The organism is Micromonospora deserti (genome assembly GCF_003236335.1).
Lineage (GTDB): Bacteria > Actinomycetota > Actinomycetes > Mycobacteriales > Micromonosporaceae > Micromonospora > Micromonospora deserti.
In genome coordinates this window covers 1-43,269 of record NZ_POUB01000026.1, presented here as the reverse complement: position 1 = coordinate 43,269, position 43,269 = coordinate 1, and the positions used below count along the sequence as shown (strand labels likewise).

Sequence of the window (43,269 nt, the reverse complement as noted above, 5' to 3'; positions counted from 1 at the left end):
GCCCCCCACCGACCGGCCGGCAAGCGAGCCGCCGACCGCCGACGCCGGCTCCCCGGCAAGCAAGTCCGGCACGCCGACCGCCGGCCCGCCGGCAAACCGGTCCGAGCCGCCGACCGCCGACGCCGGCCCGCCGGCACAGAGATCCGCCGCGCCGACCGCCGGGGCCGGCCGGGTCGCCGGCGCGGCCGCCCGTCCCGGTGCCACGGGGGCACCGGGGCGGGCGTCCCAGCTGGCCTGGGCGACGGCCACGATCGCCCTGGTCGGGGTCGGCTCGGTCCGGGCGGCCGGGTGGCTCTTCGTGCTCTGCCTGCTCGCCGCCGTGGCGACCGCCACGCTCGCGGTCACCGGCGGACGTACGCCGATCGGCATGCTGGCGGCGGCGATGCTGCCGCCGGTGGCGGCGTTCCGGGCGCTGCCCTGGGCCCGACGCGGGCTGGCCGGGCGCCGGCCCGACGGGTCTGGTCTCAGCAGGGTGCTGGCCAGCGTGGCCGTCTCCGTCGCGCTGTTGGTCCCCTTCGGGCTGCTGTTCTCCTCCGCCGACGCGATCTTCGCCGATCTGCTCGCGGACCTGCTGCCCGACATCTCCCCGGGCGGGGTGGTCGGCTGGACGTTCCGCTTCCTGCTGATCGGCGGCTGGCTGCTCGGCGGGGCGTACCTGCTGACCCGGCCGCCCGACCTGGACCTGCGCGCGGCGCCGGCCCGACCGGTGCACCGGCTGGAGTGGGCGCTGCCGTTGGCCCTGCTCGACGCGCTCTTCGCGGTGTTCGTGCTGGTGCAGCTCACCGTACTCTTCGGCGGGTCCGGGCACGTGCTGCGCACCGCCGGCCTCAGCTACGCCCAGTACGCGCGCAGCGGGTTCTGGCAACTACTCGCGGTCTCCGCGCTCACCCTGCTGGTACTCGCCGGCGCGGCCCGCTGGGCACCCCGGGACACCCGCGCCGACCGGCTGCTGATCCGCGTCCTGCTCGGCGCACTGACCCTGCTCAGCCTCGTGGTCGTCGCCTCGGCGCTCTACCGCATGAACGTCTACGCGCAGGCCTACGGGGCGACCCGGCTGCGGCTGGTGGTGGCGACCGTCGAGCTCTGGCTCGGGCTGCTCTTCGTGCTGGTCGGGGTGGCCGCGATCCGCCTTCGGGCCGGGTGGCTGCCGCGGCTGGTGCTGGCCACGGCGGTCCTCGCACTGCTCGGCTTGGCGGTCGCCGACCCCGACCGGCTGATCGCCGAGCGGAACGTCGACCGGTACCTGGAGACCGGCCGGCTGGACGTCGGCTACCTCGCCGGGCTCTCCGCCGACGCCGCACCGGTCCTGGACCGGCTGCCGGAGCCGCTGCGCTCCTGCGCGCTGCGCGACATCGCCCTGGAGCTGCCCGACGACGGCGTCCGGACGTGGAACCTGGGCCGGGCGCGCGCCCGCGACCTCCTCCGAGCCGAGCCGGCCAGGGCGACGGTGACGTCCTGCCCGGACCCGCACCGCTGGTGACCCTCCCGCCCAGGCCGGGCGGCCCGACCCGACCCACGTGGCGGCTACGCCTCGCCCGCAGGTGGTCTCGATCAGGGCTCGACAGCCGGGCAGGTGGCGCGGGGCGCCGGCGGGCGCGTCGAGATCAGGTATTCGTCGACGGCGCCAGTGGTGCAGGCACTGCGGGTGTAGGCGCCGTGCCCCCAGCCCTCGTACGTCAGCAGCACGCCGCGGTCGCCGAGTTGCCGCGCCACGTTCGTCGCCCAGTTGTAGCCGCTGGCCGGGTCGTGCCGGCTGTTGACCAGCAGGATCGGCGGCGTGCCGCGCACCTTCAGCCGGTGCTGGGGGTTGGCGACCGGCTGCGGCCAGCCCAGGCACGCCGCGACGGCCCAGAGGGACGCCGAGTACCTCACGTCGGGTGCGACGCGGGCTGCTCGGCGCAGCAGGTCGGCGTACTGCCGGTAGTCGCGCACCGGAAGGCTCCAGTCGGCGCAGAAAGCGGCGGTGACCAGCGGTGGAAACGCGGCCACCGCGGCTGGGCCGCCGGCGTGCATGGTGGCGAGCCGGTTGGCCAGGTCGGCCCAGGCGGGGCGGGCGAACCCGCGGTGTGCGGTCACGACCAGGTCGAACGGGGTTACTGCGACGGCCGGGTCGGTGGCGCTGCGCAGCTCGCCGCGTTCGGCGCGAGCCATCAGGTCGGCCCAGACCGCACGCACGTCCCGGCCGTGCAGTGCGCAGCCGGCGGTGCGGTCGCACCAGGCCACGAACTCGTCGAACGAGTCCTGCACCGCGGCTGCCTGGCTGGTCAGGAAGCCCCGGGTACCGAGGCTGTGGTCGACGACGCTCTCCAGCACCAGCGCCCGCACCCGGTGCGGAAACGCCTCGGCGTACTGCTCGCCGAGCAGGGTGCCGTAGGAACTGCCGTGGAAGGTCAGACGGTCCTCGCCCAGAGCCGCCCGGATAGCGTCCAGATCCCGCACTGTGCTGAGGGTGTCGGCGTGGTCGAAGACGGGCCCGGTACGTGCCCGGCAGTCGTCGCGCAGCCGCTGGTTGTAGGCCAGCAGCGCGTCGAACTCGGCCTGGCTGGTCAGCAGGGGCGACGGCCGGCTGGCGAGCAGATCCGGCGAGCAGGCCACCGGGTTGCTGCCGCCCACGCCTCGCGGATCGAAGCTGACGATGTCGAACCGGCGACGCAGTTCGTCGCTGAACCGGCCGACGCCGGTCACGACCCGCGACACACCGGAGTCGCCCGGCCCGCCGGGGCCGAACACCAGCGTGCCGATGCGGGCCTGCGGGTCGGCGGCCGGGCGGCGCGCGACGGCGAGATCGAGTCTCGGTGCCGCCGGGTCGGCCCAGTCGACCGGTACCGACAGTGTCCCGCACTGCGCGGTGGCGTCCTGCGGGCACGGAGCCCAGGCAATGACCGACGCTGGGCCGGCGGTCGCCGCGGGTTGGACCACGCCGACGACACCGGCGACGGCGGACGCGACGCCAGCGGCGAGGAGGGCGGCCCAGCGGATACGACGGGTACGGGAACGTCTCATCGGAATTCACTCCTGGCTGGCGGATCAAGCAGTCCGATGGTCGTTTGTTCCGAACCGGTCGACATCCGGGAAGACCCGGGAACCTCCCCTGAGGACTCCTCACAGATGTGTTGGGCGTAGATCGTTCGGCCTGGCGGCCAAGCCACCCGCATCGCCGCATCCGGCGGACGCCTGAAGGGCACGGGCCGAGGGAACGGCTATGCCCGACGTTCCTGTTGCCGCGCGCATCTGCCGCCGGATCCCGGTGGGCCCGGCCTGCCACGGCCGGACCCACCAGGGGATAGCGGTGTCAGCCGCAGCGGCGGCCGGCGTTGACACAGTTCACGATCTTGGCCATCTGCCGGGTGGAGTTGACGTTGATGAAGTCGTTGTGGTCCGAGGCCGGGTTGTGGTTCTCCTCCGGGAACGAGTCGAGTTGGTACTGGCCGTTGCGCTGCACGTCCAGCGGGATGTTGTAGCTGATGCCGATCCGTAGCTGTGGCACCGCGACCGTGCCGGCCGGGCAGGCGCCGGTGGCCGCGTCCGGGAACCGGATGTGGTCTCGGTGGTTGGCGCTGTCGATGTTCTCGCCGTCCCAGCAGCTGGGGAAGTCGTGCACTCGCATGACCTGGCTGCCGGGCGGGCAGATCGGGTACCTGTCGGTGAGCCGGTCGGTGAACCCGCTGCAGGTCCACGAGGCGCGGGCGTTGGCTGGCCCGCGACTGGTCGGCTTGGACTCCCCGGTGAGTGCGCGCAGGAATCGCGGCATGGCCACGACCTTGGTGGTGGGGTTGCCCCGGTACTCGATCTGCACCCTTGTGGGCCGCAGGATGGCTCCGACGTTGCCGGCGATCTCCAGGTTCGGGCCTTGCACGCCGGGCAGTTCCCCGCCGGCGCTTGCGCTGGCGCTCGGGGCGGGACCGGAGCCGGCGCCGTTGAGCGAGCACCACGCCAAGGCGGCAAGACCGGTGGGGCGGGCACCCTGCCGGCCGATCGCGATCGCGATCCGGTCCAGCGTGGCGATCCGCTTGTCCCGCAAGGGGCCGAGGATGGCGTTGTTGACGAAGTTCGGGCCACCCTCACCCTGCGTGGTCACCAGCCTCTGGTTCGCCTCCGCGATTTGCCGGTCCAGCAACGCCAGGTTCCGGTTCACCTCGTCCGCCGCCCTGGCCGGCACCGCCCGCAGCTTGTCCCGCACGGTGGGGCAGTTGACGGTTGGGGTGACCACGTTGCCACTCGGGGCGCCGCCCGTAGCGGCACCACCGTGGTGCCCGGCATGGGCCCCGTCGTAGCTGACTTCGCAGTCGGCGAGCGAAACCAGACCGGTGGGGCGGGCACTCTGCCGGCCGATCGCGATCGCGATCCGGTCCAGCGTGGCGATCCGCTTGTCCCGCAGCGGGCCGAGGATGGCGTTGTTCACGAAGTTCGGGCCACCCTCACCCCGCGAGGTCACCAGCCTCCGGTTCGCCTCCGCCATCTGCCGGTCCAGCAACGCCAGGTTCCGGTTCACCTCGTCCGCCGCCCTGGCCGGCACCGCCGGCAGCTTGTCCCGCACGGTGGGGCAGCCCACCGTGCCCGGGCCCGCGGCCCTGAGGGTGTCGGCGTCCGCGCCGACCGGGTTGGTTTGGCGGTTGGCCTGCCGGTCGATGCGCACGACGGGCCAGAAGTACGATGACCGGTCGCCGTTGCGGCAGGTGGTGCCGGAGGCGGCCAGGCTCTCATCGGTGGAGTCCGCGGTGATGGACAGGTTGCCCACGAAGTCGTGCACGTGCTGAGCCCCGTTACGGACACCCGGCTGCGCCACCGGGTTGTCCGGACTGAACTTCCCGTTCTCGTTGGTTCCGCAATCGACGGTGAACACCCCGGCCGAGCCGCTGCGCCGCGGTGGCGGAGCCTTCACGTTCGGCGTGACCTGCTCGATCGGCACGAAGCTCGACACCGGAGCCGCCTCCGCCAACGCCCGCCCATTGCGGGAGCTGACCACCACACCGGCCGTGACCGCACCGACGGCGGACAGCGTGAACGCCACCGCCACGATGCGGAATTCCTGCCAGCGTGTTCGTGTTCGTCGCACGCCATGACTCATCGCTGCACCTCCCAGACGTCAGCCGCGTGGCAATGTCGCGGCGCCACGAGGTACGGGTGGGACAGGGAGTGCCGATGACCGGGACCGGTCCACGTCACCACTTCGTAAGGACGGGGCCACAGATTCAGGCAGTCCGGACGTGACCAATCAGGCCCGACATGATCCGCGGCACCTGCGTGCGGGGCTTCTTCTCGGCGCTGCGGCCGTTCGTTGGGCGCGGATCGTCGGGGCCGGGCGACGCTAACACCCTGCGTATAGTCGGTACCTAGAGGAACGCCGTGGGCCATGGGACGCCGGGGCCGTTAGGGATCAATTGCGGGACGGCACGGGGGCGTTGGCCACCTGGTGTACGGCAACGCCCGCGACGACCAGCACCACGCCGGCGATCTCCTCGGCGGTCGGAAGCTGGATCAGCACGACGACGCCGATAACGGTGGCGGTGGCCGGCAGTAAGGACACCAGCAGCGCGTAGGTAGCACGCGGCAGGCGGGACATGGCGAGCTGGTCGGTGACGTACGGGATGACCGACGAGCAGATGCCGACACCAATGCCGGCGGCCAGCGCGACGGGGTCGGTCAGCGCCGGCGCCGCGCCGGTGATTCCCATGGGCAGGGCGATCGCGGCTGCGAGCAACATCGCGACCGCGAGGCCGTCGATGCCGGGTACCTGCGGGCTACGAGCAACCCGGTGACCTAACACGATGTACAACGCGAACAGCACAGCGTTGGCCACAGCGAAGGCGATGCCCACCGGTTCGGCGGCCAGCCGCACGTCGGTGAGCAGGTACACCCCCGCCACGGCGCACACCAGCGCCAGGATGTTGCGCGGGGTCCGAACGGCGACGGCAGCCAGCACGATGACGGGCAGGAACTCGATCGCCGCGACGGTGCCCAACGGCAGCCGATCGAGCGCGAGGTAGAAGCAGCTGTTCATCACCGCGAGCACCGCCGCCCATCCCGCCAGTAACCGCCGGGTGGGCCGGTCAAGGCGCTGCCACAGCCGCCATGGCCGGCGCCACAGGGCGAACACCAGCGCAGCGGAGGCGATGCGCAGCCACGCCACGCCCAGCACCTCGACGCGGGCGAAGAGCAGCACTGCGAACGCTGGCCCGAGGTAGTGAAACACCGCGCTGATGGCGAAGTAGGCGTGCGGCGGCAGCCGCTGCACGAGCGGTGCGATCGAGGCTGTTCTGCGCTGGGTGGAACGTGGCTGCGGCATTCCTCTATCTTCGGAAGAGAAATCGCCTGATACCAGGCGTGATCGAAGGAGAGAGGCCCCGTGTTATGACTGCTCGTACGCCAAGGCCGCCTTCCAACCTTCTAGACGGAAAGTCACTCCTCGACGGCACGAATGTTCGCCTGCTCGACGTACTGAGCGTCGACCCGCGGGCCAGTGCCGCCGAACTCGCCCGCCGGGTCGGCATGTCCGCACCCGCTGTCCGGGAGCGCCTCGCCCGGCTGGAGGAGGCCGGCGTCATCCGTGGCTACCGCGTCGACATCGACCCTGCCGCGATCGGCCTGCCCGTCGCCGCGTGGGTCCGGATCCGCCCGGGTCCCGGGCAGCTACCCAAGATCGCCGAACTGGCCACCCGGACGTCCCAGGTCAGCGAATGCCACCGCATCTCAGGCGAGGACTGCTTCCTGCTCAAGATCCACGTACCCACCATCGGAGCCCTCGAAGCCGTCCTCGACCAGTTCCTGCTTTACGGCCAGACCATAAGCTCCATCGTCGTGTCCACCCCCGTGCCGCCGCGCACCCCCGCGGCAGCAGAGCCTGCGGAACGTCGCAACGGAACCTCCCGCTGATTTCTCTCGCCACGGTGCCACTCTGGGGAACGCCGGCCTGCTTGAGGTGGCTCCTCCGAGTGTTGCCCTCGGCCTCGGGACGGCTGACCGACACTCACCCTCCGCCGCTGAACCGGCCCGAGGCATCAGGGCTGCTCCTGGCCCGTCTCCTCGGGCCGCTCGCCAGATCGGCCTGCTCGCTACGCTGGATCCAGGTGACAAGCAACATCAATCCCGTAGCGACGTAGACCAGGCCGCCCGGGATCCACATGATGACGCCCGCGAGCTGCTGGTCGCCGAGCGGCTCCAGATGCCAAGGTTGCGTTGTCCGCGCATAGCCGTCGTACCAGGGGGTTTGGGCGAAGGTCAGCAGGGCTGAGAGGAAGACGCTTTGCATGGCGGTGGCGAAGACGAGTAGCACGCCGACCCCGGGTGACATCCCGCCGGTGCGCCGGATTCCGATGATCGCGGTCCAGAACAGCACCGCCGTGATGAGAAAGCTCGCGTGCTCCAGCACGTGGACGATCTCGTGCTCGAGTGCGGCTCCGTACGGTACCGCGGCGTGCCAGAACCACAGCGTGCCGACGTGGAGCAGCCAGACAGTGCCCGGGAGGCGAAGGAAGCGTGTGTTGCCCCTGGTCAGCCGGAGTCTTCTGCGCCATCGGGCGGCGGAGCGGCGCACGACCAGGGGCGTACCACGTAACACGGCCGCCCAGGGGGCGCTGAATGCCAGCAGCGGCGCGGCGACCAGCACAAGCAGCAGGTGTTGGACCATATGCGCGGAGGCGAGCGCGCTCGACATCGTTTCGAGAGGTGACAGCAGCGCGATGCCCAACACTGCGAGCGCCCCGGCGAAGCACCTGCCCCTTCTGTCGTCGGCCGGGGGCCGGGATCGTGACCGCCCGGACCGGTAGACCCACGCGGCGAGGAGAATGCCTGCGCCGAGCATCGGGTCCGGCTCCCACACGGTCCACAGATCGTGGGGTGCCGGCGGTTGGCCCGGGTGCGCGAGGGTCATGGCAGGCAGGCCGGTAGGAAGAGGGCAGGTACACCGACGAGCAGGACGGACACGAATCCGAGCAACGACAGCAGGAATCCAGCGAAGGCCAGGCTGCCGCCCCAGTAGGGCGTCTCGAGACCGCGGCCCTCGGGGCGATCCCGCTGATCGGCGCGCCACCGCCGGTATGCCCACAGGGCGGTTGCCAGGCACCCCAGCGCGGCGACTGCGGTGGCCGCCAGGGTCACGACCACCGGCGCCGGTGGGTCGAACACGTCCAGTCCCGGGCCGTCGCCGGTGCATCCGGCCTCGACGGCGAGGTAGACGACCATGAAGTGGACGCTCCAGATCAGCGGTCCGGCCAGGAACAGCGCCATCACCGACCATTCCCGGCGGCCGCCCGAAACGTCCACCGCGACCGGGGTGCCCTTGCCCGCGGTGGTGGCGCCCTTCCTGCGCCAAGGCCTGTCGCGTGGGCTGTCGTGTCGGTTCATGTCAGGTACGGACCGAGGTAGAGGGTGCCGAACCCGATGATCCACACGATGACCATGGCCCTCCAGAAGCGCTCCACGTTGGCGAGGGGTGCGTGGCGCCGGGCGCTGTAGGCCCCTCGTGTGGTCCAGAAGATCGTCATGGTGAGCATGATGATGGCGGCGGCCGCGACGACGATGACGAAGCCGGCGAGGGTGTAGAAGATCGAGCCGTAGGCATGGGCACGCCAGGCGAGGCCGAGCCGGGTGAGGTCGAACCACTGCACGGACGTCCCCGTTACGCCGAGGATGAGGGCGGCGACGAGGCCACCGAGCAGGCCGCGGCGGTCTCCCTGACCGATGCGCCGCTCGGCGAACAGGACCGCGCCCGCGCTCGCGGCCAGGAGCGCAGCGCTGAGCAGCGCGAACGCCATCGGCGGATCGCCGACGCCGGGCGGCGGCCACTGCGGGTTCTCCAGCCGGAGGTAGAAGTAGCTCAGCAGCAGCGCGGCGAACGCGGTGCCGACGAAGAGGATCACCAGTCCGGTCCCCCACCGGGCGACGACGACGCTGCCGTGGGCGTTCACCGGTACGCCGTACTCGCGCTCGAAGGCGTCCTCGTCCTCCTCGCTCATTGGCGGCGGCTTCGGCCAGTTCCAGGCGATCACGCCGCCAACGATGATCAGCGCGCCGACCATGGCGCCCCAGCGGAGCTTGACCAGCTCACTGAGGAAGATCAGCACGATGCCGAGCGCGGTGACCAGTGGCCAGATCGACGGACCGGCGACGCGGAAGACCTCCCGGGGCCGGGCGTCGGCCGTCCCGACGATCACCGCGGCCCGCCACTTCAGCGGCCACTGGGAGATTCCGTGGACGAAGCGCTCGACCGGGCCGTCGCCGCGGTGCAGATCGTCCTGATCCCACAGCGGATGGCGGGTGCGGATGATCGGCAGCACCGACCATCCATGCTGCGCCGGTGGGGACGGCAACGCCCACTCGAGGCTGTCGGCGCCCCACGGGTTGTTGCCCGCCTTCTCTCCTCGCCGGTAGCTGCGCCACACGTTCCACACGAACACGGCGATTCCCGGCGCGATGATCAACACCCCGATCGTCGAGATGAGGTTGTGGATCCCCCAGCCAAGTCCCTCGTCGTAGGTGTAGACACGTCGCGGCATGCCCATCAGGCCGACCTGGTGCATCGGGAAGAAGGCGACGTTCACGCCGACGAACAGCAGCCAGAAGTTCCACTTACCGAGGCGCTCGTCGAGCATCCGGCCGGTGAACTTCGGAAACCAGTAGTAGACACCGGCGAAGATGGGGAACACCACCCCTCCGATCAGGACGTAGTGCAGGTGTCCCACAACGAAGTACGAGTCGTGCGCCTGCAGGTCGAACGGCACGGATGCCACCATGACGCCGGTGATACCGCCGATCACGAAGATGATCAGGAAGCCGACGAAGAACAGGAACGGGGTCTTCCACACCGGCCGCCCCGCCCAGATGGTGGCGAGCCAGGAGAAGACCTGAACTCCGGCGGGAATCGAGATGGCCATGCTGGCGGCCGCGAAGAAGCTCAGCACGAGCGGCGGTAGCCCGACCGTGAACATGTGGTGCGCCCACAGGGCGAACGACAGGAACCCGACGGCCACCAGCGACGCGACGAACCAGGTGTAGCCGACCGGCCGGTGCCTGACGAACACCGGAACGATCATCGCCATGACGCCCACCGCGGGGATGAACTGGATGTAGACCTCGGGGTGACCGAAGATCCAGAACAGGTGCTGCCAGAGCAGTGAACTGCCCCCGTGCTGTGGGTCGAAGAACTGGGTTCCGAAACCGCGATCGAGCTCCAGCAGCAGGCTGCCGACGATGAGCGTCGTGAACGCGAACAGGATCATGAACGCCATCACCAGCACTGCCCAGGCGAACAGTGGCATCCGGCTGAGCGTCATCCCGGGTGCGCGCATCTTCAACACGCCGATGATGATCTCCACGGCGGCCGCGATCGCACCCACCTCCGCGACCCCGAGCCCAAGGACCCAGAAGTCGATGGCGAGGCCCGGTGAGAACTCGGGACCGGACAGCGGGGTGTAGGCGAACCAGCCCGCGTCGGGGACAAGCTGGAACAACGTGCTGCTGTAGTAGAGCAGGCCGCCGAGAAGGAACGTCCAGTAGGCCAGCGCGCCGAGGCGCGGGAACGGCATCTCCCGCGTGCCGAGCAGCGGGGGCAGGAGAAGGATCGCGAAACCCTCGAAGATCGGCAGGATGACGAGGAACATCGTCACCGAGCCGTGGTTGGTGAACAGCTGGTTGTACAGCTCCGGACCGATGAGCGTGTTCTGCGGCACCGCGAGCTGTAAGCGCATCGCCAGGGAGTCGAAGCTCCCGCCGAGCAGCGCGAAGAAGAATCCGGTCAGGAGCAGGCGCGTACCGATCTTGTCGTTCTGGACTCCGGTGAGCTGTCCGCGTAGGCCCCGGGGGTCGGCCCAGAGACGGTCGAGCTCGTCGGTGGTCGCCGGCTCGGCGCCGGACGGCGTCGGCCGGCGAGGATGTGGTGCCTCCGGCTCGCTGCTCATCGCTGCGCTGCCACCCACGCGGCGAATCGGTCCGGCGGCTCGGCTATGACAAGCATTTTCATGTCCGCGTGGTGCAGGCCGCAGAACTCCGCACACCGGGAGTAGTACTCGCCGGGCTCGTCTGCCTGCAGCACCAGCGCGTTCGTGTCGTCGGGCAGCATGTCCATCTTCCCGCCGAGTTCGGGCACCCAGAAGCTGTGGATGACGTCTGCGGAGGTGAGCCTCAGCACGACGCGCCGTCCGACCGGGAGATGAAGTTCGTTGGTCGTGGTGACGGCCTCGTCGGGATAGTGGACCTCGAACCACCACTGGTGCCCGACGATCTCCACGACAAGCGCGTCCCGGGAGGCGGTGGTCGGCATGACCCGCATCGCCCACACGGTCGCGGCGAACACGATGACAAGCACGATCGCCGGCATCAGCACTCCGCCGCCGACGAGCCAGCGGCCGACACGCTTGCGTACATCCGGCTCGGCTTCCCCCGGGGTCCGGGACAGGCCCCGGGCGAGCAGCACGGCGAACACGACGAACACAGCGGTGCCGAGCCCGAGGAGTAGCCACCACAGATCGGCGATCGTCTCGGCGACCGGCCCCCTGGGCTCAAGGAGTCCCACCGCCAACACCATCATCATCAATCCCCTGCCGTTCAGGTCGGGCAGTCATCGGCCGTCGGTCGTCGCGGGCGAACCGTGCCCAGCCACGACGCCGGGGCCGTTCGCGAGATTCGGCGTTACGCGGCCCGCAGCGTCGTGGCCAGCCTGCCATGCCAGAGGCCGGTACGTAGCGCTACTTGCCGCTTTTGTCATAGTTGGCCGGGGCGGCGAGCGCCGGCGATGGTCATGCACCACTGGGTGAGGTGGGCCAGCGGGGCTGACGCACGAGCGTCGACGTGGTCACCGGCGTCTCACCGGTGTACGTGCCTGGCGGCAGCCCGGCGTGGTCCTCGCGGCGTCGCGCACACGTGGCGGTTGCGGGCTGGCGCTGGTTCTTGCCACCGGGGCACCCTCCCTCTAGGCTTTGCATAGCAAAGCTATTGCTCCTACAAAGCAGATTGGGGTACGCCATGGACCCGGGGGCCACTGAGCAGGCCGGACGCACCCTTGCGGAGCTGGAAAGGCTACGCAGACGCACGCACCGGCGGGCCCACGGCGGCGCATGGCTGCCGGCCACAGGGATCGCCGTGCTGTTGCTGGCCAGCATGGCGCTCTACCGCCACCCGCTGGGTTCCGCATCGTCCATCATGGCCGATCATCCCTGGTGGGCGGGACTGCCCGACGAGCAACGCAACCCGGTGACGTCCTACGTGTTCTGGTTCGTCGGGACGCCCCTGCTGTTCGCCGCCACCGGCCTCTGGTACCACTGGCGCGCCCGCCGGCTCGGCGTACGGGTGGCCTGGCCACTGTTCGTCGGCACCGGGCTCGGGGTGCTGGCCCTGCTGGCCGTGTTCGCCGCTGTGCCCACCGGTCCGGTGCCGGACGGGCTCGTCGCGGCCGAGGGGCCGTTCTGGCCCGGGCTACTGACCCCACTACTGCCGCTCGCCGCGGCGGTCGTGGTGCTCGGCCGGGCCGAACGCAGTCGCGGTCTTGTCGTCGCCGGCGGGTGGATCGCTCTGCTCACGGTCTGGCTCTGCACCTCGTTCCCGCTGGGTTCCGTGCCGGGCTGGGCGAGTTGGCTGCTCGGCGGCGGTGGGGAATCGCTCGGCGGACAGCTCGCGCTGAGGCCCGGCCACTATCTTGTCCTGATGGCCCTGCCCCTGCTCTCCGTCGCCGCCGTCCGGCTGCTGTCCGGCCGCGCGGACCGCGCGTGACCCAGCAGCAACCGCCGCACCCCGCCACGGCCCTGGACGACGTCGTCCACCAGCGGGTACGGCTCGGCATCCTCACCGTGCTCAGCGAGACGCACGAGTGCCGGTTCGCTACCCTGCGCGACGAGCTCGGGCTCACCGACGGCAATCTCAACCGGCACCTGCGGATCCTGGAACAGGCTGGGCTGCTCCAGGTGACCAAGGGCTACGAGGGCCGTCGTCCGTGCACCTGGCTGCGGTTGACCCGGCAGGGCCGGGCCGCGCTGCACGCAGAGGTCGCCGCACTGGAGCAGCTGGTCAGCCGGATCCGCACCGCCACCGACCAGCCCGACCCGCAGTCCTGACCGCCGACCAGAACCGGTGCCGGACGTGGCCCCCCGGTGACGGCGCTCGTGCAACTCGGCCGGAAATCTCAGTCGTGGTCCCAGGTGAGGTCACCCACCGCCTCCAGCAACTCGGCAAGATCCGTGAACTCCTTCTTCTTCACTCGCCCCAACACCTGCGTGACCCGCTCAGGCGCCTCGTTCCTGCGGGCCCGGTCGAGCACCGCGTCCTTGCCGGCGGGAAAGTCGAGTCCCTTGAGGTAGCGGTCCTCCAACTCGATCGGGTTGGTGGGAGGCTCCTTGATGCCCTCTGGCGGCGGTAGGTCGCTGGTCTTCTCACCGCTGATCGCGGCCCACGCCTTCCGGTAGTCCCAGTCGAACGGAACGTTCTCGTTCCTGAGTCGCTCGATGTCCTCGATGAGGACCGGCACCTCCTGCTTGGAGAAGTCGGCGTCCCGCACGGCCGGACCTCTGAGGTACCGGAGTACGTCGTCCCAACTCCGGGCCCAACCACCGGTGTTGTCCATGAGTTCCTTGACGTCCGAGTGGTCGTAGGTTCGCTGCCGTGCCATCGTGGTCTCCTCCTCGTCTCGCCATCGGCTACCTAGCGTTCGGTCAGGAACGGCTGCCGGCCTGCGCCGGGGCGCAGGGCTGCGCGGCTAGGGCCCCGGGGTGGTGGTTCACCGCGCTCGGCTGAGTATCTGGTCGACGTCGGCGTCGGTCAGCTGACCGAAGTCGGTGTACCACTGCCCGACCGCGGCGAACTGCTCCGGGGCATGCAGGCAGACGACGGTGTCGGCGTCGGCCGCCAGGGCGTCGCGCGCCTGCCGGGAGCAGACCGGCACGGCGAGGATCAGCCGCCGTGGCCGTTGCGTGCGCAGCCAGCGGAGAGCGGCGTGCGCGGTAACCCCCGTCGCCAGGCCGTCGTCGATCAGCACGACGGTGCGATCGGTTACCGGCGGTGCCGAACGATCGCCCCGGTAACGATGCCGTCGCCGGCTCAGCTCGGCGCGTTCTGCCGTCACCGTCTCGGCAAGGTCTGTTTCGGTGACACCGAGCAGGCGCAGGGCTGTCTCGTCGAAGATCGGCGGCCCGCCCTCGGCGATCGCGCCGACGCCGAACTCGGGTCGGCCCGGGGCGCCGATCTTGCGCGCGATGACGACGTCGAGCTCACCACCGATCCGGTCGGCCACCGGCACCGCGACCGGGACGCCGCCCCGGGGCAGGGCCAGCACCAACGGTCGCTCCTGCGATGCGGCCGGCACCTCCTGTGCGACCTGACCGGCCAGCGCCTGACCGGCTTCGTCCCGGTTCGCGAAAATCATCACTCTCTCCCGTCGGCGGCGCTCCGCGGCCGCTCGTACCACTGTCCATCAGACTCCGGAGGGGTAGGTCTGGGCTTCGGCGGCCTCGGCCGGCCGGATGGGCAGCGGCCGGAGAGCGTGGGAGTGGTCGATCCAGCAGAAGGCGTCGTAGCGGTCGCCGAGCACCGTGGGCACGTAGTTACCCCGCCGTTCCTGCTGCGGGTGGTAGACGACGCCGATCGCCCGGTGGTCGAGTTCGTGGGTCAGCACGTCGGGCCGGTCGCCCTGCGGAAAGATGAACAACGCCTGCGGCGGTGCGGCGTCGTGTAGCACATCCTCCAGCGAGTACGACCGACCCGGCGGCACCGGCATCACCTCCAGCGGGGCGCCCCATGCCTGGCCGGCGACCACCGTGCCGCGGTGAGTGCCGAAGCCGACCAGTACAACCTGGTCCGGGCCGTGGCGTTCGCGGGCGAGCTGGCCGATGTTGACCTCGCCCGCGTCGGCCATGTCGGTGGCCCGGGCGTCACCGACATGGGTGTTGTGGGCCCAGACGATCGCCTTCGCGCCCGGCCCACGGTGGTCGAGCAGCCGGTCGAGGGTGGCGTCCATGTGCCGGTCCCGGACGTTCCAGGATTCGCGGCCGCCCCGCACCATCGCCCGGTAGTAGCGCTCGGCGCCGGCGACGACCTCGGCGTTCTGCCATGCCCCGAACCGGCCCGCGCCGTCGGTCGCCGCCCGCTCGCGCAGCCTGACCAGCAGGTCGATGACAGCGTTCTCGCAGTTGGTCGGCACGAACCGGGTCGCCAGCGCGTACTGCTGGCCGTCCTCGTCATACGGTTGGAAGCAGCGGTAGGCGGCCAACGCGGCCGGCACCTGCTCCGGCTCATGCTCACCGAGGTAGGTGAGGATCGCGCGGAGCGACTCCCACAACGAGTACACGTCCAAGCCGTGGAAGCCGACCCGCGCCGCCTCGTCGACGCGGGCGTTGTGGGCGCGCAGCCAGCGGGTGAAGTCGACGACCTCTTCGTTGGCCCACATCCACGTCGGCCACCGCTCGAACGTCGCCAGTGCGTCCCGCGGGTCGGTCGGCGCGTCGGCCAGGCACCGTACGCTGCGATCCACCCGATCGCAGTCGGGCCAGTCGCCCTCGACGGCGACGAACGAGAAGCCCTTCTCCTCGATCAGCCGTCGGCTGATCGCCGCACGCCAGGTGTAGAACTCATGCGTGCCATGGCTCGCCTCACCAAGCATGACCACGCGGGCATCACCGATGCGGTCCAACAGCGCGTCCAGGTCGCCGGGGCCGGCCAGCGGCGCCGCCAGGGCGGTCACCTCGTCGCCGTAGCGTCCCATCGTTCAGTCCTGCCGCGACCGATCGGGCTTCGGCCGGCCGATGTCGCCTCCCGACTCCCCACCGTCGTCCGGCTGAGGCGGCGGGGCCGGCACCGGTCCAAGGTTGTCGCGTCCCGGAACGTCGGTGAGGTCGATCGGTCGTTCGACATCCGGCCGGCCGGGCGGGTGCGGAGTCGTCGCCATGGGGTTTCCCTCCTGGTCAGGTGTACGGTCACCTGCCGCCGGCGGCGTTGACGGCGGACGTCTTGCCGGACAGGGCCGGGCGACCCGCCCCTCTCTCGCCGATGGCGACAGGCGAGTGGGACGACCGGCTCGGATGGGCCGGGTACCCCGATGCGGTGGCACGCATGCCTGTCCGGGTATGCGGGAACCCCGCCGGATCGCCCCGTAGCCGGGCGCGGCGGCCGGTGTCGGGTCCCAGGTGTGCGACCGGACGGACCGGGTAGCCGACAGCCGGGGGTGTCGACGCCGGCCCATGGGCCGAGCAGGGAGGAGTGGCAACGTGACCGAACGCTGGGGCGAGCGGGGCGATCCGCTGCGGGAGCCGCCGGAGGCCGACGCGGTGGAGCAGCAGCAGACGGTCGTCGACGACCCGGACGCGGAACTGCCACCGACGCGTGTGCCGATGGACGCCACGGCTGCCGACGTTGCGGAGCAGAGCGCCGCCGTTCCGGGCGAGCGGGACGGCTTCCCACCGACCCTGCCCGTGGACGCCAACCCTGCCGACGTTCTGGAACAGCGCACGACGGTCAACCTCGAAGAGGAGCGCCGCGACTGACGGCGCGTGCGGAGCCGTATCAACGCGGGGGATCGCGGTAGCCGGAAGGAGAGCTGCTGTTGACCCGCTTAGCGAGGAGGACACATGTCCCGACCAGGTGATCGTAGGCAGCGGCCCCGATCGAGGAGAACGAGCGACGGTCTGACGTGCCGCGTGGCGGTGTCCACCCGGAGCAGCCGACGGGCGGACCCGGCGGCCAGGAGGTGCCGGAGGCTGGCCGTGCCACGTGGGAGACAGCGAACCGGAATCCGTCGCCACTGCCGGATGAGCCGATGCCTCCGCAGGACTGATCGGGCACGGAAGGACCTTCCGAATGTCTCAAGAGCCCGCACGGCGGGGGGCGGACGACAGCGGCGTGCCGACCGAGATCGACATCCCGCCAGATGACCGCGTGCCGGTCAAGCATCGCCTGCCGGGTCCAGGACAGACATACGCGGAGATGTTGGCGCCCTCGCCTGGTGGGTCGGGGCGGCACTGTCCAGTACTGACGATCGGCGGCGGTACCGGCCGGTTGATGCCCCGGGCCGCGCCGCCCTTGGCCGTCGTCAGCTGGCGTCGGTGACCGTTGCGAGCTGCCGGTCACTGTTCGTCGTCGACCACGTCAATCTGGTCGTCATGGGTGAACGTCGCCGGGCGGTGCTCGTCAGGCTGGGGGGCCTGCGCCGGGTTGTGGTGGGGGTCCCCGTCTGGAGAGAAGAGCACGTCATCGGTCTTGGCGCTCTTCTCCCGACCTTCGTCGGGCTGCGTCACGTCACCCCTCCCAGCTGCCGATCCTGTGGCTCACGTTACGCTTCCCGCCACTCGAATCGGTGCCGTTTGCACCTGCGGCCAGCCGGGGTGCGGCGGCCCGGGCCGGGGGAACCGTGGTGGGAGTGGCGCCCGGCACGCCCTGGCCCTCGGATACCGGCTGCCGCGCGGCGCGAGCTGGCACTCACTGATCAACTGCCGACGGCGTGTAGGTGGGCGACTGTTCCGGTCTACGCCGATCCACGGTCCCCGTCCCTCCGGTAGACCCCGGCGCGAGCCCCGGCCACGGCGGCTGCGGCGGCCCGGTCCGCTGCGGCCTGGTCAAGGACCTCGCCGCTGATCAGCAGCCGGTAGTAAAGAGGGGCGGAAACGGCCCGGATCACCTCCCGGGGGTCGGTGTCGGGGGGTATCTCGGTGCGGTCGATGGCCTGTTGTACGCAGGGCGCCCATTCGTTGACCCGGATGTCGTAGAACCGCCGCAGCGCCTGGGCGGTCCGTGTGTCCCAAGTGGCGGCCGCAATCACCGCCTTGAACAACGCGACCTGACGGGGGTCGGTCAGGGTGCGCTGCACAAGCCGAGCGTTGGCCGTGAGATCGCCGAGCAGCGAGCCGGTCTCCGTACGAGGCACCGACTGTTCCGCCATGTCGGCCAGCAGGTCGGCTACCAGGTTGGCCACCGTCCCCCAGCGGCGGTAGACGGTGGTCTTGCCGACGGCGGCGCGGCGGGCGACGTCGGCGAGATCGAGGTGGGCGAAGCCCTGCTCGGCAAGCACGTCCTCGGCGGCCCGGAGCACCGCTGCCCGCACCCGTGCGGTACGGCCACCCGGCCGGACACTCCCCGGTTCGGCCTCATAACGGGTCTCTAGTTCCATTAGCGGTCTCATTCTGCTACGGTCTCTAACGGAACCAGAGTACCGTTAGAGACGAGGGTTGGTATGGAATCCAGGCGGCTGGGCGCTTCGGGGCTCAACGTTCCGGCACTGAGCTTCGGCGCGGGGACCTTCGCCGGGCGGGGGCCGTTGTTCGGCGCATGGGGCACCACCGACGCGCAGGAAGCGCGCCGGCTCGTGGAGATATGCCTGGACGCGGGGGTCACTCTCTTCGACACCGCCGACGTCTACTCCGACGGCGCCTCCGAAGAAGCACTCGGCAAGGCCATCAGGGGTCGCCGGGACCAGGTGATGCTGTCCACCAAGACCGGCCTGCCGCTGGGCGAGGGGCCCAACGATGCCGGCACCTCCCGCTCGCGCCTGATCAAGGCATGTGAGGCCGCGCTGCGCCGCCTCGGCACCGACTACATCGACCTGTTGCAACTTCACGCATACGACGCCGGTACGCCTGTCGAGGAGGCCCTGTCCACCCTGGCGGATCTCGTACGAGCCGGAAAGGTTCGTTACGTGGGCGTCTCCAACTTCTCCGGCTGGCAGTTGATGAAGTCCCTGGCCGCCGCGGAGACGTACGGCCACCCCCGCTACGTCGCACACCAGGTCTACTACTCGCTCGTCGGCAGGGACTACGAGTGGGAGCTGATGCCCCTCGGGCTCGACCAGGGTGTCGGAGCACTCGTCTGGAGCCCTCTGGGTTGGGGAAGGCTCACCGGCAGGATACGGCGTGGCCAGCCGCTGCCCGCGCAGAGCCGACTGCACCAGACCGCCGAGTACGGCCCTCCCGTGACCGACGAGCATCTGTTCGCCGTTGTCGATGCCCTCGACTCGGTTGCCGAGGAGACCGGCAAGAGCGTCCCTCAGATCGCGATCAACTGGCTGCTCCGGCAACCGACAGTCTCCTCCGTCATCATCGGGGCGCGGAACGAGGCGCAGCTTCGCCAGAACCTCGGCGCGACCGGGTGGACACTGGCGCCGGAGCACCTGGCGAGACTCGATGCAGCGAGCCACCGGGAAGCCCCCTACCCGTATTTTCCGTACTACCGCCAAGCCGGCTTCGCCCGCCTCAATCCACCCGTGCGCCACGCCACCTCAGCCCGACCGTGAGGCCGCCCGACCACACAGCGGTCAGCCAGGTCGCCGTCCCGCGGCTGGAACGCAGGTGCGGCCATCAGCTTGTCGCCTACCTCGTCGCCGCCGGTACGGAGCATTGGCAGCTGCCTCCATCGATGGCATGATCGTCCATCCACGATCAAGGCGAAAGCTGACCAGATTGCGAGTGCGACCCACGGGGGGCCGCCCGGCACATCCCCTGCACCTCGTCGTCACCGCGCACGCGGTGTCGACCTACGGCAGCTTCCTCAACCTGGTGGCGCTCGGGCTGTTCACCCTGCAGATCACCGGCTCCCCGGTGCAGACCGGGCTGTTCATGGCCGTCCGGCTGGCGGCCGGATTCCTGATGGGGCCGGTCGCCGGACTGCTCGTCAACCGGTATCCCCGGACCGTCCTGATGATCGGTGCCGACCTGCTCTCGGCCACCGTTCTCGTGCTGCTGGTCCTGGTTCCCGCAGGCGCGCAGCCGACGGTGCTCTACCTGCTCGCCGTCGTCCTCGGCGGCGGCCAGATCCTGTGGGGGGTCGCGCTGCGCAGCGGGCTGCCCGAGCTGGTCGGGCCGGAGCGGCTCGCCCGGGCCAACGGGCGTCTCGTGGCCGCCCGCTCGACGGCCATGCTGCTCGGCTTCGGCACCTCGGGGCTCCTCGTCACCCTGCTCGGCTATCACGCCGCGTTCCTGCTCGACGCCGCCTCGTACGGAGTCTCCGCGCTGCTGCTGTGCGGGGTGCGCGGCTGGACGTCGGTGGGGGCATCCGCGCGGCGGCGGCCGGCGGGCGCCCTCCGCGGCCTGCGCATCCGGGGCGTGCTGGCCGGGATCGCCCCGGTGGTGGTCGCCATGATCGTGGTGCGGGCCGCCGACGCCTTCGGGTCCGCGTCTCACAACGTGGGGCTGCCGGTGTACGCGAGCCTGGCCCGACCCGACGCCCCCGCCTCGTTCGCCGCCCTGTTCACGACAACGTGGGCGGTGGGCAGCCTCGTCGTCGGCCGGTGGTACGCCCGCCGGGACGCCCACCCGACCTCCCCGGCCGCCTTCGGGATCGCCACCTGCGCGATGTCGCTGCTGTTCGTCCTCGCCTTCACCGGCCCTCCGGTGTGGCTGTTGATCATCCTCGTGGTGGCGGCCGGCGTGGCGGACGGCTATGCGGAGATCAGCTACACCACTCGCTTGCAGAACGTCGAGCCGTCTCGCCGGGCACACCTGTTCGGCCTGGCCGGAGCGGTGCAGAACGCCGGGTTCGGCCTCGGCATGATCGTCAGCGCGTTCGCCCTCGGCCGGCTCGCGCCGCTCTCGGTGGTCGCCGTGGCGCACGGGCTGGCGCTCGTCGCCGCCCTCGTCTTCCTCGTTGCCCACGCCCGTCCTTCGCTGCGCCGGCCGGACCGGCCGGCCGAGCAGAGAGTCGAGGTTTCCCCGTGAGCCCAGTTCCGCCTGCCCGGTGTCCCGCCGTCAGCTACGGCGGAGACCTGCCCGACGATCCCGACCGGCCCCGCACTTTGCGGGAGGCGCTGACGAGGGCGGCCCGGGACTTCCCCGGCTCGGGCATCCGGGTGGTGGACGCGGACGGACGCGAGGAGTTCCTCGACTACCCGACCCTGCTGTCCCGGGCACAGGCGTCACTGGCCGGTCTCCGGGCCCGCGGGTTGGCGTCCGGCTCGTACGTCATCCTCCGGATCAACTCGGGCACCGAGTACTGGCCGGTCTTCTGGGGCTGCGTGCTAGGCGGCATGGTCCCGCTCACCGTGGGCGCGCCCAGCGGCTACGACCCGGACACTCCGGGTGCCCACGGCCTCCTGCACGCCTGGCGGACGCTCGGGGAACCGGTCGTCGTGGGCGGCTCGGACGACCTCGACGGGCTCGCTCGCCTGGCGTTGCGTGACCGGGTGGTGTCGGTGCCCGAGCTGGCGACCACCGGGGCGGGCCGCCAACGCCAGCAGGGGCGGCTCCCCGAGGACACGGCGGACGGGGATCCGGTCCCCGACCCGGCGGCGGTGGCGATCCTGCAACTCTCCTCCGGCAGCACCGGCACACCGAAGATCATCTCGCTGACGCACCGCGGGCTCGCCGAGAACGCCACCGGCGCGCAGGAGATGCTCGACATCGGCCCGCACGACGTCCTGCTCAACTGGCTGCCGCTGGACCACTCCGCCGGCCTGCTGCTCTACCACGTCGCCGGCGTCTTCCTCGGCGCCACCTCCGTGCAGGTCGCCACCGAACTGGTGCTGGCGGACCCGCTGCGCTGGCTGGAGCTGATGCTGCGACACCGGGTGACGCACAGTTGGTCGCCGAACTTCGGCCTGCGGCTGGTGGCCGACGCGGTCACGCGCACCCCCGAGCGACGGTGGGACCTGCGCGGGGTGCGCTGCATGGTCAGTGGTGGGGAACAGTGCCTGCCGGAGACGATCGAGGCGTTCGTCGCGGCAACGGGGATACCGGCGGCGGCGATGAGGCCGGCATGGGGCATGTCCGAGACCTGTACCGGGATCACCTACGCCCGCTACGGCGCGCCCGGCGCCCGGCACCGCATCCGCACCGCCAGTCTGGACGGTGACCTGGAGTGGGCCACCGCCGAGGACGCCCCGGACGCGGTCACCGAGTACCTGTCCGTCGGGCGCCCGACCCCCGGCACCACCGCCCGGATCGTGGGCCCCGACGGCACCGTGCTCCCCGAGGGCCGCATCGGCCGCCTCCAGCTCGCGTCGGCCCGGGTCACCCCCGGATACCTCGGTGACCCTGAGGCGAACCGCCTCGCCTTCCCGCAGGGCGACGAGTGGCTGGACACGGGCGACCTCGCCTTCATGGCCGACGGGGAGGTCGCGATCACCGGCCGGGCGAAGGACCTGATCATCGTCAACGGACAGAACCTTCCCTGTCACGAGGTCGAGCGGGTGACGGGCGGGGTGGACGGGGTGCGCGACAGGCTCGTCGCCGCGGTCGGCGTACCGGACCCCCGGACCGGCACGGAATCGCTGGTGATCTTCTACGTCCCGGACGACTCCGGCGCGCCTGGCGACCGGGTGGCCCGAGCCGTCACCGCGGTGGTGGCCCGGCGCTGGCAGGTCACGCCGGCACAGGTCCTTGCCGTCCCGGCCGAGGACTTTCCGCGTACGTCCGGCGGGAAGATCCAGCGCGCGGCGCTGCGCCGGCGGTATCTGGCCGGCGGTCTCCCGGCCCCGGCGCCCCACGACGGCGCGGAGTCCGCGGCCGGCGACGCGGCCACGCCAACCGGCGACCAGCCGGCCGGGCCCGGCCGGGGTGGGGTCCGGGCACTGGTGACCGACATCCTCGCCGACCTGACCGGTGGTCCGGTCGACCCCGCCGTGCCGTTCTACGAACTCGGCCTCGGGTCGGTCGAGCTCGTCCGGCTCCGGTCACGGCTGGAACGGGCCCTGGGCCGCCGGATCCCCCAACCCGCGTTCTTCGCCCATCCCACGGCCAACGCGCTCAGCGCCCATCTCGCCGCCACCCCGGTCTCGTCCGAGCGGGAACCGGCCGGGGCGCCGGGACGGGACCGGCGGATCGCGGTGATCGGCATGGCGGCGCGGTTCCCCGGCGCCGACACCGTCGACCGGTACTGGAGCAACCTGCTCGCCGGGGTGGAGAGCATCCGTTTCTTCACCCCCGACGAGCTGGCCGCGGCGGGAACCCCGAGGGAGGCGGCGAACGCCCCCGGGTTCGTCGGCGCGAGCGGAGTCCTGGACGACATCACCAGCTTCGACGCGGGCTTCTTCGGCATCACCGCACGGGAGGCCCAGCTGCTCGACCCGCAGCACCGGCTCTTCCTCGAAACGTGCCACCACGCCCTGGAGGATGCCGGGCACCCGGGCGACGACGACGGCCGGCGCACCGCGCTCTACGCGGGCAGCGGGATGAACCTGTATCCGCACCACACCTACCTGCGGCACGAGCTCGCTCCGCTGGCCGGGTCCGCCGATCCGGCGACATCGATCGGTGCGGCGCTCGGTAACCAGCCCGACTTCCTGGCCACCCGGGTCGCCTACCGGCTCGGGCTCACCGGGCCGGCGATCAACGTGCAGACCGCCTGCTCGACCTCCCTGGTCGCGGTGCACCTGGCGGTGCGGGCGCTGCTCGACGGTGAGGCGGATCTGGCGCTCGCCGGGGCCGTGGCGGTGCACGTACCCCAGGTCACCGGCTACCGGCACACGCCCGGCTCGATCCTGTCGGCGCGTGGGCGATGCCGGCCGTTCGACGCGGACGCCGACGGGACGGTCGGCGGCAACGGCGTCGCCGCGGTGGTCCTCAAGCCACTCGACCGCGCCCTCGCCGACGGGGACCGCATCCACGCGGTGATCCTCGGTTCGGCGGTCAACAACGACGGCGCCGGCAAGGTCGGCTTCACCGCGCCCGGCGTACCGGGCCAGATCGATGTCGTCCGGCGGGCGCTCCGTGCCGCGGCCGTGCCGGCCGAGTCGGTTGGCTACGTCGAGGCGCACGGCACGGGCACCGCCCTCGGCGATCCGGTGGAGCATCACGCGCTCGCCGAGGTGTACGCGGGTGGCCAGCCGTTCCTCGGCTCCGTCAAGGCCAACATCGGTCACCTGGACAGCTGCGCCGGTATGGCCGGGTTGATCAAGGCGGTCCTGACCGTCCGCGCCGGCCGGATCCCCCCACAGATCAACTTCAGCCGGCCGAACCCGGCGATCGACCTGTCCGGCGGATCGTTCACGATCGCCACCAGCCCCACCGACTGGCCGCAGACCTCCCACCCGCGCCGGGCGGCGGTCAGCGCGCTCGGCGTGGGCGGCACGAACGCCCACGTCCTGGTCGAGCAGCCGCCGGCGCCGGCACCGCCCCGGACCGGCGAGACCCCGAACCACCCGGCGCCGGGGCTGCTGCCGCTCTCGGCGGCCGACCCCGTGGCGCTGCGGGACCTGGCCGCCCGGTACCGCGACCGGCTACGCGCGGAGCCCGGCTTGCCCATGGCCGACGTGGTCTCCACCGCCGGGCGGTGCCGGCGCCACCTGCGGCACCGCCTGGTCGTCCGCGGCTCCACCACGGCCGCGCTCGCCGACGCCCTCGACGGGTACGTGACCCGCGGCAGCGCGCCCGGCGTGCTGGTCGGGCAGGTCGGCGCGGACGCGTCCGACTCCGTGGCGCTGGCCTTCCCGGGCCAGGGGGATCTGCGGTGCGCCGTCCTCGACCTCGCCGAACGCTTCCCGGTGGTCCGCGAGGTGCTCGACGAGGGCGCCGAGGCGTACCGGCGGGCCGTCGGCGGCGACCTCGTCGCTCGGCTGCGGGACCGTCCCGGCGGCCCCGGCCGCCCCACGGATGTGGCCCAGCCGGCCCTGGTCATCACCGGCGTTGCGCTGGCGGAACTCTGGCGGTCGTGGGGGCTGACCGCCGAGTACCTCCTCGGGCACAGCGTGGGAGAGTACGCCGCCCTGGTCGCCGCGGGGGCGCTGTCGCTGACCGACGCGGTTCGGCTCACCGCGCACCGTGGCCAGCTCATGGAGCAGCACCTGCCGCCCGGCGCGATGCTGGCGGTGCTGGCCGGCGCGGACGTCGTCACCGAGCTGGTCGCCGGCTCCGAGGTGGAGGTCGCGGCCCGCAACGGCCCGAGCCAGTACGTGGTCTCCGGGCCGCCCGGGGCGGTGGCGGCGCTGGCCGACAGCGCCGAGCGGCTCGGCGTGCCGACCCGTCGACTTCCGGTCGACCGGGCGTTCCATTCGGCGGCCGTGGAGCCGGTGCTCGACCGGCTCCGGCAGGTGGTGGCGGACGTGACGGTGCGGCCCACGAGGGTGCCGGTGGTCAGCACCGTGGACGGGCAGGTACGGCCAGCAGGCTGGCTGCCCGACGGCGACTACCTGTGCCGCCAGGCCCGCCAGCCCGTCGCGTACGAGGCCGCGGTGCGGGCCCTCACCGAGCGGGGCGTGACGACGGTCGTCGAGGCGGGAGCGGACGGTGTGCTGACCGGGATCGCCCGGTCCACCGGGTCGGGCCTGCGGTGGGTGTCGTCGCAGCGAAGGGACCTCGAGCCGGCCGACGGGCTCTGGCAGGCCGTGGGCGAACTGCACGTCGCGGGTTTCCCGGTGGGCTGGGCGACGATCACCGCCGACTGTGGCGGTCGACCGATCTCGTTGCCCGCCTATCCCTTCCAGCGGCGGCGGTTCTGGCCCGACCCGCCGGCGCCCGCCGGGTCCTCCTCGCCGGCGGAGGCTCCGCCCATGGCCGGCGCCGCGCCCACGGAGGGCGCCGGATCACGGTCGGCGGCCGCCGCGCCGGCCGCGTCCGGGCCGGACGGGGTGCCCGGCCAGGCCGTGGACCCGGTGCTGGCGCGCGTGCTGGCCCTGACCGCCGAACGGCTCGGGGTGGACGCGGCCGAGGTCGACCCGGACCAGACGTTCCTCGGGGCCGGCGCCGACTCGCTGCTCCTGATGACCATGTCCCGAGAGATCAACAACGCGTTCGGGGTGCGGGTGCCGGTTCGCGACCTGTTCGGCGTCGTCGACACCCCGCGCCGGCTCGCCGCGGCGGTGGTCGGCCACACCCCGGCGGGGACGACACCACCGGGCCCGCCGGCCGCGGAGCCGAGTCCGCCGGCCGCGCCGGGACCGGTGCCCCCGGGCGTGGCACCGCCACCGGCGCCGCCGACCAGCGCTGCTGCGCCGGCGCCCGCGCCGGCGGTCGACCGCGCCCCGCACGTGTCGCCCGATCTCGCCGCGATCGTGCACCGTCAGCTCGATCTGATGCGGGAGCAGCTCGCCCTGCTCGGCGGCGGGGGCCCGGTCACGCCCGCCGCACCCGCGCCGCCGGCGCAGCCGGCCCCGGCCCCGGTCCCGGGACCGGCGCTGGCGCCGCGGCCCGTGCCGGCCGCCCCGGCCGCCGAAGCGGCCGGCACCGTCGATGTCAGCCTCTACTTCTTCGGCGACTACCCGGAGCAGGACCAGGGCGACTCGTACGACGTCATCCTGGAGGCCGCCGAGTTCGCCGACGCCCACGGCTTCCATGCCGTGTGGCTGCCGGAACGGCACTTCCACTCCTTCGGCGGGATCTTCCCCAACCCCTCGGTGCTCGCCGCGGCGCTCGCGGTGCGGACCCGCAGGCTGCGGCTCAACGCCGGATCGGTAGTGCTGCCACTGCACCATCCGATCCGGGTCGCCGAGGAGTGGTCCATGGTGGACCGGCTCTCGGGAGGCCGGATCGGCCTCGGCTGCGCTCCCGGCTGGCACGCCAACGACTTCGTCTTCTACCCAGAGAACTTCCGCCGGCACAAGCAGGTGATGTACGAGAACCTGGACACGGTCCGGCGGCTGTGGCGCGGCGAGGCCATCAGCGCCCGTTCCGGCAGCGGCGAGGAGATCGAGGTACGACTCCATCCTCGCCCCGTGCAGGCCGACCCGCCGATGTTCACGGCGATCGTCGGGAACCCGGACAGCTACCGCGAGGCCGCCCGCCGTGGGTTGGGCGTGGTGACCAACCTGATGACCCAGGACGTCCCGCGCCTTGCCGAGAACATCGCACTGTACCGGCGGACCCGGGCCGAGCACGGGCTGGACCCGGACGCCGGGCGGGTGGTGGTGCTCATGCACACGTACCTCGACGAGGACGCCGACCGGGCCCGGGCGACGGCGTTCGAGCCGTTCTGCGCATATCTGCGGTCGTCGTTCAGTCTGCTCGGGCAGGTGGTCAACAGCCTCGGAATGAACATCGACCTGGCCGACACCCCCGACGACGACGTCCGGTTCGTGCTCTCCCGGGCGTACCGGCGGTACTGCGACCAGCGGGCCCTCATCGGATCACCCGACAGTTGCCGGCCGGTCCTCGACGCCGTGCTCGACGCGGGTGCCGACGAGATCGCCTGCTTCGTCGACTTCGGCCTGCCGGCGCAGGCGATCCGGGACGGGCTGCCGGTCATCGACACGCTGCGGCGGGCCACCCGTGGTCGGGCCGCCCGGACGCGGGCCATCGAGACGGCGCCGCTCACGCCCGGCCAGCGACGGCTGTGGTTGGCGGAGCAGATCCACCCCGGCACCCCGGCCTACACCGAGGGTGCGGCGGTGCGGCTGCGCGGTCCGCTGGACCCGGGAGCCCTCCGCGACGCCGTGCAGGACGTGGTGGACCGGCACGCCCCGTTGCGGACCACCTACCGCGAGATCGACGGAGAGCCGCGCCAGGTCGTCCACCCGCGACTGCGGGTCGACCTCCCGGTGCGGGAACATCCCGCGGCCGACGAGGAGGCGGTGGTAGGGGCGGCGATGGCCACCGCGAGCGGTCGGGTGTTCAACCTCCTTGACGGCCCGGTGTTCGCCGTCGAGCTGCTGCGCTTCTCCCCGACCCACCACGTGCTGGTGATGTCGTTCCACCACCTGGCCACCGACGGCGGCTCGTACGGCGTGCTGACCCGGGAGGTGTCGGCGTGCTACCAGGCCCGGGTGGCCGGGCAGGCCGCACAGCTACCCCCGTTGCCGGTCAGTTACCTGGAACTCGCCCGGGCTGGCGCCGCAGCCGGCGAGGGCGACGTCGAGAAGGACCTCCGCTACTGGCTCAACCAGCTCGACCCGCCGCCCCCCACGCTCATCCTGCCCTCCGACCTGCACCGGCCGGCCGTGCCGTCGGCGGTCGGCGAGAGCCTCTTCGTGGACCTTCCCGTCGAGCTGACCGCGCGGATCCGGCAGTTCAGCCGCGCCGAAGGAGCCACCGCCTTCAGCACGCTGCTCAGCGCGTTCGGGGTGATGCTGTTCCGGTTCAGCGGCCAGCCCGACCTGGTGGTGGGAACGGGCACCAGTGGACGGGACGAGAGTTCCCGGAACCTGATCGGGTTCTTCGTCAACACCCTGCCGTTGCGGCTGGACCTCAGCGGCGACCCCACGTTCCGGGAACTGGTCGCCCGGGTCCAGGACGGCGCCCTCCACGCGTACGAACACACCCACGTCCCGTTCGACGTCCTCGTCCGAGCGCTCGCACTGGACCGGCAGGCCGGCCGCCACCCGCTCTTCGACGTGGTCGTCGAGTACGAGAGCGGCGACGAGCTCTTCGCGTTCGACCTGCCCGGGGTCACCGCCGAGCCGCTCCGGGTCGGCCTGGACAAGGCACCGGTCGACCTCGTGGTCTACCTGTCCCACCGGGACACCGTGCGCTGCCACGTCGAGTACCGCACCGAGGTGTTCGACCGCTCGACGGTGCACCGGTTCCTCGACTACTTCCACCGGGTGCTCGACCAGGTGACCCGGGAGCCGGGTGAGCCGCTGTCGCGCCTCGCGGAGCGCCTCGACGAGCCCGCCGCCCGGCTGTGCGGGCCGCGGACCGAACCACTCGCCGAACGGCTGCACGACCCGTTCGTCCGGCAGGCCACCCGCACGCCCGACGCCGTCGCGGTGGTCTGCGGCCAGACCCGGTGGACGTACCGGGAGCTGCACGAGCGGGCTGAGCTGCTGGCCCGCCGGATCGCCGCCGCGGGCGTGGGACCGGACGATGTCGTGGCCGTGCTGCTGCCGCGCCGGCCCGAGCTGATCGCCGCGCAGTTCGCCGTCCTGATGGCCGGCGCCGGGTTCCTTCCCCTCGACCCGGCGCTGCCGGCCGCCCGGGTGGCGGCCCTGCTGGCCGACAGCGGCACCCGGCTGCTGCTCACCAGCGCCGAGTTCCACCACCCGACCGGTGTGGCGTGCCTGCTGGTGGAGGAGCCGGCGGACCCCGCACTGCCACCGCCGTGCCGCGTACCCACCCCCGAGCAGCTGGCCTGGTGCGTGTACACCTCGGGCTCCACCGGCCGCCCGAAGGGGGTGCTGGTGCCGCACCGGGCCGCCGTGGACACGGTGTCCTGGCACGTGCGGGCCCTCGCGCTCACCCCGGCCGACACGGTGGCGCACGGCCTGGGGCTCGGCTTCGACGCGAACCTCGCCGAGATCCACCCGGCACTCGCCGCCGGCGCCACCGTCCACCTCGTCCCGGCAGAGGTGCGCTCCGATCCGGCTGCCCTGGTCGAGGAGTGGTCCCGGCACGGCGTTACCGTCGCGTTCCTGCCGGCGCCGCTGGCCGAGCTCGTCTTCGCGCTGCCGGCCACCCCGGCAGCCACCCTCCGGACCCTGGTCGTGGGGGGCAGTCAGCTGCGGCGCCGCCCGCCCGCCGGCTTCCCGGCCGAGGTGGTCAACGCCTACGGCCCGACCGAGTGCAGCATCGTGACCACGGCCGGCCCGGTGTCCGCGGCCGGCACCGGGCCGATCGACATCGGCAGGCCGGTGGACAACCGACGGCTGCACGTTCTGGACGCGGCCGGCAGGCCCGTCCCGCCCGGTGCGGTCGGTGAGCTCTGCGTGGGTGGCGCCGGGGTGGCCCGGGGGTACCTGGGACGCCCTGCCGACACCGCGTCCGCCTTCGTACCGGACCCGCTCCGGCCGGGGGACCGGATGTACCGCACCGGAGACCTGGTCCGGATGCGCGGGAACGGCACCCTCCAGTTCGTCGGCCGGCTGGACGACCAGGTCAAGATCGCCGGACACCGGATCGAGCCGGGCGAGGCCGCCGCGGAGCTGGCACTGCTGCCCGGCGTACGGCAGGCGGCGGTGCTCGCCCGACACGACCGGGGCGACGAGCCCTACCTGGCCGCGTACGTGGTCGCGGACGACAACGGCGAGCCGGGCGAGACCCGGACCGCGCTGCTCGCCGCCATGCTGGCCGAACGCCTCCCCGACCACCTCGTGCCGCGGGCCTGGGTGCTGCTGGAGTCCCTGCCCACCACGGACACCGGAAAGGTGGACGCCGCCCGCCTGCCGGCACCGGTCGCGGTAACCGGTGGCGAGCGGCCCACGAGCCACCAGGAACAGCTCGTCCACGACGCCTGGTGTGCCGAGCTGGGGGTGTCTCAGCTGCCCGTGGACGTCCCCTTCACCGCCGCCGGTGGTCACTCCCTCGCCGCGGTTCGCCTGGCCAACCGGTTGACCGGGCTGCACGACGTCACGGTGAGCGTGCCCGAGGTGCTCCGCAGCCGCGGCATCCGGGAGATGGCGGCGGCCCTCTCGCCGGCCGGCGTCGACGCCGTCGTGGCGCGGGCACCGGCGACGTACCAGCAGAAGCTGATGTGGCACCGCCAGCGGCAGGCGCCCAATCCGGCCGCCGTACACATGGCGGTGCGGATGGACCTCACCGGTCGACTCGACCGGCCAGCTCTCGAACGTGCGGTTGACGGGCTGCTCGCCCGGCACGAGGCCCTGCGGACCCGCTTGGCCGACCGGGACGGCGAGCTGGTCCAGGAGGTCCTGCCAGCGCGCCCGGCGGGTGTGCCGGTGGTCGAGCTCGACGCGGACCAGGTCGACGAGTGGTGCCTGGGGGTCGGGCGGGAGCCCTTCCCCGACGCCGGCCCCTGGCTTCGCACCCGGTTGGCCCGGGTCCGCGCGGACTCCTGGGTGCTGATGTTCGTCGTGCACCACCTGCACGGCGACGGATGGTCGATGCTCCAGCTCCTCGACGAACTGGGGCGCGGGTATGCCGCCGGGCAGGGAAGCGGGTCAGCCCCGGCGCCCCCCACGTCCAACTACCGCGAGTACGCGCGCCGGCAACGGGCGGCCCAGGTGCCGCCGGCCGTCCTCACGTACTGGCGACGCCAGCTCGCCGGGGCCCCCCGGACGCTGTCGCTCCCGTCGGACCGGCCGCGACCGGCCCGACTGTCCGGCCGTGGCGAGGAGTTCAGCTTCGCCATCCCGGCCGACCTGACCGCGCGCCTGACCGACCTCGCCACGGCCTGCGGCACCACCATCTTCCCGGTCCTGGCCGCGGGCTACGCGTCGCTGCTCGGCGAACTGACCGGCACCGACGACATCGTGCTCGCGTGCCCCTACGCCCACCGCGACGACCCCTCCTACGAATCGGTGGTGGGCCTGTTCACCAGCACCCTGCTGCTGCGGCTCCCGCTGTCGAGCGCGGCGTCCTTCGCTGACCTGGTGACCGGCACCGAGCAGGCGTTCGTCGACGCGATCCGGCACCAACCGGCACCCCTGCCCGCGATCTACGGCGCGGTCGACCCCGGGTGGCACGTCGGCGCACCGCCGCCGGTGGCCACCATGCTCTTCGGGCTGAACCCCGGTATGCCGCGCCTCGGGCTGCCCGGCGTCGACACGGCGGTGGCGGACCAGGGGCTCGGCTGCGCACGCCGCGACTTCGCGATGGTGGTCACTCCGGTCGACGACGGCCTGCGTGGTGTCGTGGAGTACTCGACCGACCTGTTCGACGAGGCGACGGTAGCTGCCTGGTGTGCGAGGTTCGTGCGCCTGCTCACCGAGGCCGTGGGCAGGTCGAGGTGACCGGGGTGATCCGGGAAACACCGGCCGGCCTTCCCGGGGCTTCCGGCGGTTGACGGCGGGCAGTACGGTGACCGGTGGTGCGCCGGGAAGCCTGGTCGGCAGTCGGATTTGTCGTCAACCCGGAGGCCGCCATGAGCGCACCCGCCGTCCGCACCGACCGCCTCACCAAACGGTACGGCCGCCTGCTCGCCCTCGACGAGTTGGACCTCACCGTCCCGGCCGGGGAGGTGTTCGGTTTCCTCGGCCCGAACGGCGCCGGCAAGTCCACCACCATCCGGCTGCTGCTCGGCATGACCCGGCCGTCCTCCGGGCGGGCGTGGATCTTCGACACGGACGCCGCCGACGTCGCCGGCGCCCACCGCCGGCTGGCGTACGTGCCCGCCGACGTGGCCCTCTGGCCCCGGCTCACCGGGGCGGAGATCCTGGACCTGCTCGACCGCACCGGCCCCGGCACGGACCGCGCGTACCGGGACGAGCTGGTGGAGCGCTTCGCGCTGGATCCGTCCAAGCCGGCCGGGGCGTACTCCACCGGCAACCGGCAGAAGGTGGCGCTGATCGCGGCGTTCGCCACCCGCGCCCCGCTGCTCGTGCTCGACGAACCCACCAGCGGCCTCGACCCGCTGATGGAGCGGGAGTTCCGCCGCGCCGTGACCGAGGCCCGCGACGAGGGCCGGACGGTCTTCCTCTCCTCGCACCAACTGGCCGAGGTGGAGGCCGTCTGCGACCGGGTGGCAATCCTGCGCGCCGGCCGGCTGGTCGACGTCGCCACCGTGCCCGACCTGCGCCGGCTGCACCGCACCGAGGTGCTCGTCCGGTTCGCCGGCCCCGTGCCCGACCTCACCGCCGTGCCCGGGGTCGACTCCGTCGACCCCGGGACCGACTCGGCAGTGCGGTTCACGGTCAGCGGGCCGCCGGGCCCTGCACTGCGGGCCCTGGCGGCAGCCGACGTCACCACACTCACGATGCGCGAACCCACGCTGGAGGAGATCTTCCTCGACTACTACGGGGAGACGGGCCGGTGACCGCCGCCGAACTGCGCACCGCGGGTGCCGTACCGGTACGTCCGATCGCGGGCGGAGCGTACACCCGACTCGCGCTGCACCAGGTCCGCCGGGGCGCGCTCGTCGTCCTGGCCGTGACCGCCGGTATGTCCGCCCTGGTCGCCACGACGTACGAGAGCACGGTCGGCGATGCACTGGACCCCGCCGCGCTGGCCGCGCTCGCCGAGAACCCGGCGATCCGGACGCTGTTCGGTGAACCGGTCGCCCTGGACTCCGCCGGCGGGTTCACCGTCTGGCGCACCGGCACCGTCCTCGCCGTCCTGCTCTCGGTGTGGGGGCTGCTGGCCGCCACCCGGATCACCCGGGGCGAGGAGGACGCCGGCCGGTGGGGCCTCCTGCTCGCCGGGCGGCTGGCCCTGCCGGCCGTGCTCCGCCGCCACCTCACCGTGCTCTGCGGCGTCATGGGGCTGACCGGGGTCGCGGTGGCTGGCGCGCTCACCGCCGTCGGGACCCCGCCGGCCGGAGCCGCCGTGCACGGCGCCGGCCTCGCCCTGGCCGGCATGTTCGCCGTCGCGGCGGCCATTCTCGCCGGCCAGGTCCTGCCCACCCGGGCGGGGGCGAGCGGGGCCGCCGTGGCGCTGCTCGGCCTCGGGTTGCTGGCCCGCATGGTCGGCGACGGGGTCGCCGCGCTGGCCTGGCTGCGCTGGCTGTCCCCGTACGGCCTGCTGGCCCTGACCCGGCCCTACCGGGAAGACCGGGCGCTGCCGCTGGTCGTGCTCGCGCTGGCCACGGTGGTGGTGGGCGCCGTCGCGCTGGCGCTCGCCGGCCGGCGCGACGTGGGTGCCGGGCTGGTGGCCCCCGCCGCCGGCCGCGCGCCACGCCGGTGGCTGCTCGGCTCGGTGCGGGCGTTCGCCGTCCGGCGGCTGCTGCGCCCCCTCGCCGGCTGGTCCGCCGGCGTCGGCGCGTACTTCCTGTTGATCGGCGTGCTCGCGGTGTCCATGACCGACTTCCTCGCCGACAACCAGCGCTTCGCCGACCTCGCCGGGGAGGCGGGCTTCGCCGGGCTGGGCAGCGTCCGGGGTTACACCGCCACGATGTTCGCGCTGCTCGCCGTTCCGGTCGGGGTGTTCGCCGCGGTACGGATGGCCGGATTCGCCGCGGCGGAGGCCGACCGGCGGCTGACCGGCCTGCACGCCCAACCGATCACCCGGGGCCGGCTGCTCGGTGCGGAGGTGGCCGCCACCGGGGCCGGCGCGGCTGTCCTGCTCACCGTCGCCGGGGCCGCCACCTGGCTCGGGGCCGCGGCCGTCGACGCGGACCTGCCGGTGCTCGCGGCGCTCGCCGGCACCTGGAACGTGCTGCCGATCGCGCTGCTCTGCCTGGGCGCCGCGGTGCTCGCGCTCGGCTGGGCGCCCCGCGCGGTGGCCGCCGCCGGTGCGCTGCCGGCCGCCGGCGGGTTCCTGCTCCAGGTCGTCGCCGACAGCACCGGCGCCCCCGCCTGGGTCAGCCGGCTGTCCCCGTTCGCGCATCTCGCGGCGGTGCCGGACACCGCACCGAACTGGCCCGCCAGCGCCGTCATGACGGCGCTGGCGGGGGCCGCCCTGCTGGCCGGCGGGTACGGTTACCGGCGCCGCGACCTGCGCGGCTGACACCAGTAGCCGGCACTGCTGCCCGGCGGCGCACCGGGCCGGTCCGCCGCGCACGCTGGTCATGGCGGTCCCTTCCCGGGCGAGGATGGTGGGTAGGGAACGGGGCCGGCCCGGCCGGTGCCGGGCCGGCCCGGTCAGCGCACGGCGCGGAAGAACTGCCGGATGTCCGCCACCAGGAGATCGGGGGCATCGTGGGCGGCGAAGTGGCTGCCCCGGTCGTACGTGCTCCAGGAGACGATGTTCTTGTGGTCGCGCTCGGCCAGCGGCCGGATCGACTGGTAGTCCCAGGCGAAGTTGGCCAGACCCAGCGGCACGGTGGTCGGCTCCAGCGGCTCCGCACCCCGGCCGTTGGAGACGTGCCGGGGGTGGACCGCCGCGGCGTCCTCGTAATAGAAGCGGGCCGACGAGGCGCCGGTGTTGGTCAGCCAGTAGATCATCACGTTGGTCAGTACGAACTCGGGGTCGAGGAACTCCCCCATCAGCTGGGCGCTCCAGCCGAGCTGGCCGACCGGGGAGTCGGCCAACGCGTGCGCCAGGTTCTGCGGCTCGGTGGACTGGAGCTTGTCGTACGCGCCCCGGTTGTTGACGAACCACTCGGCGAACGCCAGCTTGCCCCGGTCGGCCTCGGAGAGGCCGGCGAGCTCCTCCGGATCGCCGGAGGGGAACGAGAAGACCTGCGTGACGTGGACCCCGATCGCGTGCTCCGGGTCCACCCGCCCCACCTCCGGGGAGATGAGCGAGCCGCCGTCGTTGCCGGCGGCACCGTAGCGCCGGTAGCCGAGGCGGCGCATCAGCTCGGCCCAGGCCCGGGCCACCCGGAACCGGTTCCAGCCCCGCTCCCGCGTCGGGCCGGAGAGACCGAAGCCGGGGATCGACGGGATGACCAGGTGGAACGCGTCGGCCGGGTCACCGCCGTGGGCGCGCGGGTCGGTCAGCGGGCCGATCACGTCCAGCCACTCGACCGGGGTGGTCGGCCAGCCGTGGGTCAGGATCAGCGGGGTGGCGTCCGGCTCCGGCGAGCGGACGTGCAGGAAGTGCACGTTCTGCCCGTCGATCTCGGTGGTGAACTGCGGGTACGCGTTCAGCCTCGCCTCCCAGGCCCGCCAGTCGTACGCGGTCCGCCAGTGCTCGGTCAGGCGCTGGACGTAGCCGAGCGGGACGCCGTACTCCCAGCCGGGCGGGACCGGGCCGGCGGGAGCGCGGCTCGGCTCGGCGGGCAACTCGCCCGCCCACCGGGTACGGGCCAGCCGGTCGTACAGGTCGTCGAGATCGGCCTGCGGGATGTCGATGCGGAACGGGGTGATCGCGGTGTGGTCAGCCATGCATCGAAGCCTAGAGATCAATTAGGAAGACCTTGTTCCTAATGCTCAGCCAGACTTGGGCCATGCTGGAAACCTCGGCGCGACTGCTGCGCCTGCTGTCGTTGTTGCAGACTCCCCGGGAGTGGACCGGCGCCGAGCTGGCGCAGCGCCTGGCGGTCAGCACCCGCACCGTCCGCAACGACGTGGAACGGCTGCGCACCCTGGGCTACCCGGTGCACGGGACCCGCGGCGCGGTGGGCGGTTACCGGCTCGGCGCCGGGGCGTCCCTGCCGCCCCTGCTGCTCGACGACGAGGAGGCGGTGGCGGTCGCCGTGGGGCTGCGCACCGCCGCCGGCGGCACCGTCGCCGGGGTCGAGGAGACGTCGCTGCGGGCACTGGCCAAGCTCGAACAGGTGCTCCCCGCCCGGCTGCGCCGGCGGGTGAGTGCCCTGCACACCTACACCGTGCGGGTGCCGCACGACGAGCCGGGGCCACAGGTGGACGCCGGCATCCTGACCCTCGTCTCCGCCGCCTGCCGGGACCGCGAGCGGCTGCGCTTCGACTACGCCCGGCACGACGGCACCGGCGGCCGCCGGATCGTGGAGCCGTACCGCCTGGTCAACTGGGGACGCCGCTGGTATCTGGTCGCCTTCGACCCGGAGCGGGACGACTGGCGCACGTTCCGGGTGGACCGGATCGGCTCGCCCGCCCCGACCGGGGCGCGCTTCCCGCCTCGCGAGCTGCCCGAGGACGTGGTCGACCGGGTCCGGCGGGGGGTGTCGTCGGCGGCCTGGCGGCACCGGGCCCGAATCACCGTGCACGCCCCGGCGGAGGTGGTCGCCGAGCGGATCAACCCCGCCGTCGGCACGGTCGAGGCGGTGGACGCCGGCACCTGCGTGCTGCACACCGGCGCGGACCGGTTGGAGAGCATCGCCGTCTGGATCGGGCTGCTCGGGGTGGACGTCACCGTCGAGGACCAGCCGGAACTCGCCGACGTGCTGCGCACCCTCGGTGAGCGCTACCTGCGCGCGGTGCCGCCGCGGCGGGACGGGCCCGACCCGTCGTGACACCCGTCGCCGGCCGGCGCGGCAGCACGGCCCTCCCGGCAGCTCACGGGACGGGCCGCACCCCAGGCCGCCTAGACTGGGCGCCATGGGGCGGCCAGCGTGAGTGACGCGGTACGGACCGGGGCCGCCGCCCACCACCAGGGGTACTTCCACGAGGCCGTCCGCTACGCCTCCGACGAGGAACTGCTCGCCGTGGCGGTGCCGTTCCTGCTCGGCGGCGTCGCCGCCGGTGAACCCACCTTCGTGGCCCTGGGCGAGCGCACCGGCGGGCTGGTCCGGGCCGCGCTGCCCGCGAACCGCGGCGTCGAGTTCCTGCCCGGCGACGACGTGTACGCCCGCCCGGCCGCCGCCATCCGGTCCTACCGCCAGCTGCTGGCCGACCAGGTGGCGGCCGGCGCCGGGCAGATCCGGATCATCGGTGAGGTGCCCCCGGTCGCGCTCGGCCCGACCTGGGACTGGTGGGCCCGGTACGAGTCCGCCATCAACCACGCGTACGACGACTTCCCGCTGTGGAGCATGTGCGCGTACGACAGCCGGACCACCCCGGCGGCCATGCTGGCCGACGTGGCCCGGACCCACCCGCGGTTCGCCACCCCCGACGGCCGGCACGTGCCCAGCGAGACGTGGACCCCGCCAGCCAGCTACCTGCGGGAGAACCGGCCGGTCGCGCCGGATCCGCTGCAGGCGACCCCGCCGGCCGTGGAGCTCACCGAGCCGACCGCCGCGCGGGCCCGCACCGCCGTGTACGACGCCGACCGGGGGCAGCTGCCGGCCGACGACGTGGCGGACCTCGTCGTCGCGGTCAGCGAGACCGTGACCAACGCGCTGCGCCACGGCGCCCCACCGGTCCGGCTCCGGCTCTGGTCCGGCGACGACCGGATCATCGTCACGGTCAGCGACGGCGGCGACGGGCCCCGCGACCCGTTCGCTGGGCTGCTCCCGGCCAACGGCACCGCCCCCGGCGGCCTGGGCCTGTGGATCACCTACCAGTCGTGCAACCACGTGACCCTGCACTGCGGCGCCGACGGTTTCACCGTCCGGCTCACCGCCGGCAACCCGCACGCCGCCCGCTGAACACGCCGTCCCCGGCGGCCGTACCAGGCGGCGAAGAAGGCGGCGGCGAGCAGCAACTCGGCGACGTCCCCGCCGTACCACATCAACCGGGCCGCCGAACGCAGCGCGGCGACGTCCCGGTCGGCCAGCCCGGGCGGCAGGGTCGCGGCGTGGGCGTAGAGGTACTTCGCCAGCACGGCGTGGCCCGCCGCCGCCCCGAGCAGGACGCCGGCCCGCATGGCCGGGCCGGCTCGGCGTGGAGCCGGGTCGGGGCCGGCGACCGCCCAGGCGAACACGTACCCGGCCGCGAGGTAGTGCAGGTGCAGGCCATGGTGCAGCCAGGGATTCCGCTCCGCCGCCGCGTACAGCGGGGTGAGCAGCACCACCGCGAGCCCGCCGGTGGCGAGCAGCGCGGCGGTCGCCGGATGCGCGAGCAGGTGCAGCGGCCGGGCCCGCAGGACGCGCGTCACCGCGCGGCGGACCGGTGGCGGGGCGACCCGCAGCAGCAGAGTGACCGGCGCGCCCAGCGCCAGCCCGAGGGGCGCGACCATCCCGAGCAGCAGATGCTGGGCCACATGGACGCGGGGGTCCGCGGACCCGCCCGCGAGCGGGCCGAACGCCAGCGCCAGCACCGCGCAGCCGGCCAGCCAGGAGACGCTACGCCCCCGGCGCCAGCCCCGCCGGTCCCGCGTGACGGCCAGCAGGTAGCCGGCGGCGAGCAGGGCGACCAGCGTGAGCGGGAGCGGGTCCGCCCCGGCCCCGGCGAGCCCGGTCACCCGCTGGTGGTGCCCGGGCGGGCCCGGCCGAGCACCACGGCGCCGAGCAGCAGCAGCGCCGCGCCGCCGGCGATCCAGAACACGTCGTACGGGAGCAGGGGCACCCCGTAGCGGATCTGGTGCAGCCGCAGCACCTTGTGGTCGACCACGCCGTCGAACACCTGGAACGCCCCGGCGCCGAGGAGGAACCCGCCCCAGGCGGCCCGGGGTGCGAGGACGCCCCGCCGGCGCAGGTCGGCGAACCAGAAGAAGCCGCCGACCAGGGCCAGCAGCTCCGCCGCGTGCAGCAGCCCGTCGGAGAGCAGCCCCACCGCCGGGGTGGACCGGTCGTAGAAGTGGTGCCAGCCGAGCACCTGGTGGAAGACGATCTCGTCGACGGCCGCCACCACCGCGACGCCGATGATGCCCGCGGCCAACGCCGACGCCCGCCGGTCCACGGCACGCAGCCGCGACGGCCCGCCGCCGACCGCCCGTCCGCCGCTCAACGCCGGGCCAGCCGGGTGGCGAGGGCGGCGCGCAGCTCGTCCATGCCGGCGCCGGTCAGTGCGGAGGCCGCGACGGCGCCCGGGTGTGCCCGCCGCAGCGCGTCGACCCACTCCGGCGGGGTCACGTCGATCTTGTTGAGCACCAGCAGCTCCGGCACGTCACCCGCGTCGATCTCGTGCAGCACGCCGTGCACGGTGGTGATCTGGTCCAGCGCGTCCGGCGCCGAGGCGTCCACCACGTGCAGCACCAGGTCGCTGCGGCTCACCTCGTCCAGCGTCGAGCGGAACGCGTCGACCAGCTGGTGCGGCAGGTGCCGGACGAAGCCGACCGTGTCGGTGACGGTACAGAGCACGTCTCCGACGCGTACCCGGCGCACGGTCGGGTCGAGCGTCGCGAAGAGCACGTCCTGCACCTGGGCGTCGGCTCCGGTCAGCCGGTTGAGCAGGGCCGACTTGCCGGCGTTGGTGTAACCGGTGATCGCCACCGAGGGGACCTGGTTGCGGGCCCGCCGCTCCCGGTTGCGTTGCCGCCGCCGGGCCAGCTCCGAGGCGTTGCGCCGCAGCCGGGTGGCGCGCTGGCGCAGCCGGCGCCGCTGGGTCTCCAGCCGCATCTCACCGGGGCCCCGCACACCCATCCCGGCGCCGCCGGCGACCCGGCCGCCACCGACCCGCGACATCGACCGCCCGTCGCCCCGCAGCCGCGGCAGCTGGTACGCGATCTGCGCCAGCTCCACCTGCAACCGCCCCTCGCTGGTGCGGGCGTGCTCGGCGAAGATGTCCAGGATGAGGGCGGTGCGGTCGACCACCCGTACGCCGACCCGCTCCTCCAGGTTGCGCACCTGCCCGGGGCTCAGCTCCCCGTCGGCGATGACCAGGTCGGCGCCGGTGCGCTCGGCCAGGGCGGCCAGCTCGTCGACCTTCCCGGAGCCGACGAAGGTGGCCGGGTCGGGACGGGGGCGGCTCTGCACCACCTCGTCGACCACGGTAAGCCCGTCGGTGTCAGCGAGCCGCCGCAGCTCGGTCAGCGACACCTCCGTCCCCGGGCCGGTCTCCCCCGCCTCGTCCGCCCGGTGCACGGCGAGCAGCACCGCCGTGGGCCGCACGTGGGGCGTGCCGGCACCGTTGCCCAGCAACCATGATCCCGCCATGACAGACCTCGCATCACCTCGCGTCGGCCCCCGCTCTACCCCGGGCCGGACGAACCATGCCGGATCCCCTCGGCGGCGTTGCCGAGCGCCTCCGGTGCCAGCCCCGCCGGTGGCGCCCGTCACCGGCGGCGGACGGCGGCCGGACCCGGCGGTACGGTCGGTGGGCCGGCGACGGTCCCGTCCCGGGCGCGCCGCGGCAGACACCGAGGAGGACGTGGCCGTGCCGGACGCCGAGCAGCTCGTCGACGACGCCCTCGCGGCGGTACGCGGCACCGACGTACGGCTCGCCGAGCGGCAGCTGGACCGGCTGATGATCGGCACCGGCGCGGCGGACGGCGCGGCCGCGGTCGACGCCGCCCTCCTGCGCCGGCTGGTCCGCGGCGTCAACCGGCTGGTGCCGCGTGGCTGGCAGCCGGCCGACCTGGTCCGGCTGGTCACCCGCCGCCACGGCGCCCGGGCGGCCGGGTTGGTGCTGGACGCGCTCGCCGTGCAGCGCCGCGACCTGGCCGGCCCGGTGCCGCCCTGGTGGGACGATCAGCTGCGCGACCTGGACGCCCGGGTGTGGTGGGACGCCGACGAGCGGCAGCTGGCGGACCGGTCGACCCGGTTCGGGTGGGACCGCGTCACCGCCCTGCGCACGGCGGTCGACGTGGTGGCGATGGTCGAGGGACTACCCCCGATCGCCGTGCTCCGCCCGCCGCCCGGCACGGCCGGGGCGTCGGCCGCGCGGACCGGCCCGCCGAGCGGGTCGCGGGTGCTCGACCGGGTACGGGCGCTGCTGGCCAAGGCCGAGTCGACCACCTTCCCGGCGGAGGCGGAGGCGCTCACCGGCAAGGCGCAGGAGCTGATGGCCCGGCACAGCCTCGACGAGGCCCTGCTGGCAACCGGCTCCGAGCGGACCGACCTGCCCGGCGGAGTGCGCCTCGGCACCGACCCCCCGTACGCGGGCGCGAAGGCCCTGCTGGCGCAGGAGGTCGCGGCGGCCAACCGGTGCGAGGCGGTCTGGTCCGACGACCTGGACTTCACCACCGTGCTGGGCTGGCCGGCCGACCTGGCGGCGGTCGAGCTGCTCTACACCTCGCTGCTCGTGCAGGCCACCGCCGCGATGCTGCGCGGGCGGAGCGAGCGGAGCGGGAACGCCGGCCGGCGCACCCGCGGCTACGACGAGTCCTTCCTCAACGCCTTCGCGCTGCGCATCGGCGAGCGGCTCCGGGCGGCCGCCGAGGAGGCCGACCGGCAGGTGGCCGCGGAGGCGGGGCGGGAGCGGCTGCTGCCGGTGCTCGCCGCCCGCTCCGAAGCGGTCCGGGAACGCCTCGACGCCCTCTTCCCCGGCGTCACCCGGGCCCGGCTCACCGTCCGGGACGCCGAGGGGTGGCACTCCGGCACCTCCGCCGCCGACCGGGCCTCGCTGGAGGTGGGCGGCCCGGCCGCCGGCCGGCCCCGACCGGTGCGCGGCGGCCGGCGCGGGTCGCGCTGAACCCTTCCACCGGCGCGGGTCGCGCGGCAGCCGGCAGGGCCCGCGCGGATATTTGTCCGCGCCGGCTGTCGGATCGTGGGGGGCGGCTCCGACCCCTCACCGAGACGCGCCACGATGGGCGCGGTGACGACACGAGGAGCACCGAGATGAAGTACATGCTGCTGATCTGGAACCGCCCCGGGTTCGTGGAGGAGCTGTCGGAGCGGGAGCGCACCGAACTCTTCGGCGAGGTCGACGAGATCATGAAGAAGCTGACCGAGTCGGGCGAGCTGATCGGCGGGCAGGCGCTGGCCGACCCGTCGCAGACCCGCACCGTCCGGCCCGCCGGCGGCCGGCCGGAGGTGACCGACGGGCCGTTCATGGAGAGCAAGGAGCAGTTCGCCGGCTATCTGATGGTCGACTGCGACAGCCCGGAGCGGGCCGCCGAGATCGCCGCCAGCTGGCCCGACGTCCGGCGCGGCTTCGGGGTGCTGGAGGTGCGGCCGGTGATGGACGAGGCCGGAACGGAGATGTGACGACGCCACTGGTCGAGGACCTGCTGCGCAGCCTGGCGCCGCAGGTCCTCGGGCTGCTCGTGCGCCGGCACGGCCAGTTCGACGCCGCCGAGGACGCCGTCCAGGAGGCGCTGCTCGCCGCCGCGGTGCAGTGGCCGGAGCAGGGCGTGCCGGACAACCCGCGCGCCTGGCTGCTCACCGTCGCCGGCCGCCGGCTGACCGACGAGTGGCGCAGCGAGCGGGCCCGCCGGGACCGCGAGACCGCGGTGGCCCTGCGGGAGCCGGCGTACGCGGGGGTGGCCCCGCCGGCCGACGAGGAGCCGCCGGCCGGGGACGACACGCTGACCCTGCTCTTTCTCTGCTGCCACCCGGCGCTGGCCCGGTCGGCGCAGGTCGCCCTGACGCTGCGCGCGGTCGGCGGCCTCACCACCGCGCAGATCGCCCGGGCCCACCTGGTGCCCGAGGCGACCATGAGCCAGCGCATCCGCCGGGCCAAGCAGCGTGTCGAGGCCGCCGGGGCCCGGTTCACCATGCCCTCGCCGGCCGACCGCGACGAGCGACTGCGGGCCGTACTCCAGGTGCTCTACCTGATCTTCAACGAGGGTCACACCGCCTCCGCCGGGCCGGACCTGCACCGGGCCGAGCTGACCGTCGAGGCGATCCGGCTGACCCGGATGCTGCACCGGCTGCTCCCCGACGACGGCGAGGTGACCGGGCTGCTCGCACTGATGCTGCTCACCGACGCGCACCGGGCGGCGCGTACCGGGCCGGACGGGGAGCTGGTGCCGCTGGCCGAGCAGGACCGCAGCCGCTGGGACCGGGCCGCGATCGAGGAGGGGATCGCGCTGGTTACCGCCGCGCTGACCTGGTCGCCGCCAGGGCCGTACCAGCTGCAGGCGGCGATCGCGGCGGTGCACGCCGAGGCGGCCTCGGCGGCGGAGACCGATTGGCCGCAGATCCTCGCGCTCTACCGGCTGCTCGCCCGGATCGCCCCGAACCCGATGATCACCGTCAACCAGGCGGTCGCGGTGGCCATGGTGGACGGTCCCCGGGCCGGCCTGGCCCTACTCGCCCCGCTGGACTCGGACGAACGGATCGCCGGGCACCACCGGCTCGCCGCCGTCCGCGGCCACCTGCTGGAGCTGGCGGGCGAACCGGACGCGGCACGGGAGGCATACCAGGCGGCGGCCCGGGCGACCACCAGCCTGCCGGAGCAGCGCTACCTGGAGCTGCGCGCCGCCCGGCTGGCCGGCACCGAACCGTCGGACGGGAGCTGGCGCGGCTGAAGCAGGCGCGGGTGGTCGCCGGGCCGAACGGCGCTCACGGGTGGCGGAGAGGTGCTCGGGGCGGCGCGCAGCTCCAGGT

General features: G+C 73.1%; 31 protein-coding genes. 15 read left to right on the top strand and 16 right to left on the bottom strand.

The genetic code is table 11. The features are described from left to right. On the top strand, positions 1–1,480 hold a 1,480-nt coding region (locus tag C1I99_RS06690), incomplete at its 5' end, for a DUF4153 domain-containing protein (RefSeq protein WP_111133331.1). Positions 1,481–1,551: 71 nt separating this feature from the next. On the opposite strand, the gene C1I99_RS06685 is transcribed toward C1I99_RS06690, so the two are convergent. From C1I99_RS06685 to C1I99_RS06675, 3 genes are all read right to left on the bottom strand, one after another. Beyond that, complete coding sequence (locus tag C1I99_RS06685) at positions 1,552–3,003, bottom strand: alpha/beta hydrolase (protein ID WP_199562013.1); 1,452 nt, start codon at positions 3,001–3,003, stop codon at positions 1,552–1,554. Between the two features lie 289 nt (positions 3,004–3,292). Continuing rightward, on the bottom strand, positions 3,293–5,068 hold the full coding sequence (locus C1I99_RS06680; RefSeq protein ID WP_111133329.1) for a DUF1996 domain-containing protein: 1,776 nt from the start codon (positions 5,066–5,068) through the stop codon (positions 3,293–3,295). Between the two features lie 309 nt (positions 5,069–5,377). Next, positions 5,378–6,286: an EamA family transporter gene (locus C1I99_RS06675; RefSeq protein ID WP_111133328.1), complete on the bottom strand. Its 909-nt coding sequence runs from the start codon at positions 6,284–6,286 to the stop codon at positions 5,378–5,380. 65 nt (positions 6,287–6,351) lie between these two features. Between C1I99_RS06675 and C1I99_RS06670 the strand changes: the two genes are divergently transcribed. Beyond that, the gene (locus tag C1I99_RS06670) at positions 6,352–6,873 is read left to right on the top strand and encodes an Lrp/AsnC family transcriptional regulator (protein ID WP_111133327.1); all 522 of its coding nucleotides are present in this window, start codon (positions 6,352–6,354) and stop codon (positions 6,871–6,873) included. 94 nt (positions 6,874–6,967) lie between these two features. Here the strand turns inward: C1I99_RS06670 and C1I99_RS06665 are convergent, their stop codons facing one another. The 4 genes from C1I99_RS06665 to coxB form a co-directional block, all read right to left on the bottom strand. Continuing rightward, positions 6,968–7,801: a cytochrome c oxidase assembly protein gene (locus C1I99_RS06665; protein WP_233512370.1), complete on the bottom strand. Its 834-nt coding sequence runs from the start codon at positions 7,799–7,801 to the stop codon at positions 6,968–6,970. A 65-nt stretch (positions 7,802–7,866) separates the two neighbouring features. Further along, positions 7,867–8,226 carry a hypothetical protein gene (locus C1I99_RS32630; RefSeq protein ID WP_158554017.1) on the bottom strand — a complete coding sequence of 120 codons (360 nt, stop codon included), beginning with the start codon at positions 8,224–8,226 and terminating at the stop codon, positions 7,867–7,869. A gap of 113 nt (positions 8,227–8,339) precedes the next feature. Further along, positions 8,340–10,895, bottom strand: a complete 2,556-nt coding sequence (gene ctaD, locus C1I99_RS06660) for a cytochrome c oxidase subunit I (protein WP_111133325.1) — start codon at positions 10,893–10,895, stop codon at positions 8,340–8,342. After that, a complete protein-coding gene (gene coxB / locus C1I99_RS06655; protein ID WP_158554016.1) occupies positions 10,892–11,524 on the bottom strand; it encodes a cytochrome c oxidase subunit II in 633 nt (210 codons plus the stop codon). Before coxB ends, ctaD begins: the two co-directional genes overlap by 4 nt. Positions 11,525–12,075: 551 nt before the next feature. Here coxB and C1I99_RS06650 point away from each other — a divergent pair. Both C1I99_RS06650 and C1I99_RS06645 read left to right on the top strand, forming a co-directional pair. Next, a complete protein-coding gene (locus tag C1I99_RS06650; RefSeq protein WP_146603906.1) occupies positions 12,076–12,702 on the top strand; it encodes a hypothetical protein in 627 nt (208 codons plus the stop codon). After that, complete coding sequence (locus tag C1I99_RS06645) at positions 12,699–13,043, top strand: winged helix-turn-helix domain-containing protein (RefSeq protein WP_111133322.1); 345 nt, start codon at positions 12,699–12,701, stop codon at positions 13,041–13,043. Before C1I99_RS06650 ends, C1I99_RS06645 begins: the two co-directional genes overlap by 4 nt. A 68-nt stretch (positions 13,044–13,111) precedes the next feature. Here the strand turns inward: C1I99_RS06645 and C1I99_RS06640 are convergent, their stop codons facing one another. The 3 genes from C1I99_RS06640 to C1I99_RS06630 all read right to left on the bottom strand — a co-directional run bounded on the left by C1I99_RS06640 (position 13,112) and on the right by C1I99_RS06630 (position 15,682). Next, on the bottom strand, positions 13,112–13,594 hold the full coding sequence (locus C1I99_RS06640) for a DUF2795 domain-containing protein (protein WP_111133321.1): 483 nt from the start codon (positions 13,592–13,594) through the stop codon (positions 13,112–13,114). A gap of 108 nt (positions 13,595–13,702) precedes the next feature. After that, a complete protein-coding gene (locus C1I99_RS06635) occupies positions 13,703–14,347 on the bottom strand; it encodes a phosphoribosyltransferase (RefSeq protein ID WP_111133320.1) in 645 nt (214 codons plus the stop codon). A gap of 48 nt (positions 14,348–14,395) precedes the next feature. After that, positions 14,396–15,682 carry an erythromycin esterase family protein gene (locus C1I99_RS06630; RefSeq protein ID WP_111133319.1) on the bottom strand — a complete coding sequence of 429 codons (1,287 nt, stop codon included), beginning with the start codon at positions 15,680–15,682 and terminating at the stop codon, positions 14,396–14,398. A gap of 502 nt (positions 15,683–16,184) precedes the next feature. Between C1I99_RS06630 and C1I99_RS06620 the strand changes: the two genes are divergently transcribed. Continuing rightward, entirely contained in the window at positions 16,185–16,460 is a 276-nt protein-coding gene (locus C1I99_RS06620; protein WP_111133317.1) for an Rv3202a family protein, read from the top strand. A gap of 579 nt (positions 16,461–17,039) precedes the next feature. Here C1I99_RS06620 and C1I99_RS33210 read toward each other — a convergent pair. After that, positions 17,040–17,210: a hypothetical protein gene (locus C1I99_RS33210; RefSeq protein ID WP_199562012.1), complete on the bottom strand. Its 171-nt coding sequence runs from the start codon at positions 17,208–17,210 to the stop codon at positions 17,040–17,042. Positions 17,211–17,437: 227 nt separating this feature from the next. Beyond that, on the bottom strand, positions 17,438–18,079 hold the full coding sequence (locus C1I99_RS06615) for a TetR/AcrR family transcriptional regulator (RefSeq protein WP_111133316.1): 642 nt from the start codon (positions 18,077–18,079) through the stop codon (positions 17,438–17,440). A 63-nt stretch (positions 18,080–18,142) separates the two neighbouring features. Here C1I99_RS06615 and C1I99_RS06610 point away from each other — a divergent pair, with 63 nt between their 5' ends. From C1I99_RS06610 to C1I99_RS06590, 5 genes are all read left to right on the top strand, one after another. Continuing rightward, positions 18,143–19,198, top strand: a complete 1,056-nt coding sequence (locus tag C1I99_RS06610; protein WP_111133315.1) for an aldo/keto reductase — start codon at positions 18,143–18,145, stop codon at positions 19,196–19,198. Positions 19,199–19,370: 172 nt separating this feature from the next. Next, positions 19,371–20,618, top strand: a complete 1,248-nt coding sequence (locus tag C1I99_RS06605) for an MFS transporter (RefSeq protein WP_158554014.1) — start codon at positions 19,371–19,373, stop codon at positions 20,616–20,618. Further along, entirely contained in the window at positions 20,615–31,453 is a 10,839-nt protein-coding gene (locus C1I99_RS06600; RefSeq protein WP_158554012.1) for a non-ribosomal peptide synthetase/type I polyketide synthase, read from the top strand. Before C1I99_RS06605 ends, C1I99_RS06600 begins: the two co-directional genes overlap by 4 nt. A 131-nt stretch (positions 31,454–31,584) precedes the next feature. Beyond that, positions 31,585–32,475 (top strand): ABC transporter ATP-binding protein, encoded by an 891-nt coding sequence (locus C1I99_RS06595; protein ID WP_111133312.1) that lies wholly within the window; start codon positions 31,585–31,587, stop codon positions 32,473–32,475. After that, entirely contained in the window at positions 32,472–34,103 is a 1,632-nt protein-coding gene (locus C1I99_RS06590; protein WP_111133311.1) for an efflux permease Rv1217c-related protein, read from the top strand. Before C1I99_RS06595 ends, C1I99_RS06590 begins: the two co-directional genes overlap by 4 nt. A 134-nt stretch (positions 34,104–34,237) precedes the next feature. On the opposite strand, the gene C1I99_RS06585 is transcribed toward C1I99_RS06590, so the two are convergent. Next, positions 34,238–35,425, bottom strand: a complete 1,188-nt coding sequence (locus C1I99_RS06585) for an epoxide hydrolase family protein (protein ID WP_111133310.1) — start codon at positions 35,423–35,425, stop codon at positions 34,238–34,240. 62 nt (positions 35,426–35,487) lie between these two features. Between C1I99_RS06585 and C1I99_RS06580 the strand changes: the two genes are divergently transcribed. Together C1I99_RS06580 and C1I99_RS06575 are read left to right on the top strand one after the other, a co-directional pair. Further along, a complete protein-coding gene (locus C1I99_RS06580; RefSeq protein WP_111133309.1) occupies positions 35,488–36,471 on the top strand; it encodes a helix-turn-helix transcriptional regulator in 984 nt (327 codons plus the stop codon). A gap of 99 nt (positions 36,472–36,570) precedes the next feature. Next, positions 36,571–37,545, top strand: coding sequence for an anti-sigma factor RsbA family regulatory protein (locus tag C1I99_RS06575; RefSeq protein ID WP_111133308.1), 975 nt, complete (start codon positions 36,571–36,573; stop codon positions 37,543–37,545). Here the strand turns inward: C1I99_RS06575 and C1I99_RS06570 are convergent. The 3 genes from C1I99_RS06570 to hflX are packed head-to-tail and all read right to left on the bottom strand — an operon-like array spanning position 37,455 to position 39,933. Then, a complete protein-coding gene (locus C1I99_RS06570) occupies positions 37,455–38,300 on the bottom strand; it encodes a cytochrome c oxidase assembly protein (RefSeq protein ID WP_111133307.1) in 846 nt (281 codons plus the stop codon). The two genes, C1I99_RS06575 and C1I99_RS06570, sit on opposite strands and share 91 nt — an antisense overlap. Continuing rightward, positions 38,297–38,785: a DUF2243 domain-containing protein gene (locus C1I99_RS06565; protein ID WP_233512369.1), complete on the bottom strand. Its 489-nt coding sequence runs from the start codon at positions 38,783–38,785 to the stop codon at positions 38,297–38,299. Before C1I99_RS06565 ends, C1I99_RS06570 begins: the two co-directional genes overlap by 4 nt. Then, positions 38,782–39,933: a GTPase HflX gene (gene hflX, locus C1I99_RS06560; protein WP_111133306.1), complete on the bottom strand. Its 1,152-nt coding sequence runs from the start codon at positions 39,931–39,933 to the stop codon at positions 38,782–38,784. The genes C1I99_RS06565 and hflX overlap by 4 nt, the downstream gene beginning before the upstream one ends. 220 nt (positions 39,934–40,153) lie before the next feature. On the opposite strand from hflX, the gene C1I99_RS06555 reads away from it, so the two are divergent. From C1I99_RS06555 to C1I99_RS06545, 3 genes are all read left to right on the top strand, one after another. Further along, positions 40,154–41,410, top strand: coding sequence for a DUF2786 domain-containing protein (locus C1I99_RS06555; protein ID WP_111133332.1), 1,257 nt, complete (start codon positions 40,154–40,156; stop codon positions 41,408–41,410). Between the two features lie 146 nt (positions 41,411–41,556). Beyond that, the gene (locus tag C1I99_RS06550; protein WP_111133305.1) at positions 41,557–41,925 is read left to right on the top strand and encodes a YciI family protein; all 369 of its coding nucleotides are present in this window, start codon (positions 41,557–41,559) and stop codon (positions 41,923–41,925) included. Then, the gene (locus tag C1I99_RS06545) at positions 41,922–43,190 is read left to right on the top strand and encodes an RNA polymerase sigma factor (protein ID WP_111133304.1); all 1,269 of its coding nucleotides are present in this window, start codon (positions 41,922–41,924) and stop codon (positions 43,188–43,190) included. The genes C1I99_RS06550 and C1I99_RS06545 overlap by 4 nt, the downstream gene beginning before the upstream one ends. Positions 43,191–43,269: the final 79 nt, after the last annotated feature.

What these genes read in the sequence shown, in the direction of transcription:
- C1I99_RS06665 (WP_233512370.1), bottom strand. Translation starts at nt 7,801, where the DNA reads ATGCTCGGCGCAGGCATTCTCCTCGCCGCGTGGGTCTACCGGTCCGGG.
- C1I99_RS06550 (WP_111133305.1), top strand. Translation starts at nt 41,557, where the DNA reads ATGAAGTACATGCTGCTGATCTGGAACCGCCCCGGGTTCGTGGAGGAG.
- C1I99_RS06585 (WP_111133310.1), bottom strand. Translation starts at nt 35,425, where the DNA reads ATGGCTGACCACACCGCGATCACCCCGTTCCGCATCGACATCCCGCAG.
- C1I99_RS06595 (WP_111133312.1), top strand. Translation starts at nt 31,585, where the DNA reads ATGAGCGCACCCGCCGTCCGCACCGACCGCCTCACCAAACGGTACGGC.
- C1I99_RS06615 (WP_111133316.1), bottom strand. Translation starts at nt 18,079, where the DNA reads ATGGAACTAGAGACCCGTTATGAGGCCGAACCGGGGAGTGTCCGGCCG.
- hflX (WP_111133306.1), bottom strand. Translation starts at nt 39,933, where the DNA reads ATGGCGGGATCATGGTTGCTGGGCAACGGTGCCGGCACGCCCCACGTG.
- C1I99_RS06670 (WP_111133327.1), top strand. Translation starts at nt 6,352, where the DNA reads ATGACTGCTCGTACGCCAAGGCCGCCTTCCAACCTTCTAGACGGAAAG.
- C1I99_RS06630 (WP_111133319.1), bottom strand. Translation starts at nt 15,682, where the DNA reads ATGGGACGCTACGGCGACGAGGTGACCGCCCTGGCGGCGCCGCTGGCC.
- C1I99_RS06610 (WP_111133315.1), top strand. Translation starts at nt 18,143, where the DNA reads ATGGAATCCAGGCGGCTGGGCGCTTCGGGGCTCAACGTTCCGGCACTG.
- C1I99_RS06675 (WP_111133328.1), bottom strand. Translation starts at nt 6,286, where the DNA reads ATGCCGCAGCCACGTTCCACCCAGCGCAGAACAGCCTCGATCGCACCG.
- C1I99_RS06640 (WP_111133321.1), bottom strand. Translation starts at nt 13,594, where the DNA reads ATGGCACGGCAGCGAACCTACGACCACTCGGACGTCAAGGAACTCATG.
- C1I99_RS06580 (WP_111133309.1), top strand. Translation starts at nt 35,488, where the DNA reads ATGCTGGAAACCTCGGCGCGACTGCTGCGCCTGCTGTCGTTGTTGCAG.
- ctaD (WP_111133325.1), bottom strand. Translation starts at nt 10,895, where the DNA reads ATGAGCAGCGAGCCGGAGGCACCACATCCTCGCCGGCCGACGCCGTCC.
- C1I99_RS06635 (WP_111133320.1), bottom strand. Translation starts at nt 14,347, where the DNA reads ATGATTTTCGCGAACCGGGACGAAGCCGGTCAGGCGCTGGCCGGTCAG.
- coxB (WP_158554016.1), bottom strand. Translation starts at nt 11,524, where the DNA reads ATGATGGTGTTGGCGGTGGGACTCCTTGAGCCCAGGGGGCCGGTCGCC.
- C1I99_RS06680 (WP_111133329.1), bottom strand. Translation starts at nt 5,068, where the DNA reads ATGAGTCATGGCGTGCGACGAACACGAACACGCTGGCAGGAATTCCGC.
- C1I99_RS06685 (WP_199562013.1), bottom strand. Translation starts at nt 3,003, where the DNA reads ATGAGACGTTCCCGTACCCGTCGTATCCGCTGGGCCGCCCTCCTCGCC.
- C1I99_RS32630 (WP_158554017.1), bottom strand. Translation starts at nt 8,226, where the DNA reads ATGGCGCTGTTCCTGGCCGGACCGCTGATCTGGAGCGTCCACTTCATG.